Here is a 57,671-nt window from a genome sequence, read left to right as displayed (position 1 = left end):
GCCCATATACCATCGTGAGGCAGATTTATGCAAAACAACAAGACTAGTCTGCTCGACGAGGTTGCAACTTATTACGCTGAAAAACTTGCGGAACATGGTGGTACGCCTCGCGGGGTCGACTGGAATGGTGAAGAAAGCCAGATGGTCAGGTTTGCGCAATTGTGCAAAATCATTGACCCCAAGACGCCTAATTTTTCCCTGAATGACCTGGGTTGCGGCTACGGCGCCTTGCTCGACTATCTGCGAGACAAGCACGCAAACTGCACATATCTTGGGGTGGATGTTTCCCAGGAAATGATCAAGGTGGCAGAGCAACGGCACGATACTGCTGATCAAACTCGTTTCATCACTGCGGCAGAGCCAGACGAAGTGGCTGACTATGGCTTGGCCAGTGGTATCTTTAATGTGCGACTGGGGCGCTCGGATGCAGAGTGGTTTGATTATCTGCAGGCCACCTTGGACGTCCTTGACCGAACCAGCAGTCTTGGATTCGCGTTCAACTGCCTGACCTCGTACTCAGACGAGGACAAAAAGCGCGACTATCTCTATTACGCAGACCCATGTCGCTTGTTTGATTTGTGCAAACGTCGCTATTCCCGTCAGGTCGCATTGCTTCATGACTATGGTCTTTATGAATTCACAATTTTGGTAAGGAAGACTTGAGAAATGTGGACATTGAGTGTATGGTTTTTGGGTTCTCTGGCGGCTTGCCTGTTGCTGGTGAAGCTCCTACCTTGGCTGCGGGACCTGATGTCCACCTTTGCCGGGAGCATGGCGCCTCGCGCATTTCCTAGTAACTCGGCATTCGAGCACAACAAGTTCGCACTGTTGCGCGTGCTCTTCGGTCTGATCCTGTTCGCCAGGGGGCTGGATGTCTATGGGCTGCTGCTGGACTCGGAGCGCTTTTCGGCAGTGGGACTTTGGGCCGGCGCCGAGATGCTTGCCGGTGCTCTGCTAGCGCTGGGGCTGTTGACGCAATGGGTGCTGGTATTTCTGGTCGGGGCTATGTGGCAGTACGGCGACTTTGTAGTGGCCAAGTCGACCCTGGGCAATGACATCGGCGCCATTCTGGCGGTGCTGCTGTTGCTGGTGAATGCCGGCAAGCACCTGTCCCTGGACTCCGCATTGCTCAAGCGCCTGCCCAATCTGCACTGGCCACTGCTCTACTACAGCGGGGTGCCGGGGCGGGAAATCATCTTTTATGCCAAGTTCACTGCGCTGGCCAGCTACTGGGCGGTTTGCGTGTACTCCATCGCGATCCATCTCAACGAGCCAGCCTGGATGGATGGCAGCGCAGGCCCTCTGCTGCTGAGCAACAACTTCATGGCTGTCTGGCATGAGCAGTTCAGTGCGGTGTTCACTTCCAGTGCGGTAGCCGTGGGGCTGGCAAAGGGCTCTCTGTGGATGATGATGCTGTGGTATCCGGCCGTCCTGCCTTTCGTCTTGCTGGGCGGCTGGTTTCGCCTCTATGTGATCGTGTGGGGCTGGTTGTTCTTTGCGCTGTCGATGTTCTTCCTGCAGCTGGGTTATCTGGCCGAGATCGAGGTGTTGCTGTGGCTTGCGCTCTTCTGGTCTGTTTCCGGCCTGGACCGCCGGCAGCCGCTGGAGGTGCTCTATGACGACCGCTGCAACCTCTGTGACCGGACCGTGCAGGCGGTCACCCTGCTGGACATATTTGGCCGGGTCAACCTGCGCCCGCTCTCGAAGAACAAGCCGCTGCTGGACGAGATCGGGCTCGGCATGGAGCAGGCGCTGACTGATCTGTATGGCGTGGATGGACAGAGCCGCAAGTTGTTCCGTGGTTACGACTTCTACGTTCAGCTGAGCCGTACCCTGGTGCTGCTCTGGCCCCTCTTGCCCCTGCTGCTGCTCGGGCGGTTACTGTGGGTCGGCCCGCGAATCTATCGCTTCGTTGCCGAGCGCCGCACCCGTCTGTTCGGGGTCTGCGCGCTGCCGCGGAGCAAGTTCTTCCGCTCGGCGAGCGTCGAGGAAAGCCGTTCGAGCCTCCCACAGGCCGTTACCCTGCATGTGTGCCTGCTTATCCTGTTCTATTTCGCAGCGGTGCCTGCGCCCTATATCGGCTGGAACGGCCTGCCCAATCTCGGTGCGCGCCTGGCGCACATCTATGGCATCACGCCGATCGATGTCTTTAACAAGACCGATCTGCGCATGGCGGAGAATTGGTTTGTGCTGGACTCTGTCGACTTTCACGAGCGTGTCCCGCTGTTCGCTGAGGATGGCTCGCGGCTCTCTATGCACGCGTCTGATCGTCTCTATTTTGGGCATACGCTGCGTTTCCGACGTGCGGTGATAGGTAAGGCCGGCTGCTATTTCGAGTCCTGGCGACCACTCTTCGAGTACATGAGCCGCATCTACTTGCAGCAGCGGGGGGCGGAAGCGGGCGATTACGACTTCAGGTATCGCCAGTTCAACCAGCCGCTGGTTAGTGCCGAGGATATCGCCCGCAATCAGTTCAAGTCTGTGGCGCCCGAAGTGATCTGCGCGCTCGATTACAAGATTGTCTACCGCAAGTGAGGGGCCAGTGAAGAAACTCGTGATATTTGGCTCGGGCGACATTGCCCAGCTTGCCATTTCTACTTCACTAGCGACTCGTCCTACGAGGTGGCTGCCTTTACTGTCGATGCCGCATACCTGGATGCGTCTTCCTTCTGCGATCTCCCGGTGGTGCCCTTCGAGAAAGTCGCTGCGCTTTATCCTCCAGAGAACTATGATCTGTTCATTGCGCTCAGCTATTCCAAGATCAATGCTGTCCGCAAAGAAAAGTTTCTCGCTGCCAAGGAGATGGGCTACAAACTGGTGAGCTACATCAGCTCGCGTGCTACCGTGCTCAATGAAGGAAGAATCGGCGAAAACTGTTTTATTTTTGAAGACAACACCATTCAGCCGTTCGTAAAGATAGGCAACAACGTGACTTTGTGGAGCGGTAACCATATCGGCCACCATTCAGTAATTCATGATCACACCTTCATTGCATCGCATGTGGTCATCTCGGGTGGGGTGGAAATTGGTGAGCAGTGTTTCGTTGGCGTAAACGCCACATTACGTGATCACATCAAAATCGGGGATAGATGTGTCGTCGGCGCTGGAGCTCTACTACTCGCAGATGCAGCGCCTGAAGGCGTCTATATTGGTACTGCTACCGAGCGATCAAAAGTGCCCAGTATAAGGTTGAGGGGCATATGACAAGGCGTTGGAAGAAATTTGGTCAGCTTTATGTTCCCAGAGAAAGTGTCCAGCATCCAAAGTTGATCTCGCATGCCGCTAATCCTTTACCTGTCCATATGGCAGGAGATGTTTATCGCATCTTTTTTAGTGGTCGCGACGATCAGAATCGGTCCTCTGTGGGGGCAGTAGACGTTGATATCGTTCAGCGCAAAGTTATCACTGAACATCACTCTCCAATTTTCGAGCACGGGCCCGTTGGAAGCTTTTATTCAGATGGTGTAAGTATTGGCAATTGCTACGAGGCGAATGGCATTCGATATATCTTATTCATGGGCTGGCAGAATCCTCCCGGTGGGCATTGGAGAGGAGATATCGGCCGACTGATCGTCACCCCGGAACTCTCCCTTCAACTGGAAGACGAGAAGCCCTTTATGGGTATCGATTCAATCGACCCGATCAGCTTGTCTTATCCTTGGGTGCAAGCAAGACCATCGGGTGGGTTCGATATGTGGTATGGATCAACACTCAAGTGGGATGCGGGCAATGGCGAAATGTTGCACGTAATTCAACATGCTACGTCAGATGACGGCAGTAATTGGTTTCGTACCGGCCTAGCCGTGCCATACGAGCTTGGACTTGCCCAAGCCTTTTCAAGGCCAACCACAGTGCTAAATGATGGTGGCGATTTTGAGATGTGGTTTTCTTTTCGCAGTGGTGCTGGCGAGAAATACCGTATCGGTTACGCCAGATCAGCTAATGGAAAAAATTGGATGTTGGATTTGAAGATGGCTGGAATTGACGTTTCACCGTGCGGGTGGAATTCTGAAATGATCGAGTACCCGTTTGTATTTAATCACAACGGCGCCCGGTATATGCTCTATAACGGCAATGGGTATGGAAAAACAGGGTTTGGTTTGGCGGTGCTTGATGATCGATGAACCTAATATTTTGACTTCCAAGAAAACATTTCGCCAGTTTTTTACCTACGCATTGATTGGCGTGCTAACAAATGTTTTAGGTTATGCCATTTACCTCATCCTGACCTATTTATGGGGCGCCCCAAAGTTAACGATGACAGCACTTTACTTCGTGGGGGCGGAGCATGTCAAGGGGGTTGTCGCCTGAATCATGCAACAAATCGCTTTTTATCTTTGATCTGAATCTCGGCTTTCACCGCCTCCTCTCGTTCCGGGTTCAGGGTGACTGCACCGACCGGCGACCAGTTCCTGGTTTGTCCTGACCAACGGGCCGGATTCTTCCGTTTCTGTTGTTGGTACAGCGCATGGCGGGCATCCAGAATCTTGATGTCTTCACCACGATGCCGTTGATCCGGCGTGACGTGCTGGATGCCACTGTGGCGGTGCTCATGGTTGTACCAATGCACGAACGTCGCCCCCCACTGACGTGCAGCTTCCAGCGACTTGAATCCATGGGCCGGAAACTCGGGTCGGTACTTGGCTGTTTTAAACAGCGATTCGGCGAACGCGTTGTCATCGGACACCCTTGGGCGCGAGTACGACGGCTCGATACCAAGCCAGTGCAGCATGGCCAGCACCGAAGTGGCTTTCAGTGTGCTGCCATTGTCACCATGCATGACGGGCTTGTCGGCCATGGCATGCACCCCTTCAGCCAGCGCCGTGCGCTTGAGCAAGGCGACAGCATGAGTTGAATCATCCTTTTCATGCACCTCCCACCCGATGATCTTTCGACTGTACAGATCCAGAATGAGATACATGTAGAACCAGTGTCCTTGCACGTGCGTAGGCAGATAAGTCATGTCCCAGCAGTAGACCTGACCCGGTCCCGTGGCCACGTGCGTGGTGGGTCTTCTGGAGGGCTGTGGCGGGCGTGTACGGCCTCTGTGAGTGGTCTGCCCGTGCTGCCTGAGTACGCGAGAGATCGTAGCCTCAGAGCCGATATAAACGCCTTCGTCAGCCAGCATCGGCACGATGCGCGCAGGCGGACAGTCAGCAAACCGGCTTTCATTGGCCACGTCCAGAATCCGCTGACGTTCCTGCGGTGTCAGTGCATGGGCCGGGGTTGGTCGGGCAGCAAGCGGGCGACGATCACCCACCGTGAGTTTGTCTTGATCACGTTTCCATCGCTGAAGCGTCCGGATGGTCAGACCCGCCAGTGAACAGGCACGGTCAAGCCTGGCCCCTTGCTGATGGGCTGTATCAATGTGCTGGACAAGTGTCTGGCGATCTTTCAGGGCAATCATTCGTCCTCGCCCCTGTCCTTTGGAAAGATCGCCGAGAGCTTTTTTGAAAGCACCAGCAAGGCGGCGGTTTCTGCCAGTGCTTTGTCCTTGCGATTGAGATCGCGCTCGAGCTCCCGGATCCGCTTGCGATCGACCTTGGATCGCTGGCCATTGGCACTCGCCTGATCCTGCGGATCGGCCAGCGACTGGGTCGCTGTCTGTCGCCATTGATCAAGCTCCTGGGGGTAGATGCCTTTCTCCCGGCACCACGCATTCTTGCCTGCCTCGTCCATGGCTGCGGTGACGAGCACCGCCTCGAATCGAGCCGCCGCTGACCATGCCCGCTCGCGAGCGGGCATGGTCAAAGCTTGCGCACGCCAGCGCTCAAGGGTTTGAACAGAAATACTCAACTCACGAGAAACCTTTTCCAGCGAAGCGCTCTCGGGAGGCAACAACCGTGCCACTGCTTTGTCTTTAAATGCTTGTCCGTATCTGGCCAATTTGATCTTCCAAAACCACCCTCGGGTTCAAAACTTATCGAGGCGACAACCATTCTGACACAGAGGGGGGGCATCAATAGGTTTTCTTGCTAATCGACGTTTTACCTTTCGACATGATGGAGGTATTGGCGTTACCGGGGTTCGATACCTGCTGACGCAGGTTGCAGGCTATCTGCTGAATCTGGTTCTGCTGCTGCTGTTTGTGGACTGGTTTAATTTTCCGCATCAAATCGTACAGGCGATAGCAATCGTTGTCGTGGCCACCTTCTTGTTTGTTGTGTTGCGGGTTTTCGTATTTGCGCCGAGCTTGGCAGTAACCGGAGTGGTGCGGTAATGAAACTATGCCTTCACTGCAAATATATCTTTTCTTCTGATGAATGGACTTGTCCTTCATGCGGTCATCAGCCAGAACGCTTGAACGGAATAGAGGCTCATGCCCCAGAGTTTGCAAATGGTGGCGGGGGTTTCAAGCCTGAGTACTTCTCTGAATTGTCTCGATTAGAAGCGGAAAATTTCTGGTTTCGTGCGCGTAACGCGTTCATTCTCTGGGCGCTGAGAACCTACAAACCAGACGCCAATACATTTTTGGAAGTGGGTTGTGGTACTGGCTTTGTTCTATCAGGTATCGCTCGTGCCTGCCCAAAGCTAGCTTTAAGTGGCAGTGAGATTTTCTTGGCTGGCTTATCTCATGCGGCCGAACGCGTTCCCTCTGCACACTTCATGCAGATGGATGCCCGTCGGGTGCCTTTTGTAGACGAGTTTGATGCCATCGGCGCCTTCGATGTGCTGGAACACATTCAAGAGGATGAAACAGTCCTGGCTCAACTTCATGGCGCCATCAAGCCTGGTGGTGTTTTGCTGCTAACCGTTCCTCAGCATCCCTGGTTGTGGAGCGCTTCTGATGAGTATGCCTGCCACGTGCGCCGGTACAAGCGTGCTGAGATCGAGCAGAAGGTTTTGAGCGCCGGGTTTGAGCTTTTAAGGAGCAGTTCTTTTGTGACCAGTCTTTTGCCAGCGATGATGCTTTCACGAGTCTTGCAGAAGCAAGAAATAAAGGATTTCGATCCTGTCGGCGAACTTAAGATAAACGCAGTTTTGAATAAGTCTTTTTACGCTTTAATGATGTTAGAGCTTGCGGGAATTAGGTTTGGGATGAATTGTCCAGTTGGTGGGTCTAGATTAATCGTGGCGGAAAGAAAGTAATGAAAGAAGTAAGCCATCGCATTCCTTTCAACTGGCCTCACATGACAGGCAAGGAGTTGTACTACATCGCTGAAGCGCACTTCAATGGTAGCTTGGCAGGCGATGGGCCTTTCACCAAGCGCTGTCATGCATGGCTGGAGGAGCGGACTGGGTGTAATAAGGGTCTGCTTACTCACTCTTGTACGGCGGCACTCGAGATGGCTGCTTTATTGCTGGATATTCAGCCCGGCGATGAGGTCATCATGCCGTCGTACACCTTTGTATCTACCGCCAATGCCTTTGTGCTTCGTGGTGGGGTCCCCGTGTTTGTCGATATCAGAGAAGACACTCTTAATTTGGACGAACGGCTGATTGAGTCCGCCATTACGCCGCGTACCCGTGTCATTGCTCCCGTGCATTACGCGGGAGTGGCGTGCGAGATGGATACGATTATGGACATCGCCCAGAAGCATGGATTGAAGGTCGTTGAGGATGCAGCGCAGGGGGTGATGTCAACCTATAAAGGGCGGGCCCTCGGCAGCATTGGTGATCTCGGAGCCTACAGTTTCCACGAAACAAAAAACGTGATCTCGGGAGAAGGCGGTGCGCTGCTCGTCAATAGTCCCGACATGAGCCTTCGCGCAGAGATCATTCGCGAGAAAGGGACCGACCGCAGTCGATTTTTCAGGGGAGAAGTCGATAAGTACACTTGGCAAGAGGTGGGCTCGTCGTTCCTGCCAGGGGAGTTGATTGCCGCTTTCCTGTGGGCGCAACTTGAAGAAGCAGATCGAATAACCAAAGAGCGGCTGGCTAGCTGGCAGCGTTATCATGAGCTTCTTGAACCGCTAGAAGCCAAGGGAATACTGAGGCGCCCGATCGCTCCAGAGGACTGTGAGCACAATGCCCACATGTACTACGTTCTGCTGGCGCCGGAAATCGACCGTCAGAGAGTTATATGGACGCCTCCCGTTTGCCAAGATCTTTGTTGGTGTGCTGGGGTAGGTAGGCTGCAGTTTTATATCCGGCCTGTAGTGCAGGTCGATACCTGCTGGCCCTGATGGAATCCGCTGACCCACGCCTCATTTCCTTAAAGGACTCTCAGTCCAACCTCTGAACCAGGCTTAGCGGGTCACGGTCTAACCTGTTTGCCATCACACTTTCATCGATCCTGCGCAACCTTTGCGGCAACAACTCCTTCGACTATCAATGATTCATCATCCGAGTTCGGTGCTCACCCTTGAACCGGCTGACTCACAAACCCCTTCTGGTACTTCCGATCATGCGCGAGCAACGCCCATACCGTCCGTGCCATCTTGTTCGCCAGCGCCACGACCGCGACGTTGAAGGGGCGACGCTTGCAAAGTTCAGTTGCCCATGGTCCCGGGTCCGTTGAGCGTGACAGTACAGCTCGGGCTCCATTAATGAACAGCGTTCGCAGATAGACATCCCCGCGTTTGCTGATGCCCAATAGTTTGGTCTTTCCTCCTGTGCCCACCTGCCTTGGCACCAGACCTACAAAAGCAGCAAACTCTCTGCCTGATTTGAAGGCTTTGGGATCACCGATCACGGCAACCGCTGCGGTCGCAGTCAGCAGACCAATTCCGGGTATTTCTGCGATCCTGAGGCATGCGTCTTCTTGCTTGCGCCACAGATTGATACGCTGCTCAATCATGTCAATCTCTTCGTCCATCCTGGTAATGCGTGCCCACTGATCTCGCAGGGTATCGATAACCATGGCTGGTAAACGTTCAGACAATCTGGCCAGACCCTCTACGATACCTTTGAGCAGGTTGGCTTTACCTTGTGGCATCACCTCTCCATATTCAGTGAGCAATCCCCTCAGACAATTGATCTGTGCCGTTCGAAACTTCACGAGTTGGCTTCTCATGCGGTGTAAAGCCAGCATGGCTTGTTGCTCTTCAGTCTTGACCGCTGCCGCTTTGACATGCGGCTGCTGTACGGCAGTCCAGATGGCTCGCGCATCGTGACGGTCATTCTTGTTGCCAGTCACAAAGGGTTTGACCGACCTGGCCGGCAAAAGCTTGACCTCATGCCCCATCATCGCCAGTTGCCTGGCCCAGTGCTGTGCTCCACCACAGCACTCCATGCCAATCAGGCACTGCTGGCGGTTGGCAAAGTGCGCCAGAAACACATCACGCTTGAGTTGCAGGCTCACAATCTGGCCTGTGTTCACATCAACCCAGTGCAACTGAAACACGCGCTTGGCGATATCGATTCCGACAACAGTTTTGCTAACATTCATGTTGGACCCTCCGGTTTGCCTGTGGAGATCACCGCGACCATCCACCTTGGGCACTTTGATGCCGTCGGCACGAGAGGGTCCTCTTAACCCTCATGCCGGCTCGGAGTTATCCACGGCGCCGCCGTGGCGCCCCGCTATGGCGCAAGGCGAGCGGCGCGGTGGGTAACTCTTGCATCAATCAGCCCCCTTGGGTGGGAGGCGTCCATTCCATTTCCTTGATTCGTTCAAGCGCAATGAAATCTGGTCGGTTTTCCACTACGTACCGCTTCACTCATCTCCTGCCGGTAAGCGTTATGGCCGGCCACATGGCGACTTGAACGTCACAAATCAGCAGTCTGAACGTCTGGTCCGCTTACCGCTGTGGGTCGGCTTGTCGGATGAGCAGCAAGACCGGGTCGTTGAGGTGCTGCGCAGTGCCACAGGGTAACTTCCCCTCGTGTGTGAGCCCCCTTTATCTTGCCAGAGTGAGTTTATGGCTAAACGATTACCAGCTGTTCACCACCGGTTCGGCATTAAACCTGAGCCACTGACTGCAAAGGCAATTTGTGACGGTGTGGTCGCGGGAATGCTCGGCGATCATTTTCTGGGGCGCAGCGAGGCAGCCTTCGAGTCGGCGATCAGACCCTATGTGTTGGCCGTAGCGCACAAGCGTGGGTTTGGGGCTTTCCTCGAGTTCCCTCTGGAAAAGCAAACCTCTGGACGCGGCGCCCACAAAAAGATTGATGCGGTGCTCGTCTATGGCAAGCAAGCCTCGGCCTTTGAGCTAAAGACCATCCGGAAAAATGCCGTCGGCTTTAACTTGCAGGAGGACCTCGCCAAACTCCGACGGTTTCCTGACGAAGTTGCTCAGGAGGGCAATCAGCGAAGGGCGACATCATGGCAGCTTGTTGCCTGGACCAGCCAAACATTCTCTCGGACAAAGTCGGCTCAACAAGAGCGCGACAAAGGGCTTGCTCTGTTGAAGAAGGAGATCGAAAAGGGAGATGCCTACGCGCAATTGACCGTTTCGGATGCTTACATCGATAACGTGCCAAGATCAGCAACACTCGGCCAGTTACTGCTGTCTCAAGGCAACGTTGGTAATTTCCATGTCTGGTGCGCTGCCATATGTATTGATGCCCCGAGTTGTTAAGCCATGTGATCAGCATTAGGATCAAACACCTTGCTGAGGTAATATTTTTGACTTGCGTAACTCGGCAGTCGATGACACGAGGCACTCGTTTTCGTAGGCCTCGATGTCGCACAAACGGTAGATGACCTTGCCTGGCAGCCGGATGTACTTCGGACCCCCGAGTTCGACACGAACCTTCATAAGCAACTGATTTCATTGAAATCAGTTTTTAAATTGCCACTACAGAAGTGTCAGCTGCTCGGGCATTGAAGGTTTTTTTAGCTTCAGTGCATGAAGAACTCCTGATTGTTCCTTCGAGACAGTCGATATCCCTTCGACCGTCTGGTTGTTGACCTTCACCTGATGGCGCTGGATGCGACGCAGCTGTGCCAGGGCTCTTTCTGGCGATAGTCCTGTATTGGCGAGTCTGAGACGGTGGCGCATGATCCGGTACAGGATCAGTGCCATGAAGCAGATCATGGCGTGAGCCTTGATTCGATGTGGCAACCGGTGAAACACCGGTGCGATTTCAATTTCTGACTTCAGTACCTTGAAACCACGCTCGATGTCAGCCAGGGACTTGTAACGCTCGACGACCTCTTTCGGGGTGAACTCATTGGAGTTGGTCACGAGCAGCAGCTTGCCATCGACCAGTTCTGCCTGTTTGAGTGCCTTCTCGTCAATCTGATAGGTAAACAGATCGGAGGTCAGATCCACCCTGATGATCTTGGCCAGGTGCGCCTGCTTGACCTCATGATAGAAACGCGCCTTGGCACCACTGTCCGAGAGTTTGCGACCCCGGCTGACTTTGCCGGAATCCTGTCCATCGAGTTTGCTGGCCCACTGGTCTGCCTTGTTCTCCAGCTCTTCTATTTTGGAACGTCGCCACTCGGTTTGATGCTGGGCAGTCTGGGGATTGTGAGCGACCACCAGGCGAAGGTCCTGCCAGCGGGTCTCGCTGATGGTTTCGTTCTCCTGGTCGGCGATTGTGTCATTGAACCGTTGCAGGATGTCGTGGAACTCGCCGTAACGCCTGGCGGGTACCGCCAGGATGAATTCGAGTGCCTGGCCCTCATCGAGTTTGAGCGCGAGTAGTTCCTCCAGGTTATCCAGTGACAGCAGTCCTCGATCGGCCACGATGATCAGTTTGCGGATGTGGGGATAGCGTGCCAGGACCTTCCTGATGGTGGGCAACAGGGTGGCGGTCTCGGACTGATTGCCATCGAACACTTCGTGATAGATCGGCAAGCCTTCGGCGGTCTGCACCACGCCGAGCATGAACTGACGGGCCACCATGCCTTCTTTGGACATGCCGTAATGGCGTACATCCTCCGACAGTTCTGTCTGGCCTTCCACTCGGATGGTGGTCAGGTCGTAGAAGACCAGTGAAAGGTCCTGGTCCACCATGGGTTTGAGTTGTCGGGCCACGACAGCCTCGACAGCATCCTGGTGATCCATCAGAGCATCCATGCTGCGCAGTAGTTGTTGATGCGTGAGCGCCTTGGTATCGACTTCCGGCAGACTGACGGTCTCCAGCCAGCGAAGCACTCCGAGCTTGGAGTCCGGATCACACAGTCGATTAAAGACCATCACCCGAATGGCATGTTCAACCGCCGTGGTGTAGCGTGCCTTGCGAAACACGCCAGCCAGTGCGTCAAACCCGACTTCCTGCCACAGACCGTGTAATGCCCAGACATCACCCAGCGTCAAGGCAGACTCGAAGGCAACCTGCGGGCTGGCAGCGTCAGCACCACGGCCTTTGGCGCGCAAGAGAGATGCCAGCAAGGCATCGACCTGACCGCCGGCATCGTCCAGACGACCCAGGGTGGCAATGGTTCGCTGGCGAGCCTTGCCTTCTTCGTTACGGTAGGACTCGACCAGCTGGACGTACTGGTGGCCGCGGGCGGTGGTGAGTTTGATGAACATGACGGGAGTGTAGCAAACCACAGAATAGTTGCCAACACCCATCATACAAATTGTTGCCAGTACAAAAATCTGAAACCAACCGGGCTAACATGTTGATTCAAAACAGCTCGGCCGGCGAAAATCGGGGAAAAATGGCATTTGGTGTCGAACTTCTGCGGACCGGTGCCGTTCGTGCGCCAGCGTTCAAGGGTCGCTGTTGACAGCCCCCAGCGCTTGGCGAGTTGCAGTTGATCAAAGTTGGTGGTAGTGGTCATGGTGAACTCCTTGTGATGAATGGGAGCCCATGAACGCTCTGTTTCGGGAAGGTAGCAAGTCCTGCGGGTGGTCTAGGAGTTCTTGGCTGTAAATGAATGCTTTGGCCCCCTTTGGACAAGGGTAAAGATTGGTATCCAGTCTCGAACGTCGAAAAATGATCGAACCAAGAGGGGGTTGAGGTAGGATGCGGCCCGGTCAAATCTTTCGCATTGGCTCGCAATAGTATGCGCAGCCTGTTTTGCGTACATTCATGCTGCTGTGGGTGGCGGGCGAGCGTCCCACCACCAGTATTCAAAACCCCAATCGTTCTCGGTTGGGGTTTTTTCTTGTGTGCGCCCAGCATGGGCGCACACCGTCGGGTGCAAGTCCCGGGCTCTTCACCGTAAAACGGGGGATGCGGCATTCATCAAACCCTGTTGATGACACCATTCCAACCGCATAGAGCTAACACTCTCAGGCGGTAGCTCTCAAAGTTTCTGAATCCAAAAGCTCTGCGCGACAGCATCTCCATCTTGGTGTGGAATCCTTCGGTGATGCCGTTGGATTTGGAGAAGCGCCACATTGCCACGATCGGTTCAAGCCACGATGTTAGCGTATCAGCCAGTGCGCGTGCTGGTCAGCCAGTCATAGGCTCTGCGGGGGCGGTATTGTCTGGGCAGGCATCTCCAGGTCCAGGGTCATCTGTCTAGACTCAACTGGAGGTACCCATTGTTGAGTTTGCCTTGTACGAGGCTGGCGATTGATACTTCAGAGGCCACGGCAATCCGGCAAAGCGCATCCAGAGTGACCGGACTCTGATTGTTACGCCAGTAATGGACCGCGAACTTTCTCACACCCACGCGCCAAGCAAACTGCGTGGACACACTGCCGTCCAGGCGGCACACCAATTGTTCGAGTGAAGCGCCAACCTGCAAATCATGAACGCGCTCCTCGAAGAAGGTGTGGGCGTGACGGTAATGGCGCAGCAGGCCATGCCAAGAAAAGGCTACGACCTGGTGTTCATTCCGCGACACAACTCCGTGATCGACAGCACACTGGGAATTCTCAAGCTGTCAAATACCCCACATAACCCGACCGCCAGACAGATGGAAGTCATTGTTGAGGTCTGTCTGACCGAATGGTTCTGAATGGCTCTAAGCACCAAGGTCTGATTACTGACCCCAGGGATGCTAGTGCGCCGCATCGCTCTGACACAGAGCCGTCGAACGATTGTCGCCAAACCCAGCATAGTTGGCGCTGGATCGCTCATCCATTGCAGTCGTCAATACAAACCTCACTCCAATAAAGGACTCGCACGGGCGGGCGTACCTGTCTCAAACGAGTCTGCCCGATGGCTCACGGCAGAAGTCACAGTGATCAGATAACATGCGCTAAATCCCGTTCAGTGGGAATCGCAAAAGAAGCACCCTATGTCCTCAGAGAGCCTTCCACTCCATACGTCCCCCCAGCATTTGCCAGAGCATCAGAGCCGGGAGCACCGACACCGCTGGCTGATTCTCACCATCGTTTCATCGGCCCTCTTTTTGATTGTGGTTGACGTGACAGTGCTCTACCTCGCACTGCCCCACCTGACCCACGACCTGCATGCCAGTGCCTCGCAAAAGCTCTGGATTGTCAACGCCTACGCGCTCACGGTTGCGGGCCTGCTGCCGGGCGCTGGCGCACTGGCAGACAGGTATGGTTACAAACGCATGTTCGTCGGCGGGATGGTCGTATTTGGCATCGCATCCCTGATTGCAGCTTTTTCTCCCGATCCACAGACACTGATTGCGGCCAGGGTGCTTCTCGCCGTCGGGGCGGCCATGATGATGCCAGCCACACTGGCGATCATCCGGCATGTGTTTGAAGACCCTCACGAGCGCAGTGTGGCCATCGGCATCTGGGCCGCCATTGCATCCGGTGGCGCAGCGCTCGGCCCAGTCGTCGGTGGTTTGTTGCTGGAGTACTTCTGGTGGGGATCGGTGTTTCTGCTCAATGTGCCCGTCATCGCGGTTGCCCTGATTCCGGCACTGATCTGGATTCCACGAAGTCAGAGCAATCCAGACCGCCCGTTTGATCTGGTGGCGTCGCTTCTGATCATGCTGGCACTGGTCGGCCTGACATTTGCGATCAAAGAGGCCAGTGCGACCGAACCGTCCATCCTTCGGGCACTGCTAGCCCTTGCCCTGAGCGCGCTAGGTGCCGCAGCATTTGTCTTGCGACAAAAGAGAACACGCGTCGTTCTCATTGACTTCAAGCTGTTTGACAACAAAGTGTTCAGCGCCGGAGCGGTTACTGCGCTGGTGGCGTCGGCAACCTTGATGGGTATGGAACTGGCTGTCAGCCAGCGGTTTCAGCTGATTGCAGGCATGTCACCACTCCAGGCAGGACTAGCGCTTCTGCCCATCCCTCTGGCAGCATTCTTTGCCTGACCCATCAGCGGACACTACCTGCAGCGAGTAGGCGTTCACAGAATGCTGTGGAGCTCGTTGACGATTTCCGGCATTGGATTTGCTGGCTACCTGTTTACCATGAGTTCGGGACTTGCCCTGCAGATCGGCACCTTCATTGTGATGGGAATTGGCCTGGGTGCTGCCATCACAGCTGCATCGAGCGCAATGCTGCTCAACGCACCGACCAGCCAGGCAGCAATGGCAGCATCCATTGAAGAGGTGTCCTATGAATTTGGCGCAGCACTGGGCATTGCCACGCTGGGCAGCCTGCTCTCGGCGATTTATACCGTGTCCATTCGCCTACCCGATCATCCATCACTGAGTGCAGCCGCCGCAGACAGTATTCGCAACAGCATCGACATCGCTGTCAATCTTGCCAGCACCCTGCCCCAGCCGCTCTCAGCGTTGATCACAGATGAGGCACATCGCGCATTTGATCAAGGGTTTTGGGTGATCATGATGATCTGCACGGTCGTATTGCTAACCACCGCATTTCTGGTTGCTCGCCAGCGTCCAGACAACAGGCACTCGCAATAAAGAAACAGGGCTAGCTCACGACAAAGCCCGTGACCGGCTATGCACGAAAGGCGTAGCGAGACAACAATGACATCCTGGTCCTGGCTGGCCTCAATCAGAGGCAACAGTGGTAGTAAACCGACACTTTTAAGTCAAAGTGGAAGGGCTGTGACGGTATTGGCAAAAGACGCCAATCTTCATGGGTGATACCCGTAGACCAGAAGCAAGTTCATTGCTATTCTCGCATTGCGTGAGAACTGGAGATATTGACGTTGAGGCTGCGTTTGATCGGTACAAACAGCATCGGTACAAACAGCAACAACAAGACGGCCGTTCACAGCGTCATCTTTTGGCGTTGGAGTCCTAAAAAGATCGAATGACTCATAACGTTGCTAGATGACTGACACCACAGATATGACAGTCTGTAACCCATTATCCATAACGACTGCGGCTCGAATAAAAGATGTTTGAAAACAGTTATCAACTGGCGAACCCTGACATTGTTTTTGAGCAATTTGGTGATGATCTTGTGGTGCTCAACCTTCGATCAGGTCAGTACTTCGGCTTTAACAATGTGGGCGCGTTGGTTTGGAGCGCACTTTCTTCTGGTGTCAAGGCGAGCTCCCTCATAGAGGCTGGCGTTCAACCCCAAGATCTTGAAAAGTTTCTGTCGAGTCTGGTTTCTAATGAACTGCTTGTCGCTCAAGCGCCATTGGATATTCAACTCGCACAAGAGGTCAGGATCCAGCTTGCTGGTGCGTCGGAGGTGCCAACCATAGAAGTCTATGATGATCTTGCAGATCTGATTATGGCCGATCCAATCCATGACGTTGATGCCGAGACCGGCTGGCCAAATCGCCCGGATGCCTGATGCACGTGAACCAAGTCGTCGAGGACCATCGGTTTAGCACGAACCGTTTGAGTTCGACCAAGCAGCTTGTCAGCTTTGCTGACGGTCTGTTTTCAGTATTCGACCATGCTTTTGATCAGGCATCAGGCCGACTGTCCAGACTCATCGGTGAGCAGATGTTTGACATCCGAACATCCCTTGATGAACAACACAACATCATTGCCAATGGACTCTCGGGAATCCAGAGACAGTCTCCCGCAGATTGTCGAATTCTCATTGCTTGCGGAGATAGTCTTGATCTTCCGATGACGCCTCAGTGGTCCTTGCCCGTATTCAATCATTTGATCATTGAAGCAGAGCTGGCATCGACGCAATACCGTGTGCATCACTATCAGGAACGAGACTTCTGGCAGTTCTTTTGTCTGAAGTCTCGGCGCGGCGTGCAGTTGATGAGAACCCCACAAAGCTTGCCGGATTGGGACAGTGGCTCACCTCTACGTAATTTTCTGCAATGGCATCTTTCTGACAAATCTGTTGGCCTTGTGCATGCTGGTGTTTTGGGGACTGACGGACGTGGAGCACTTTTTTTCGGGCCAGGTAAATCTGGAAAATCCGGCACGATCCTTGCCGGCATCTTGCATGGCTTGCAGTCCTTGGGCGATGACTACGTGCTCGTAAAAATCACCGACTCTGTGAACGCGATGCCACTGTTTTCGACACTCAAATGTGACCCAGTGAGTCTTGAACGACTTGGGATAAACCAAGGCGAGCCTTGGGCACAAGAGACAAACTGGCAAGGCAAGAAACAATTTGTATTTAAGGACATCACAACAGCTGAGCAACCCAGTCGAATGAAAATCGATGCCCTATGCCTGCCAGAAGTTGTTTTTGCAAAGCGCACCACGATCAAGCCGATGGACAGCAAAGAAGCCTTTCTATCCCTTGCACCCACCGGTGTTGCACAGATACCAGGAGGTCGGGCACAGAATTTTTCATTTTGTGCTGAACTGACTCGTAGTCTTCCTGCATATCGCATCAGCCTGGGCGTTGACCCCGTTGAAATTACCGAAACGCTGGCAACCTTCATCGCTAAACTGAGATCCTGATGTTAGTGACCGTCATCATTCCTACCTTCAATCGTGCGGCGCTTGTTACTCGGGCCATCAAATCAGTTTTGATACGAACGGGCGATGCTGCGCTTGATGTGCTGGTAGTCGATGACGGCTCAGTGGACGAAACAGCATCAGTTGTCGCTGACGTGATGACACATCATCCTGAAGTTCGCTATCTGTACCAAGAGAACGCCGGGGTCTCGGCGGCCCGTAGCGCGGGGCTACAACATCTGTTGCCACAAACATCCTTTGTGACGTTCCTCGATTCCGATGATGTGCTATCGGAAGGACGTCTTGATGCTGACCTACCTTGCTTTACCAGCAATCCAGCGCTTGATCTAACCTACGCCCGGATGTCGATTGTCAGCCAGATCGATAACGAAACACTGTTACCCACGCCAGATGCGCAAGTGACAAATGTCGTTGGCATACATTTGTCTTGTGGAATTTTTCGTCGTGAACTGGTAGAAAGGATTGGGCTCTTCAATCCCGAGTTACGCCAGTCTGAAGACACAGACTATCTTCTACGTATTTTTGAGAGTGGCTCGAAGTTCCAACAAACTGACACACTTGCTTTTTACTATGTGCGCCATCACCAAAACATGACTCTCGATAGAAAAGAGGCCGGTCGCTATTTTGCAAGAGCACTTCTTCTATCCGTTATGCGACGACGCAAGGATCCAAGCTTGGTTCTAGACAAGCCCTCTTTTGAGTTGAAGCAACTCCAGGAAATCGAGGCTGACTGATGCAAGAATATTCCGTCGTGATACCTGCCCATAACGCATCCAGAACAATCGCTGAAACTTTAGCGTCTGTAGTCTCTCAGTCGGTGATACCTACTCAAATCATCGTCGTCGATGATGGCTCAACGGATGACACGTTTACGATCGCCAAGCATTTTTCGCCTCTGGTCAGCGTATTTCAACAACCCAATAAAGGACCAGCTGCAGCGACAAATCTGGGTTTGGCAAATGTACGCACACCGATCATCGCCACAGTCGATGCCGATGATCTCTGGCACCCTCAAAAAATGGAACGCCAGTTGGCAGTTCTCGCGAACGACGCATCATTGCACGTCGTTTGTTGTTATCAAAGGCAGTTCAATCATGGCAAACCCGATGATGGCTCCGGCGAAGTGCGTTCCGGCTTGAATCGGTCAGGCATCGCGTTTCGCAAGGAAGTCTACGAGCGAGTCGGAGACATGGTTGATCAGCCTGGACAACGTGGTGATGTGGTCGATTGGCTTGCTCGAATGCGATTGGCCGGATTCGGATTCCATGAGATCGCAGAGGTTTTGTCATATCGAAGAATTATCCCGGGGAGCCTGTCTTGGCGGCGTGAACTGGGCAAAGACATAGGCTACTTATCTGTAGCGCATGCCGCGATGCAGCGTAATCGAGCGCAAGCAAAAATCGACTCAACGACCAAGGAGTCATTGTGAAGCCTTCTTCAATTGATCAATCGGCTTCAGATGGATACCTACGACCAACCGATATTGCCTTGCTTCAAGCATCACTTTGCGATGGTGACGAGGCCAGAGTAGCCTTTAGGCGTTGGCGCAGCATGACTGATTTTGAAGGAAATCACGATCTGGGTCAGTTTCGAATGTTGCCGCTGCTACACCACAATCTGGTCCGTCTCAAGATAGATGATCCGGTCATGCCACGCCTACGTGGTGTGCACCGTTATTCCTGGTGCGAAGCACGGCGTCGGGAACTGATGACAGTCAGAGCGGTTTCGGCTTTGCAAGCAAGTGGCATCGCCTGTATGGCACTAAAAGGTCTGGCGCTTAGCCAGGACTACTATGAAGATGCCGCTCTGCGTCCAATGCAAGATATCGATCTGCTGGTTCGGATCGAGACCGTCACAGATACACTGAAATGCCTCTCGGCACAGGGGTGGAAATACCCGTCCACGGCGATGGAAGGATCCATCTGGCAACGCAAACTGTTTTTTGCGACAGAGAAAAGTATCAATTTGACCCACCCGGATGGTGGAGAAATCGATCTTCACTGGTACCCGTTCCATGAAGGTAAGGTGGACCCTGTTGTCAAGACAGAATCTGTTGCGGTTTAAGCTAAGTCCATTTCTTCAACCGCAGCGGTACAGCGCTGCCCTGTTTGCTCCCGGGGTGTATCCCCCGTGGAGCGTAGCGAAACGGGGGATTCACCCCTCGTGTCTCTGAAGTGATCCGGGATGCTCGCGCCACCGCCTTCGCAGGTGGCATAGACCTCATCGGGCTTTTTGTAGCCCAGCCCTTGATGGGGTCGTTCAGTGTTGTAAAACGCAAAGTACTCGGCCAGACCTACGGTCAGCTCGGCCATGCTGCTGTAGCCCCTGAGGTACACGTCTTCGTACTTCACGTTGCGCCAGAGCCGTTCCACGAAGATGTTATCCAGTGCACGGCCACGACCATCCATACTGATCCGTATCTCTTCACGCTTCAGAATGTCGGTGAATGTCGTGCTCGTGAACTGGGAGCCCTGGTCACTGTTGAAGATCTCAGGCTTGCCGTGAGTTGCCAGGGCATCTTCCAGGCAGTCAACGCAGAATGCAGAGTCCATGCTGTTACTGATGCGCCAGGAGAGCACTTTGCGTGAGTACCAGTCGATGATGGCCACCAGATAGGCGAACCCTCGTGCCAGACGAACGTACGTGATGTCCGTGCTCCACACCTGGTTCGGCCTGACGACCTGCAAACCACGCAAGAGGTATGGGTAGATCCTGTTCTGCGGGTGCTTCCTGCTAGTGTTTGGCCCGGGAGCCATCCCAGCCAGCCCCATGCTCGCCATCAGGCGCTGTACCCGCTTGCGGTTGACCGTCAGACCACGATCTTTCAGACAGCGCACCATGCGGCGGCTGCCATAAAAGGGACGCTGCGTGTACGCCTGATCAATCAGGTGGCACACTTGCAAATCATCGCCACTCGCGGGTTTGAGGCTCTGGTGGCTGTACCAGGTCGCACGGGAAACACCCGCCAGCGCACATTGCCTGACCAGCGAGAGACTATTCGACGGATCAATCCAGCCCATTCTCGTCTCCAGGCTCATAGTCCGGACTTTTTTTTAAGCCAATCCAGCTCCATCTTGAGCCGACCAATCTCGCCATACAAGGCGTCCTCCTTGGCGTGCTCGACTGGCTTGGGGCCACGCTTGTTGGCAAAGACGCTGCCTGCATTGTCCAGGAACTCCTTTTTCCACTGCCGAACCATCATCGGATGCACCTCAAACTTCTGTGCGATCTCGTTGATCGTCATCTCGTTGCGTACGGCTTCCAATGCCACTTTGGCTTTGAAGTCGGCACTGTGAACCTTGCGTTTCTTACCTTCCGTCATGCTATTGCCCTCCAGGGACATTAGCTTAAACCGGTGTCTGAAAACTGGGGTCCACTTTAAGGCATGAGTCAACGTGTTAATGATAGATTCTGGCGTAACGCGGTCAAGATGCAGGTCGGAAATATCGAGCTGCTGAGGCCTCGCGCGGCTGACCTGTTATTGCATGTCATTGTGCATGGGTTAAGAACCAACGTCGTTGCACCACTTCGCTGGGCTGCCGACGCAGCGATGGTCCTACAACATGACGGTGATGCAATTGATTGGGCTGACCTAGACCAGTTTGCTGCGAGTATCAAATTACGTGCAAGGCTTTATTTTGGACTGACTCTACTCAACGAAGCTTTCATGACCGACACCCCCATCAAAACTGACCAAGCCGTCGGCACTTGGATTGAGCAATTCGAGCTTTACGCCCATAGGGTACTTTCACGTACTGATATGTATTGACCTGTCAACTGGTTTCTTCACATAGCTTTTAAATTTTGGCGTTACATAGCACCCACACAGCGTGCAGGTAGCGAAACGAGCGGCATTCCGACGGTTGATCAATCTGATATGCGCGGGTTGGGTACCGCATGACAAGCGATTCGTCGCGGAGCTGCCTCTCTCTAATTTCGAGGGTCATTCCATCGCTGGATGCCTCATAGTACGTTCGAGGGTTCTCCCACCGTTGCTCATTTCGCTACCTGCACGTTGTGTGATCGTCATTTGCTGGCTCCTTACCGGGTTGAGTTATCCACGGCGCCGCCGCGCGCGCCTTTCACGCGCAAGGCGAGCGGCGCGGTGGTTAACTCACGATGCCGACATTCCGTCTGGATGTTGTACTTACGCATGAGTCACCTCATGCAACGGACCGGTTTCCTGCCCAATAGCCCACAAAAAACCAGCCAGTTCACGGGCAATGGCCGTGCAGGTCTGCACCTTGAGTTTGCCCCGGGCATTCAAGGTTCGATAGCGGGCACAGAGCCGCTTTTGTGCACGCCATGCAATGTCCTGAATCACCTCTGGTGTTTGTTCCGCGCGCCTTTGCAACGTATTGGTCTTGCGTGCCATATGACGATAGGTCCACGAGGCTTCAATCAGTATTCTTCGTACGTGTCCATTGCCTGTCTTGGTGATTCCTCCTCGCACCTTGCTTGAACCTGATGAGTGCTCACTTGGCACCAGCCCCAGATACGACATCAGCTGCGGGGCCGTTGCGAATCGGGTCAGATCGCCGAGTTCGGCCGCCAGGATCGTTGAGGTGATCAAACTGATACCCCGCATAGCCATGTAGTTCTGGATCAATGGCCAAAGTGCAGACTCGCGAGCCGCCTTGTCAATTTGAGCCTCCACTGCCTTGATGCGCCTTTGCAACGAGAGAACTGCATCGACATACTCCTGCAACGCGATCTGCTGCGCTGCGCTGCCAAACTTGATCGTCTCAATCCAGCGAAAGTGCGCTTGCGTCCAGTTGCACTTGCCATTGAACCGCTTGCCATGACGCAACAAGAAGGCAGACAGCCGCTGGCGCGTCTGAGTCTGCAACGCGACAAAATCGGAGCGCGCACGAGTCAGGTCTCGCAGGGCCTCCTGTTCGGGACCTGGCACCCAGACAGAAGTCAGCTCACCGGCCCGATGAAGCCTGGCCAACATCTGGCTGTCTCGCCGATCGGTCTTGACCCGGTCACCGGATTTGCGCGGAATCAACGATGGCGCTACCACCATGCAACTGACGCCTTGCTGGGTCAACTGACGGTACACCTCATAGCCGCAAGGCCCTGCCTCGTAGCAAACAGACAAGGCTGCACCGGATGCGCTGATTTGACGCAGCACCTTGTCTATCGCCTCGGGCGAATTCTTGATTTCTCCAAAGTAGCGTACTTCACTGGTACCTGCCTCGGCGATTGCCACAGCAATGGTGGACTTGTGGACATCGAGTCCGACGTACTTGATAAACTCTTTCATGACCTGCCTCCTCAATTACGGCTCTGCGCCTTCGGTTGTCGAACCTTCAGCGTAACCCGCGTCGCTTGAGGTTCGGCAGGTCAATACATAATGTCTATTTCTTCAGCAACTCCAGGTAATGTATGGCTACATCGAGGCTTAACCTATGGTCGCATGTGGACAGGAGATAAACGACTATGGGTCTTCCCGCTTTTGTTAAATCGCCTATCCCGGCGTGGTCAAAATCTATTTAAGCGGTTGTCAACGCCTAATCTATCTTAAAACTGGCTGAACGATTCGGTATACCGGTTCCTGCATCACTCCCCTGTATAAGTACAACCAAAAAGGGAATACGGCGACATAAATATATGCACATCGTTGCGTGCACACGGAGTCGCCGCCGGGTGCAACCAAATTTCGGTGACTCAATCCCTCTACAAGCCTATTAGGAGCAGTCAACGAACCCTGCCATCTCGGCAAATCATCAACGGATCACGTGTCAAGATGAACTCGCCAACCTGCAGTACCTTACAGCCGCCTAAAAATCAAAGTAATAGAAATTTGCTGGCTGCATCGAGGCAATGGTCGCACATCCAAGACACAACAAAAGACACATCGGGGCTAAAATAGCCGTCGGCACACGTGCCGCCGCTGCACGAATCTTGTCTACTTGATCGAATGGATGCAGCAGTAACAACCCAACGCCAAGCAGCACGGGTACGGTCGCCGCAGCAGGCCAATCGCCCAAACCGACGCGCACGAAGCTGCCAATTGCAACGTCATAGGCCACAGACATTGAAGGCGACCTAAAGATCACCGTTAGTACACTCCAAACCAGGAAGGTTAAGAGAATACAGAATCCCCGCTGCCATCCTGAAGAAGTTGCGGAGAAACGGCGATAGCCGCTGATGGACTCGACAACCATGATTAGCCCTTGGGCCAGCCCCCAAACGATAAAGGTCCAAGCTGCACCATGCCACAAGCCAGAAACGATCATAGTGAGAACAATGGAGAGGTGGCGGGCATACTTGTGCAGACGACCGTGTAGGGGCTTGAACACGTAATCACGGAGCCAGAAACTCAGGGTAATGTGCCAGCGCCGCCAGACCTCACCCAACGAGGTCGAAATATAAGGCGAGCGAAAGTTCTCCGGAAACGATATCCCCAACATGCCCGCCAGTGCAATCGCCATGTCAGAGTAGGCGCTGAAGTCGCAATATATTTGAATCGAAAAGCCGAATATCGCCGCCACAGACTCCCAACCCGATAGGGTTGCATGCGACGAGTAGGCTTGGTCGACATAGGCACCAACTGGATCTGCCACCAGCACCTTCTTCAGCATGCCGACTGTGAACAGAGCAAGGTTAGGCATAAAGTCAGCCCACGCAATTGCCAGTCGAGGCAACTGAGGCAGGATATGATTCGCGCGGAGGATTGGCCCGGCGATGAGGTGAGGGAAGAAAGTCAGGTATACAGCTGTCGGCCAGAAGCCCGGTCGCTTCTGGCTCGGCTGGCGTGCCGTATCGACCAGATAGCTAATGATGGTAAAGGTGACGAAAGACAATCCAAGGGGCAACGCCCAGCCAAGGCGCGGGGACTCGATACCTAAAATGCCATCGATGGTCTCAAGCAAGAAGTCCGTGTATTTGAAAAGCACAAGCGGCATCAAAGACAAGACCACGCAAAGCGCCAACCAACGTCGGTCTCGCCAAACGAGCTGCAACATTAACCAGCAACCAACAATCAACGCGATCAGCAATAAAACTGCAGGCGGGTACCACCACGCGTAGAAGACCAGGCTGGCGATAGTGACATAATTAAGCAGAAACTTACGGGGACAGAAAGCGAAAAGAGCACAAAAAATCAGGAAAAAAAGCAGAAACGATGGCAACTGAAACAACATCGATTACTGCTCCCGGATAGAGTCCAAATGTGGCTTCAGCACATTCGCCATAACTTGAAAGGCCTTTGCATTAGGATGAACATCGTTGTTGGCCACCCAATAGCTCTCGGCAGGCTGTTGCTGCAGGTCTGGCAGTGGGTCTAGAAAGGTCCAGCCGCGCTTCTCGCTTTCCGCTTGCATGATGTCGGTGGTAAATTGGAACCGATAGGGTTGAAAGCTGTGCGGCTCCGGAACTTGCATTAGCAACACACGATAGCCATACTTCGCCTGATCCTTCTTTAGACGGTCCAGCGCCTCATCCATAGCAACGCGTCCAGGCCCACCGCTCCACATAGTCTCGTAGCCCGTTACCAGGCCGTCTTGGCCAGGGGTATTGTGCATCGCGATCTCGACAAAGGACACAAGCAAGGCATAAGCTTGACTATGGCGTACCAGCCATCCAGCCTCCTCAGTACTCTGCACAGCAGGCGCACGTGCTGTGGCCAGTACAATGACCGTATCCGGGCGTATCACGTCTGAGTAGCGCAACCAGTTGGCCACAATCTGCGTCATGTTCATGTTGCCGACGCCAGTCGTCATTACCTCAACGTCAGGGCCTAAGTAGCCGGCGATTTGTGCCCGTAATGTCTCGCTTTCCGGAATACCCCAGCCCATGGCTGTAGAGTCGCCGATAATTACGACCTTATGCTTGCCAGGCGTTGTCAAGTCTGGTTCTGGTCCGCGCATGCCAAGCGAGTTAATGGAAACATCAACCCCTTGCAGCGAAGCGGATGCGCCGGGAATGTGTTCATGGCCCACGACAGGATCGGCACTGCTTCGCTTGAGCAGTGTCGCATAGCGCCACATCTCGATCAGATAGTTCTGCTGTGAGGAGGTTGCCACCCTCACCAGAGCTTCAACTGCAACAAAAGCCAGTAGCAAACCCACAAGCACGAGGCATGTTCCTGAAAGCAATCTCATCATGGGAGATTTTCGGCTGCTCATGTTCAGAATACCGCATACACAAAAGGCGCCCAGGAGGAATTGGCCAACACAACAAAAATGGCCGCAAACAAAAGGATCACCGCCAAGAATGGGATTAACACCAGCCTCGATTTTTTGCTGAACAGAAACCCGAAAAGGTCTACTAGAAACTTCATGGAATACTCCACTGAAAAATACATGTCCTCAAATGCAGACTAGAGCTGACCGGGCATAAGCCCAACCTTCAGGCAACGCGACCCCAGTCTGCGGGGGCTGCTCAGAGTGTTGGCGCGATGGCACCTTACCGCTTGATTCATTCGTACAGGCTATCCTGGTTCATCTAAAGCCGGAAACGTCGTCCATCAGGTGTTCAAGCGATGCTCTGAAGTGAGCGGCAGTAGCGGGTGCGAATTGCAGCCGCGGGGCCAATCATAAATCATTAAAGGGCCTGGATCAGAGTTTTTACAGTCAATTCGCGGCGCCCACTCAAACTTGTGAATGCGTTGAGCTCAGTCTGCGAAACTGTTCCAAAACTTTCGACACGAACGTCTTCACGCGACGTACACACCTACCTCAACCTGCGCGCCCAGTAAAGTGTTGAACTGCCTGGCTCCTTGCGATCCAGTTACGAGTGTGCCATCCTTCTCAGCCGCCGCTGTTGGACACCGAACTCACACTGCATACTGAAGTTTGTGCATCCACCGAATCCGAACCTGCGCAGATCTCCAGCGTGCTGTACAAGTTCAGATCAATTGCTGTGTACCAAAGCGACACGCAAAGCAAATAGCTCTGGCGCGACTGCATTCAACAATTTGTCTGACTCCCTCATACTTGAATTGCTTCGGCCATGGTTTATCATGCGCAGTACACATAACTATCAAGCCACCATCTGTTGGTGATGAGCTCAGTAAGTGCAGAAAAAGTTAGATACCACCTTTCGCACTTTTCAATGCTGAAGATGTATGGCTACAGAGTTGTTGGAGCCACGTGCGGGATAAGCTTGGTGCCTGCGACGTAAACCGCACAGCATGCCGTACCAGACTCATCTGGTTGCAATACTAGCGCTGAAAAATAGAGAGACAAAAGTGAGCAACAGGGTTTTTGGTTTTGTGTGGTGCTTCATCATTGGGTTCTTCGCCACGCTGCCATTGTGGCGCGCAGAGCCTGTCCATATGCCTACTGCGGTCGTCGCTGTGTCGCTGGCCCTCGTTGCTATCGTCGCGCCAGGCCTGCTGACGGTGCCGAATCGATTGTGGACACGCTTTGGAAAAAAAGTAAATGGCGTGATGAGCAACGTTGTACTTTTCATGATCTATTTTTTATTCATTACTCCTGGTGCAGCGCTTTTGCGTCTGTGCGGTCGCAACCAGCTCGAGCTTCGGTTTGATCCAAAGACAGACACTTACTGGACTGAACGCCCTTCAGACACCACGAATTTCACCCAGCCCTACTGACATACGCTCCATGCAAATTCTCGGAATCTCTGCCTACTATCACGATAGTGCCGCCGCTTTGATTCGTGATGGCATCGTTGTCGCAGCAGCACAGGAAGAGCGGTTCACCCGTAAAAAGCAGGATTCCGATTTTCCGCGCAATGCAACCCGCTTCTGCCTTGAAGCCGCGCAAGGCTCTGCAATTGACCATGTTGTGTTTTATGACAAGCCGTTCCTCAAGTTCGAACGTATTCTAGAGACTTATATAAGCTTCGCCCCGAAGGGCTTCGCTAGCTTTCGCGCAGGTCTTCCGATTTGGGCGAAAGAGAAACTGTTTCAACGCTCGTTGCTAACGAAAGAACTCAACGATCTCGCTCCAGGCCAGTTCGCGTCTGATGACCTGTTGTTTTCCGAGCATCACCTAAGTCATGCGGCTTCGGCTTTTTATCCCTCACCATTTGAAGAAGCTCTGGTGCTGACTATGGACGGAGTCGGGGAATGGGCGACTACATCTGTGGCAATCGGCCGCGACTCGGAACTGAAGATTATTCGCGAGTTGGTTTTCCCTCACTCACTTGGCCTTCTATATTCTGCCTTCACTACTTATGCAGGTTTTCGAGTAAATTCTGGCGAGTACAAGCTCATGGGTCTCGCACCCTACGGCAAGCCGCGCTTTGCCGAGAGTATCCGCAAGCATCTCGTTGATGTTAAGGAAGATGGCAGTTTTCGGTTAAATCAGCGTTACTTCAACTACTGTACCGGGCTAAGTATGACAAATGCCCGCTTTCACAACCTGTTCGGCCGTCAACCGCGACTACCAGAAAGCCCTCTCGAGGATTTTCATGCTGATATTGCGGCCTCAATCCAGCAAGTCACCGAAGATATCGTTCTACGCATGACACGGGCATTGGCTCGAGAAACGGGCCAAAAGAACCTCTGTTTGGCTGGCGGGGTGGCGCTTAACTGTGTGGCCAACGGCAAGATTGCCGCCGATGGTGCCTTCGATAATATATGGATACAACCCGCTGCAGGCGATGCGGGCGGAGCGCTTGGAGCGGCACTTGCTGCCTACCACTTACATGTCAAAGCTCCGCGCCGTGTGTGCTCCCCGGATGCAATGAGCGGTAGCGCACTGGGTCCTGAATTTTCACTTAGTGAAGTCGAAGCTGCGCTGTCTGCCAGCGGGGCACGTTTCACTGTTGTACCGGATGAGTCACTATTTGACGAGACGGCTGCCGCACTAGCGGCAGGCGAGGTGGTAGGCTGGTTCCAGGGTCGTATGGAATTTGGCCCCAGAGCGCTGGGTAATCGCTCAATCCTCGGAGATCCTCGTCGATCAGATATGCAGAAGAAGTTTAATCTCAAGATCAAGTTTCGCGAGAGCTTCCGGCCCTTTGCCCCATCAGTTTTGGCGGAAGCAGCCGCAGACTGGTTCGATATGAGCGTACCGACCTCGCCCTATATGCTAACCGTTTCAACAGTAGCGGAACAGCACCGAACAATATCCGCGCAACACGCAGCAGCCCATCATAGGTTGAAGGACCAGTATCTCGTGCGCTCCGATATTCCGGCAGTGACGCATACCGACTTTTCCGCCAGGTTGCAGACCGTTCACGCCGAACAAAGCCCTCGCTATCATGCTCTTCTAAAAGCATTCGAAACCCTCACCGGCTGCCCGATGTTGATCAATACCAGTTTCAATGTCCGGAACGAACCGATTGTTTGCACACCAGCCGAAGCATTCACCTGCTTCATGGCCACCGGTATGGATCGATTAGTTGTCGGCAACGTCATGATGCGTAAAGTGGACCAAGATATTACGCTAGTGACTGATTATATTTCACGTCTTGAGATGGACTGATATGAGCGAGGAGTCAGAAAAGTCGAAAATCGGAACGAGGATCCGTAAGAGTCTGACTGGGCTCTTTCAGCTTTTTATCGTGCTCTGCCTCCTTGGTGGATTTCTTGATATTGTCTATCCATTAGCCATTTCCACTAAAAACTATTTGACACATAAAGTTTCTGAGACGTGGCCTTTCCGATCAGCCGAACCTAGCTTAGCTCAGAACATTGTCCTACCAGAGTCGGGTTTCTTTTCGGTTAGGCAAGAACCGGGAATTCGCAATATTGCCGCTGAATATCACTCAAAAAATATTAATGTAGCAGCTGACGGCTTGCGCTATAACGGTCAAGATCCCCCGGAGAAGGTAAGTCGCACCGGGCTATTGCTCGGTTCGTCAACGGCATTCGGCTATGGAGTCACTGATGATCAGACAATTGCTGCGCATCTGGAAAACGAACTAAAGGATGTCCGACTTTACAACTATGCTGGCATAGGTCAACCGACGACGGACAACATACTGCGTTGGTACGATTTGCAGAAAAAATACGGTAAACCGGATTTTGTCATCCTCGCCGGTGTTGGCTACCAAATATACGTTGACTGCCAGGCGAAGCAGACACCAGCAGTGAATTCACGGTCGAATATTTTTGTCTATCTGGCCAACAGAATCGCGGATAAATCTACCCATGAAAAGATACAGCCCTGCGCATCCAGCGAAAGTTTAGATCTGGCTATTCGCAGCTCAATACTATCTATAGAGAAAGCGGTTGAGTTCGGCCGCAAGCAAGGTGTTCCTTTTCATATTGTCTATCTTCCAACGCCCTATGATGAAAATATCAATATTGACAACCTTCTAAAAACAGCTCAAGCGAAAGAGCACATTTTAGCGATGCAGCGGGTATACCGTCGCTACCGGCAAGAATTGGCAAGACTCGACTTTCCAGAACTCATCGATTTGTCGAACGCACTACCATCCGACAAAATGTATTTCCTGGATGCAGGGGGGCACCTTTCTGACGAGGGAAACAAGTTTCTTGCTGACACGCTTTTCCAACGCATTTGGGGTAATGAGGATCCGGAGAGGATACGTGCAGGTCAGGACATGAAAAAAAACTATTCCTTGGGTCTTCACTAGGACTCACATGAATGTAGTGGTCTAATTTTCATGGACACCTCATTTGCCAGAAACAAACTACTTGCCACTACAACCTCGAGTCGCTTACTACACAATGCTTGGCGATTGGCATTGCAGGCAAGAGCTACAGAAAGCCGCGAGATGTCAAAAGAACAGACGCGTCAAGGCAAAAAACTGTCCAGCCTCAACAGTTCACCCTTCTCTAGCGCAGGTGCCAGATTTGATTTTTACTCCATCGGTCAGTTTAACAGGCTCGCGTTTTGCCTGACCCCGGGGTCAGAATGAAGCTATACACCCGCGTATTCAGGATCTTGTCATCTACTGGTGTTGCTCGACGCAGGCTTTGGTGCTCAGCGGCGAGACTTCGATGGCTGTTAGGTGCTTTCGCCAAAATTGTTTGGTCTCTGACACCAGTCGCAAGACGAGAGAATCCCATGATCGTCACATGCTGACCGCCCTGTAGTTGCCAGCGCAACTTACAACGTAAGTATCAGACCAGACACAAGCAAAGGATGGATCGTGACCAATGGGGATATCGGTGAGTCGATGGCAATTACAGCGGTTTGAGAGATTTTATGGATCCAAGTACGTCAGGGCTGTGGGACACTTGCGGAAGGAAGATAGCCCTCCCGCAGAATGCGGGCAAAGTCTACGCAGTACCAATCCGATCGCGCCCACGTTTGCAGAAGTGGCTCGGCAAAACTGAACAGGCGAGATAAGTGCATCATTGGGGTTTTACGCCACGGCAAATGGGCCGTGGCAGGAGACTGACATGAGCAAATCATCAGGGCGGCGTACACGCCGCGTGTTCAGTGCAGAGTTCAAGGCGAAGGTTGCTTTGGCAGCACTACGCGAGGATAAGACCTTAGCTGAGCTGTGCCAGCAATTCGAATTGCATCCCACACAGATCGTCGAGTGGAAGAAGCAACTGTTAAAGCAATGCATCTGGCGTGTTTGGCTCGGCTGCCAAGGTGAAGGATCCGGTTGATCTCGGTCCTTTGCACGCAAAAATTGGTCAACAGGCGCTGGAAATTGATTTTTTAAGCGGCGCGCTCACCAAAGCGGGATTGCTGAGCGCAGACAAATGATCGACCGTCGTCACAAACTGAGCGTGAGCCGCCAAGCCAAATTGCTCAACATCAGCCGAGGATCGGTGTATTACCGAGCCAGGCCGATCAGCGATTCGGATCTGGCGCTCATGAATGCCATCGACAAACTGCATCTGGACTTTCCTTTTATGGGGTCACGCCAGTTGCAGCGAGCCTTGCTCAGGCAGGGTCATCAGGTTGGCCGGTTGCACGTGCGAACACTGATGCGCAAAATGGGCATCTCAGCCTTGGCGCCGCAACCCGGGACCAGCCAGAGAAACCCTCAGCACAAGGTCTTTCCCTATCTGCTGCGCAATTTGAGAATCAACCGAAGCAATCAGGTGTGGGCTCTCGATACGACCTACGTCCGCATGGCTAAGGGCTTTGTCTACCTGACAGCCGTGGTGGATGTATATAGCCGGCGTATTCTGGTGCATCGAACAGCGATCACTTTGGAAGCTGTGCATGCGGTTGATGCGCTCCAGGAGGCTTATGCCCGCTTTGGCAAGCCAGAGATCGTCAATACCGATCAAGGCAGCCAATTTACCGCACAAGACTTTGTGGATGCCGTCCTGGACCATGGCGTGAAGCTTTCCATGGATGGTCGAGGTGCCTGGCGAGACAACGTCTTTGTTGAAAGGGTGTGGCGCTCAGTCAAGTACGAGCGTGTCTATTTGCGAGCTTATGCAAGTGTCAGGGTTGCACGCCAGGACATCGCACAATACATCGACTGGTACAACACTGACCGTGGTCATTCCAGTCTCGACGGCAAAACACCCGAGCAAGTTTGGCTCTCAGGATTGCCGCCTGTCACAGAGGCTGCGTAAAATGAAGTCACAGGTGTGCCCCGAGTTGACCACAGCGTCGGTCGTTCGTGGTCTTTATACGGACCACGACCGCCGCTGCTGGACAACTCTGCACCATCCTTAACCCACCCCATGGCACTTATTAATCGGGGTCAACCTGCTCAGTTAAACCGAGCCACTTCTGTCATGGATCCCTTCAACACCTGTGCGGATGTCTACGCAGACCGAGGCTATCCCTCCAAGGCCAGAGATGAGTTCCTTGAGCAACAGAAATACCGCAACCAGATCCAGCGCAAAGGCCAGGCCAACAAACCATTGTCTGAAGCCCAGCAGCGTCGCAACCACCGGATCGCCAAGACCCGGGCCCGGATTGAGCACGTGTTTGGCGCCATTGAGCAGATGGGTGGCAAGATGATCCGCACGATCGGACAAGCGCGAGCCAGTTTCGCGATGACGATGATGGCGGCTTGCTACAACCTCAAGCGGCTGGTTTATTTCCAGAAGTCAGGAATCAAGGCCTTCTGACGCCCGTCGTGGGCAGGATCGCCGAAATCCGGGGCGATCCGAAGCAAAAACCGGTCAAAAAGTGAGCAAAGACGCTCACAGAACGTAAGCAACCAGTGAACCCCATATTGACAACGGTCGCATCAGCGACCGTTGTCATGTCAAACCCATGTTGATCAGGATTGCGCTTGCGGTTTCCAGTTCTGAGGCAATAGATCCTGGATGCACTGGTTCGGATGCGTGGGTAATCGCTCCAGCACATCAACCAGGTAGGCGTACGGATCCAGACCATTGAGTTTGGCCGATTGCACCAGGCTCATGATCGCGGCGGCGCGCTTGCCCGCCCGGGTTGACCCCATGAATTGCCAGTTGTTCCTTCCCGTGGCTACCGGACGAATGCGGGTCTCGAGATGGTTGTTATCGATCGGCAGGCGACCATCCTCCACATAGCGTGTGAGAGCCCCCCAGCGCTTGATGCTGTAGTCCAGTGCGCGTGCGAGCGCCGTGCCGTCAGTGGCTTTGGTGCGTTGCAAGACCAGCCAGGCTCGCATCTTTCGAAGAATCGGTTTGACTTTCTGCTGCCGTAGTCGCCCTCGATCCTCAGGGGTCATGTCCCGGGCCTCGTGCTCGACGTCATACAGAAACCCGATCATGGTGAGCGCCTGCTGGGCGATCTCGCTCTTGTTGGCCTCGTACAGATCGTGGAACTTGCGACGTGCGTGGGCCAGACAACCAATCTCGATGATCGCCTTGCCTTCTCCGAACAGGCCCTGATATCCGCTGTAGTAATCACACACCAGGCGACCCTTCCAGCCGTTCAGAAAGGTCTTCGCATTCTCGCCAGAGCGATTCTCAGAGAATTCGTAAATGACCGCCTGCATGGGCTCGAAGCGGCCGCTGGCGTAGGCCCACAGGTACGCTTTGTGTGTCTTGCCCTGACCGGGCTTGAGCAACTTCACCGGTGTCTCATCGGCGTGCAGCACGTCCTGCGTCAGAACCGCCTGCCTGAGGGCATCAACCAGTGGTTGCAGGCGCACACCGCAAATCCCCACCCACTGCGAGAGTGTCGAGCGAGGGATCGCCAGGCCGGCCCTGCCATAGATCTGCTCCAGGCGATACAGCGGCAGATGATCTGCAAACTTGGAGATCAGCAGATGGGCCAGCAGCGAGGGCGTGGCATAACTCTTGTCGATAACCTGCGCGGGAACGGGTTGCTGAATGATCGATTCGCACTGGACACAGGCCCATCGGCCCCGGATGTGGCGCTCCACGGTGAACACGCCCGGGGTGTAGTGCAGCTTCTCGCTGACGTCCTGGCCAATGCGCTTCAGTGCACAGCCACAGCCACACATCGCGTGCGCAGGCTCATGAAAGATATCGGTGCGGGGCAACTCCGCGGGCAAGGGATTGCGTTTGGGTTGCGTACGCGGTTTGTCCTGCTTCGGGTCCTCAGGCTTGACCAGATCCTCGAGCTCGGTCTGCATGGCAGCCAGGTCGGCATCGATGGTTTCTTCAAACAGGGAGCCTTGCAGACCCTTGAATTGCTCGCTGCGCTTGTCAAAGCGCCAGCGACGATGCAAAGCCATCTCGTGCGTGAGCTGTGCGATCTTGAGCTCTTTGTCTTTGATCTCGATGGCCCGCTCGTCCAAGGCCTTGCTTTGCGTACCGACGGTCTCGAGCAATTGACGCGCCAGGCTTCGCAGAGCCTGGGCATCCATCTTCTCGAGAGCGGTCGTGTCGGTGATCATGAAAGGCAGTATGACATGCCCTCGCGCGGACCGAAATTAGAGCATATGCCAATTGATTTATATAGGGAAACTGGATCAGAATGGGGCCCAGAATCCAGTCATGCTGCCGCCACCATCACGCCTCGCGACACCCGCTGCCACGGCAACCCCAGCACCAGGGCTTCGAACTGACTTTGAGTCATTTCCAGCCGTGCCTCCGACGCGTTTGCCTGCCAGTGAAAGGCGCCTTCGTACAACTGACGACTCATCAGCCACAGCCCGAACTCGTCACTGACCAGCACCTTGATGCGAGTGGCTCGCCGGTTGGTAAAGAGGTACGCGTGGTGAGCCTTGGCAGAACCGAACACGGACACCACCTTGCCCAGCATGGTCTGCATGCCGGCGCGCATGTCAATCGGCTCGGTCGCGAGCCAGTACTGCTCGATCGAGATCATTGCAGCCACTCCCGCAGAAATCGTGCACACTGATCGGCGGCAACCACCGGCCACTCCACACAGACATCACGGTCACCCCGTGAGCAGGTGATGCGCACATGCTCGGGTGCAACGGGCCTGCGAGAGGAATCCGCAGGACGCTGCTCTGGCGTGGGTGCCCAGGCGACAAAGGTCGGCCCAGAGGCTTGCGTCTGACGATGGTGTCTCAGCAACCACCGACCGACCAGATCACGTCGTAATCCGTAGCGCTGCGCAACCCCGAGGGTGGTCGCACCCGGGGCCAGGCAAGCCTGGACCACTTCGGATTTGAACTGGGCACTGTAGTGACGTCGACGGCGCGTGGCCGGTGCCTCGGATGGAGCGGATTCAGGGGTGTCATTCATCTGCATGTCCTCAAGGGAAACGATGCAGATATGATCGTCAATCCGAATCACGCACTCAAGATGGGGTTCCCTGGTTGCTTACCACAGAACTGAAAAAACACCGTCGCATTCGATCAGGGAGCATGCTGACTTCGTCAGCCCAGCCAAAATCGCCCGTTATTCGAGGTGCCCGATTGTGGCCACGGTCGATGCAGATGACCTCTGGCACCCTAAAAAAATGGAACGCCAGTTGGCCGTTCTCGCGAACGACTCATCATTGCACGTCGTTTGCTGCTATCAAAGACAGTTCAATCATGGCAAGCCCGATGATGGCTCAGGCGAAGTCCGTTCCGGCTTAAATCGATCCGGCATCGCATTTCGCAAGGAAGTCTACGAACAAGTCGGAGACATGGTTGATCAGCCTGGACAGCGTGGCGACGTAGTCGATTGGCTTGCTCGGATGCGTTTGGCTGGCTTCGGATTCCATGAGATTGCCGAAGTTTTGTCATATCGAAGAATTATCCCGGGGAGCCTGTCTTGGCGGCGTGAAGTGGGCAAAGACATCGGCTACTTATCCGTGGCACATGCCGCGATGCAGCGCAATCGCGCCCTGACAAAGTCTCGCACTAAGGTGGACCCTGTTGTCAAGACAGAATCTGTTGCGGTTTAAGCTAAGTCCATTTCTTCAACCGCAGCGGTACAGCGCTGCCCTGTTTGCTCCCGGGGTGTATCCCCCGTGGAGCGTAGCGAAACGGGGGATTCACCCCTCGTGTCTCTGAAGTGATCCGGGATGCTCGCGCCACCGCCTTCGCAGGTGGCATAGACCTCATCGGGCTTTTTGTAGCCCAGCCCTTGATGGGGTCGTTCAGTGTTGTAAAACGCAAAGTACTCGGCCAGACCTACGGTCAGCTCGGCCATGCTGCTGTAGCCCCTGAGGTACAGGTCTTCGTACTTCACGTTGCGCCAGAGCCGTTCCACGAAGATGTTATCCAGTGCACGGCCACGACCATCCATACTGATCCGTATCTCTTCACGCTTCAGAATGTCGGTGAATGTCGTGCTCGTGAACTGGGAGCCCTGGTCACTGTTGAAGATCTCAGGCTTGCCGTGAGTTGCCAGGGCATCTTCCAGGCAGTCAACGCAGAATGCAGAGTCCATGCTGTTACTGATGCGCCAGGAGAGCACTTTGCGTGAGTACCAGTCGATGATGGCCACCAGATAGGCGAACCCTCGTGCCAGACGAACGTACGTGATGTCCGTGCTCCACACCTGGTTCGGCCTGACGACCTGCAAACCACGCAAGAGGTATGGGTAGATCCTGTTCTGCGGGTGCTTCCTGCTAGTGTTTGGCCCGGGAGCCATCCCAGCCAGCCCCATGCTCGCCATCAGGCGCTGTACCCGCTTGCGGTTGACCGTCAGACCACGATCTTTCAGACAGCGCACCATGCGGCGGCTGCCATAAAAGGGACGCTGCGTGTACGCCTGATCAATCAGGTGGCACACTTGCAAATCATCGCCACTCGCGGGTTTGAGGCTCTGGTGGCTGTACCAGGTCGCACGGGAAACACCCGCCAGCGCACATTGCCTGACCAGCGAGAGACTATTCGACGGATCAATCCAGCCCATTCTCGTCTCCAGGCTCATAGTCCGGACTTTTTTTTAAGCCAATCCAGCTCCATCTTGAGCCGACCAATCTCGCCATACAAGGCGTCCTCCTTGGCGTGCTCGACTGGCTTGGGGCCACGCTTGTTGGCAAAGACGCTGCCTGCATTGTCCAGGAACTCCTTTTTCCACTGCCGAACCATCATCGGATGCACCTCAAACTTCTGTGCGATCTCGTTGATCGTCATCTCGTTGCGTACGGCTTCCAATGCCACTTTGGCTTTGAAGTCGGCACTGTGAACCTTGCGTTTCTTACCTTCCGTCATGCTATTGCCCTCCAGGGACATTAGCTTAAACCGGTGTCTGAAAACTGGGGTCCACTTTAGAGAGCAAGAAATATAGGCAAAGGGTGACAGCAGATTCTCACCTCTGGAATATGACAAAATCTCACAGTCCATGGGCTAGCGGTACGACGTGGGTGGCTCCCATCCAGACTCCCCAAATGTCCGCGCCCGCAACCAGGAACGGTCGTTACACTCAGTCAGGCGGGTCGAGAAGGCATCTTGAGGGTGTATCGCACGTTGGCGCAATGCCCTGTATTAGTGCGATGCAAAAAGTTTAAAACAATCCTAAAAGTATCAACCGCAATGCTATACACTCACGTGGAAACCGTCTATCGTTCGAATTCATACATAACTATTTCTTCGAACGGTCGCAACGAGTGGTAGTAGTGGTTGAAGGTACACGCGCAGCCTTCGGATTATTAGTAGTCTGCAGTAGTGTGATTCAAAGACGTGCCCTCCTCACCTGGCTGACAGCGATGCTGTCTCAGCTTGGCGGTAGCGTGGGAAACGCTTCTTCACGGAAAACGATTCTTTCGATTCAGAACGCCTGATCGGCCTGAAGTTGTAGCGTTCAGCGCTCCTGCCAACCTCCACATTTCAGTGAGTCTGGGCTCGGGGCTCGTTGTCTGAATGGATGGATCAATAGACATACCTGTAAGCAGTCTTTGTACGTCGGGCGGCCATATAAAAGAGCACGGGGATATGCCTGGATCGGCCTATCCATCGCAAGACGTCGTAGAGTTGGATTTGGCTTCAGGCTTGCAGTCAGGTTTGCATTCTTTTTACTTCTTCTGGTCTTTTATTTCAGTTTCGTTGTCTTGTTTCACTTTCAGTCTCTTGTTCTGTATCCCCAGGTCGTGCGCTCTCTTCCGCACCTCCTCTGCCGTGCTCCCCTCTTCGATATCCCCTATTCTCTAGAACTCCGTCTTTCTTCCGTCTTCGGCAATCTTTATCGGTTGCTTCACTGACTTCATTTCTCAGCTTTCATATTCTGTAGAACCCGGACACATGGCAAGTCGACAGATACACATCAAGGAAGATACTGACTTCAGGATTCTGCGGATTCTTCAGCAGAATCCTGAAGTCAGTCAGCGTGATCTTGCCAGGGAACTCGGAATGAGTCTTGGTGGATTGAACTATTGCCTGAAGGCTTTGATCGACAAGGGTTTTGTGAAGCTGTCCAACTATCAGAACAGCAAGCACAAGCTGAAGTATGTCTACGTCCTGACCCCATCTGGTCTGGCTCAGAAGGTGGCCATGACTGGACGTTTTCTAAAGCGAAAGATGCAGGAGCATGCGGCTTTGCAACAGGAGATACAGGAGCTTCGCCAGGAGTTGAGTACCACTGAGTCTTGTATCGCTGGTTCGAATCCAGGTGTTTCAGTCAATCAGAGCGATCTGGACTCTAATGTCGACAATGATGGGGTATTCAGTCCGGATGCTGGGGTATCACGTTGAAGATCACGATTGCAGGCAATGGATATGTCGGGCTTTCGAATGCTGTGCTACTGGCACAGCACAACGAAGTGGTTGCCCTGGACATTGATCCAGAAAAGGTCGATCTGATCAATCAGAGAGTCTCTCCGATCGAGGATCAGGATATCACGCAGTTCCTTCAACGACAGGACTTGCAGCTTCGTGCGACACTCGACAAACATGATGCCTACACGGGTGCAGACTTCGTCATCATTGCCACACCAACCGATTACGACCCAGGAACGAACCGCTTTAACACCGCATCGATCGAGTCTGTCATCAAGGATGTGATGGCAGTCAACCCGGATGCCGTCATGATCATCAAGTCCACTGTTCCCGTTGGTTACACCGCGAGAACAAGCCGCGAACTTGGCACTGACAACCTGATCTTCTCGCCCGAGTTTCTGCGCGAAGGCAAGGCGCTGCACGACAATCTCCACCCGTCCCGAATCATCGTCGGAGAAGAGTCTGACCGTGCGAAGGTGTTTGCTGACCTGCTCGTGCAAGGGTCTCGCACACCCGATGTGCCCGTGTTGCTCACGCGCAGCACCGAAGCCGAAGCAATCAAACTCTTTGCGAACACTTATCTGGCCATGCGGGTCGCCTACTTCAATGAGCTCGACACCTACGCCAGCACACATGGACTCGATACCCGCCAGATCATTGATGGTGTATGCCTGGACCCAAGGATTGGTGACCATTACAACAACCCTTCCTTCGGATATGGCGGCTACTGTCTGCCCAAGGACACCAAACAACTGCTTGCAAACTACCAGCAGGTTCCACAGAATCTGATACATGCCATTGTCGAAGCCAACAGCACCCGCAAGGACTTCATCGCAGACGAAGTCCTCAGACGCCGGCCCAAAGTCGTTGGTATCTACCGTCTGATTATGAAGGCGGGATCGGACAACTATCGATCCTCCAGCATTCAGGGGATCATGAAGCGGATCAAGGCCAAAGGCATCGAGGTGATCGTCTACGAACCTGTTCTGACCGAAGACACGTTTTACAATTCTCGCGTCATCCGGGATATTGATGCCTTCAAGCATCAGGCCGACCTGATTGTGGCCAATCGTATCACCGACGAAATACGGGACGTGACAGACAAGGTTTACAGTCGGGATTTGTATAGTAGCGACTGATTCATGGCCTTCTGACGCCCAGAGTCGGTCGAATCGCCGAAATCCGAGGCGATTCGAAGGGAAATCCGGTCAAAAAGTGAGCAAATCGCTCGCGGAATCAGGAAAATTGCTGCCGATGACAGCCAGGTGTCGCGCTGACTTCGCCAGGTTCGCCAAAATCAACCGTTAATCGAGGTGCCCTAGGGAACACCGTCGGACGCGCGCAGGTAGGAAGCTAATCAAGATGTATAACGTTTAAATAATCGAAGCCGTAATATGCCTAGCCAAAAACCAATCTACGTCACGCAACCATATCTTCCGCCGATCGAAGAATTCACTCCCTACCTGCGGCAAATCTGGGAACACAAAATTCTTACTAATGGTGGCCCCTTTCATCAGCAACTAGAAAAGGAGCTATGTGAATATCTGGCTGTCAACCACATCAGCCTTTTTACTAACGGGACACTCGCTTTAGTCACTGCCTTGCAAGCGCTACGAATTACCGGTGAAGTAATCACAACACCCTACTCATTCGTTGCTACGGCGCATTCACTGCTATGGAATGGTATTAAACCGGTATTTGTCGATATTGATCCATATACGCTGAACTTAGACCCCAGTAAGATCGAAGCCGCGATCACTCCTCAAACCACAGCCATTATGCCAGTGCACTGCTATGGACGACCCTGTGATGTCGATGCTATTCAACGCATCGCAGACATCTACAACCTCAAAGTCATCTACGACGCAGCCCATGCATTTGGTGTCAAATGCCATTGCGGCAGTATTCTTAGCCATGGTGACTTATCAGTGCTCAGGCTTGACGGGAGTGAAGGGCATTACCTGTGTCAACGATAAAGAAGGGACTACTGCAAATTATTCTTATTTCCCTATCCTGGTACATCCGGACTATCCGCTAAGTCGCGACGAACTATACGAAAAACTAAAAATAAATAATATCTTTGCGCGTCGTTATTTTTATCCGTTAATTTCCGATTTTCCAATGTATCGTAGTATGCCTTCTGCGCATCGAGATAACTCAAGTTCGACGTAGACAGAACGTAAGTGCTTGATACGTTTGAAATCATGGGGTCAAACGCTCCACTACAACAGCGTTGATTGCACGTGCCTGGCAGTCGGTCTCCCGGTTTTGAGGGCGGTGTACACGCTCGATTGCTCAGCGCTGATGTTGGACAGCCCCGAAGTGGTGGTGTTGGCACCCAGGTGCACGGTGTGCTTCTGAATGGCTGACAGCATTTGTAGTGCGCGCCGTGGCGATAACGGGCTGCCAGCAGCCTTGAGACGCTGGCGAATGATTCGGTGCAGGATCAGGGCAATGAAGCAAATGGTGGCATGTGCGCGGATGCGTTTGGGCAATCGGTGATAGATGGGTCCAATCTCGATTTCGTCTTTGAGCACCCGAAAGCCCCGTTCAATATCGGCCAGGGCTTTGTATCGGGCTACCACTTCTGGCGGTGTGAGGTCGGTGACGTTGGTCACGAGCAACAACTTGCCATCATTCAATTCCGCCAGCTTGAGTGCCTTCTCATCGATCTGGTAGCTGAACAGATCCGATTGCAGGTCCACCTTGATGATCTTGCCAAGCCTGGCCTCTTTGACCTCGTTGTACATCCAGGCTTTGGCGCCAGAGTCTGAGAGCTTGCGTCCCCGGTGCTTTTTCCCGGTGTCCTGACCGTCCAGTTTGTCCACCCGCCTGGCGGCACCGTCTTCGATGGCTTTTATTTTCTCCTGGCGTGCCCGGTTGGCCTGCTCGGCCACCCTGGGGCTATGCGCCCAGATCAGGCGATCGTCTTGCCAGCAAGTCTCACCGGTCACTTCATCTTTGGCGTTGGCCAGATCCAGTTCTGCATCCTCGTGCAGGGCAGAGAGGATGGGCTCAAACTCACCGTACCGGCGACCCGGCACCGCCATGATGAACTCAAGCGGTCGATCCTTGACCTTGAGCGCCTTTAACTGCTCCAGCGTTTCCATGGACAGCAAACCGCGGTCAGCCACCACGATGAGGCGCTGGACGGGAAAGCGCTTCAGAATGTCTGCCACGGCACTTTGCAAGGTCTGGACTTCTGCTGTGTTACCCGGCCAGACATGATGAGCCAATGGAATACCATCGGCGGTCTGCACCACACCGAGCATGACCTGCCGGTTGATCGTCGACTCTTTGGACATGCCATAGGCTCTGAGATCATCGAGCCCTTCGGTCAGCCCATAGGTACGGATGGTCGTCATGTCGTAGAACACGACGGACAAATCCTGGTCAATCAGTCGCATCAACAGCTCGGACATCATGTCGTTCACGCCCTCACTGCGTTCATCGAGTACGTCCATGCTGCGTAGCAGTCGCTGATGGGTGACTTGCACCTCATCCACCCCGGGTATGGTGACCGTCTCAAGCCAGCGCAACAAGCCCAGCTTCGACTCCGGGTCACACAGCCGGTTAAACACCATGGCTTTAATCAGCGGCAAATGCTCAACGGTTCGTGAGTCGCGATCCACCAGTTTGCCAAGGCGGTCAAATCCAAGTTCGGACCACAGGCAGTTCAACGCCCAGACATCACCAAAGGCGCGAGAGGATTCAAATTCGATGACATCAGAGACTTTCTCTGGCGCCTGGCGCCCCGTGGCGCGCAGGAGCCCCTGAAGCATGGTTTCCAGTGACCGATCCATCTGGTCGAGACGCCCCAGGGTCGCCACTGTACGTTGCTTGGGCGAGCCGTCTTCAGCCCGGTAGGACTCGACGAGTTGCACGTACTTGCGCGTGCCAGATTTTGTGACCTTGATGAACATGCGTTGATGATAGACAAATAAACGACAAATCACAACTCGATTATCAAAAAACGTGCCACTACAGAGATCTGAGAAAATCGTCCGAAACTGCCCGCATTTCAGTCACTTGAAGCGGATTCCGGGTCAATGTACGTCGAACTCGAGAGCAAAGGAATCCTGACAGAACCCCTTCATGGTCTGACACTCTTCAGGCCAGCATCAGAACTTCTCACGCGAAGTTCCACGTCGGATCATAAGACAGTAAGTCACCGTCCTATTGGCCGCAACAGCGCACCTTGATCGCGCTGTTGCGCACTACTGTGACGCGTGCAATCCCCACCGTCGAGCACCATGAACGGGTCATCGACAACGTGTGTGAGATATTTTGAAAAAAGTTCAAATACCCTTAAAAATTTCACTCGCAATGCTATACACTCTCGTTGAAAATCACACAGCGTTCGAATTCATACGCACTGCTTGGTGCTTTGTCTGACTTGATTACTTTCTGGTACCAGATGAGCAATCCGGCAGAGTGTCTCTCGGTTGAGCGTAGTTGATTTTTCGGGGCGTTTGACTAAAGCGTTCCGAACCACTGGCTGACAGCAATGCTGGCTCGGCCCGGCGGTAGCGTGGGAAAAGCACTCTCAAGGCGACAGGCGTCTAGAGACAAGATCGCGCCCTACTGGCTCGCACAACTCGCGAACATACCAAGAGGAAGCTGTGGCAGACGGCCATGCTGGTTATCCCAGTCCCGTCAACGAGCGTACCGTTGATTGGTGGAACCTCCCACAGATTGAATCGTTCTTGTTCATTCCTGTACTGCCACTCGGCGGACAGGAATGCTTGCAACCGGATTGATGAGTAAGTACTCACAAGACATCCAGGGCGGTTTTTGACCGCCCTGTTTCTGGTTGTACTGATTTTGACTACCCGGTTTCCGACCGCAGCGTTTCTCTGGCCACCTCTCACGCAACGTCTGAGTGATCTCACGATGACTGGCCTGTAACTCGCAACATCAATCTATCTGTAATCTCAATTTGACACACTTCTCCACACTCCTCTCCACCCGCACAACAGGGCACGATGCCAAGTAGACAGATACGAATTAAGGAAGACACTGACTTCCGGATTCTCAGGATTCTGCAACAGAATCCTGAGATCAGTCAGCGTGACCTGGCCAAGGAACTCGGTATGAGCCTTGGGGGGTTGAACTATTGCCTGAAGGCACTGATCGACAAAGGATTCGTGAAGCTGTCCAACTATCAGAACAGTCAGCACAAGCTCAAGTATGTCTACATACTCACACCATCAGGATTGGCACAGAAAATTTCCATGACAGGACGTTTTCTGAGGAGAAAGATGCAGGAGTATGAAGTGTTACAAGCGGAAATCAACGATCTCAGTCTTGAGATCGGTGAAACCGCTCCTCTTTCTGGCAGCCTTGATATTGAGCGCGGATTGAGGTCAAACGAAACACAGTGTTGTGCCGTTGACTCACAACAGCCAGAAAACGCAGGAACATCACGATGAAAGTAACCATAGCAGGAACCGGATATGTCGGTCTCTCGAATGCAGTGCTGCTCGCTCAGCACAACGAGGTTGTCGCGCTTGATATTGATCCAGCCAAAGTCGCTGCAATCAATGACAGGAAGTCTCCGATAGAGGATGCCGACATTGAGCATTACCTGGCTGAGCATCCCCTGAACCTTCATGCAACGCTGGACAAGCAGATAGCGTATGAAGGTGCAGATTTCGTCATCATCGCAACCCCGACTGACTACGACCCCAGGACCAACCGGTTCAACACATCGTCAATCGAATCAGTCATCCGCGACGTCATGGCTGTCAATCCCGATGCCGTCATGGTGATCAAGTCGACCGTTCCTGTGGGCTACACCGAACGCACTCGCCAGGCGCTTGGGACCGGGAACCTGATCTTCTCACCGGAGTTTCTGAGAGAAGGCAAGGCCTTGCACGACAACCTGTATCCATCGAGAATCATCGTAGGTGAAGAGTCTGAACGGGCCAGACGATTTGCCGATCTGCTGGTACAGGGTTCGCGCACCCCCGATGTACCCGTCTTGCTCACGCGCAGCACGGAAGCCGAGGCGATCAAGCTGTTTGCCAACACCTATCTGGCCATGCGGGTCGCGTACTTCAACGAACTCGACACCTACGCCTGCACCCACGGTCTGGATACTCGCCAGATCATCGATGGCGTTTGTCTGGACCCGAGAATTGGCAACCACTACAACAATCCGTCATTCGGCTATGGTGGCTACTGCCTGCCGAAGGACACCAAGCAATTGCTGGCTAACTATCAGGAAGTTCCGCAAAACCTGATTCATGCAATTGTCGACTCCAACCGTACTCGCAAAGACTTCATCGCCGATGAGATTCTTAAACGGCAGCCTAAGGTCGTCGGCATCTATCGCCTGATCATGAAGGCCGGGTCCGATAACTATCGCTCATCCAGCATTCAAGGCATCATGAAGCGCATCAAGGCCAAGGGCATCGAAGTCATCGTTTACGAACCAGCCTTGACCGAGCCCACGTTCTACGGGTCCAGAGTGATTAGCGATATCGAGGCATTCAAGGGAGAAGCTGATCTGATTGTGGCCAATCGCATCACCGTCGATATTCAGGATGTGACAGACAAGGTTTATAGTCGGGACCTGTATGGTGGTGATTGATCTGTCCCAACTGTAAAGTGAGTAAATCTGTCAGATTTTGTGATTAGTCGCGAATCCTGTCGAACACCAGTAAAAATCGATCCCTCAAATGAAACATACGGCGAAACTGGTTGTGAGTTAAAGGGACGATTTCATCAACCTCGATCTGCAAACTGATCAGATATTTTATGGAACTAGCAGAAAATATACTACCTGTTGCAGAAGAATAAGTGATGAAACTCGCACTAGAACTCACGATCGAATTCACGAATAACCAATCCAGAAAAATCTATCCGCGCCAAGTCCAGTTTGAATCACTTTCGGACAGGTAGTCTTTCAGCTGACTTCAAACCGACGCGATTACCCTGGGTCAGAAAAGTGCACGTCGATGGCTACAGAGTTAGATGATGCAATTGAAGCCAGTATGTATAGAGGCTTCACCTATTTATCCACTCAAAGAACAGAAAGAGGACTAAAACCAGAATGCCGATTGTCAGACTGAGTAGCGGTGCTGAATTTGAATCAAGCGCAGACTCACCAATTCTTGATGAAGCCTCTCGGTCAAACATCACCCTCCCATACAGTTGCAAATCTGGGCGTTGCAGCACCTGCAAATGCAAGGTTCTCAGCGGCACAACTTTCGCCCTGCACCCTGAGACGGGATTGACCGATCAAGAAAAGTCTGCGGGTTGGATACTCAGTTGCGTGCGGTCGGCACAAACCGATGTTGCTCTTGAAGTGGAGGAACTTGGTGGCGTAATCTTACCTTCCGTGAAGACCTTTCCTTGCAGAATAAGTCACCTCGAACGGTTGGCTCCAGATGTTCTTCAGGTCAAGTTACGTTTGCCTCCTACAGCAGATTTCGAGTTCATTCCAGGACAGTACGTCGACTTGATTGGACCAAATGGCGTGCGTCGCAGCTATTCATTAGCCAACTCTGGAATGTCAGGGAAAGTGCTGGAGTTGCATGTCCGGGCCGTCAATAACGGTGTGATGAGCGACTACTTGTTCAACACTGCAAAGATCAATGACTTGTTACGCCTAAACGGCCCGCTTGGTACTTTCTTTCTGCGCAACACAGCTGATCTCGATTTGATCTTCCTGGCGACAGGAACCGGCATCGCACCCGTCAAAGCGATCCTTGAATCACTGAAAGACCAGTCGCTTGAGCAGCAACCCCGATCGGTCACAGTCCTTTGGGGAGGTCGTTCACCACAAGATCTTTATCTTGACGTTGCCAACATCACTCAAAACATCACGTTCTGGCCCGTTCTCTCACGAGCTGGTACTGACTGGAAAGGTGCACGGGGTCATGTGCAACAGGTTCTTATGAACCTTGACCCTGACTTGACCAATACGGTTGTCTATGCGTGCGGCTCAAATGTCATGATTGACAGTGCGAGAGGGTTACTAATAAAGAATGGTCTCCCCCTGCGCCGCTTCTATTCAGATGCGTTCGTAAGTTCTTCCTCTTAATAATTCCTAAAGCAGGAAATTTGCAATGAAAGCAGTCATTCTTGCGGGCGGCCTCGGCACACGACTCAGCGAAGAAACCTCGACTCGCCCGAAACCGATGGTTGAGATCGGTGGCAGACCGATTCTATGGCATATTCTCAAGATGTATTCGTACCACGGCGTGAACGACTTCATCATTTGTTGTGGCTACAAGGGATATGTCATTAAAGAGTACTTCGCCAACTATTTCTTGCATATGTCAGATGTGACCTTCGATATGCGCAGCAACCAAATGGAAGTACATCACAAGCGAGCGGAACCGTGGAAAGTCACATTGGTGGACACGGGGGATGAGTCGATGACGGGAGGCCGTCTGCGACGCGTGGCAAACTACGTGCAGAACGAGGAAGCGTTCTGTTTTACGTACGGCGATGGCGTCGGCGATATAGACATCAGCGCGACGATCAACTTTCATAAGATCCATGGTAAAGCAGCCACCCTTACAGCGACCTTTCCTCCTGGGCGCTTTGGTGCGCTGGATATTCAAAATAGACAGGTAATGTCTTTCAAAGAAAAACCAAAAGGTGATGGTGCCATGATCAACGGCGGTTTTTTTGTGTTATCACCGAAGGTATTGAGCTACCTAAAGAACGACAGCACGATTTGGGAGCAAGAGCCGCTGATGACATTAGCTAATGACGGAGAGTTGATGGCCTACGAACATCACGGTTTCTGGCAACCAATGGACACACTGCGTGACAAGAACTTACTGGAAGAACTTTGGGACTCAGGTAAGGCACCGTGGAAGAAATGGGACTGAGACAATTGACATGCATAAAGTAGATCCCATTTTCTGGCACGGAAAACGCGTTCTCATGACCGGGCACACTGGGTTCAAAGGTAGTTGGTTAAGCCTATGGTTGCAATCGATGGGAGCGACCTTGCGCGGCTTGGCATTGGAACCGCCTACTAAGCCTGCTCTTTTTAGCGTTGCGCGTGTTTCAGAGGGCATGGAACATCGAATTTCAGACATTCGTGAGTATTCTGCAGTCAAAACGCAACTGAATGAATTTAAGCCTGACATCGTGATTCATATGGCAGCGCAGCCATTGGTACGTCTGTCTTACAGCCAGCCTATCGAAACTTACGCCACCAACGTAATGGGTACGGTGCATGTGCTTGAAGCCGCACGCCACGCCGGTTCAGTCAAGGCGATCGTCAGCATCACGACCGACAAATGCTATGAGAACCGCGAGTGGGTTTGGGGTTATCGCGAAGACGAACCAATGGGCGGTTTTGACCCCTACTCCAACAGCAAAGGTTGCGCTGAACTAGTCAGCGCTGCCTATCGCAAATCCTTTCTGAAGGATGCTGGAATCGCCTTGGCCACTGCCCGTGCTGGCAATGTGATTGGCGGTGGTGACTGGGCTCTCGATCGATTGGTACCCGACATCCTGCGCGCTTTAGAAAAAGATGAGTCTGTACTCATCCGGAATCCGAATGCAATTCGTCCGTGGCAGCATGTTCTAGAGCCCTTGTCCGGCTACCTGCTTTTAGCTGAGAGACTGTACACAAACGGTCAGACAGACGCTGAAGGCTGGAATTTCGGACCTCGGGACGAAGATGCCAGACCAGTTCAGTGGATTGTTGAACACCTCTGCGACAGTTGGGGTAACGGGGCAAGCTGGAAGATCCAGCCCGGTTTTCATCCGCATGAGGCCACCTATTTAAAACTGGATATTTCAAAAGCACGCCAGCGTTTGCAGTGGTCGCCCCGCTGGTCACTTGAAACTGCGCTTAAACACATCACAGACTGGCACCAGTCCTGGCTCAATGGCCAAGACATGCGAGCAGTTTGCTTAAATCAGATTTCTGAATACGAGTCTAAACCATGACCTCAACGACGATCAACTTTCAACCTCAACTCGACCGGTTGCGTAGCCAGATAGGAGAACTGGTGCAGCAATATGCGGACATCGCATATGCACCCAAGCCATTTATGCCAGGGCAGACTCCCGTACCGGTATCCGGAAAGGTCATTGGAGCCGGCGAGCTCAAGATGATGGTCGACGCCGCATTAGACGGCTGGTTGACCACCGGTCGTTTTAATGCCGAGTTCGAGCGCCGACTGGCTGAGTTTCTTGGCGTCAAGTATTTGATTACAGTGAACTCAGGATCGTCCGCCAACCTGGTGGCTTTCTCCACTCTGACCAGTCCGAAGCTCGGTGATCGTGCCATTAAACAAGGTGATGAGGTCATCGGCGTAGCTGCAGGCTTCCCAACGACTGTCAATCCAATCATCCAGTTCGGCGCGGTTCCAGTGTTCGTTGATGTTGATCTGGCGACACATAATATCGATGCAAGCAAGATCGAGGCGGCGATTACACCCAAGACCAAGGCAATCATGCTGGCGCACAGCTTGGGCAACCCTTTCAACCTCGAAGTAGTAACTGAACTTTGTAAAAAATACAACCTCTGGCTAGTGGAGGATTGTTGCGATGCGCTCGGAGCAACGTATAAAGGGCAGATGGTGGGCACATTTGGAGACATTGCGACGCTAAGTTTTTACCCGGCTCACCACATCACTATGGGTGAAGGGGGCGCTGTGTTTACTAATAACGCTGAGCTCAAGCTTATTGCTGAATCTTTCAGGGATTGGGGACGTGACTGCTATTGCCCTCCTGGTAAAGACAACACCTGCAACAATCGCTTTTGTTGGACAAAGGAGCAACTGGGTGGTGATTTGCCAGATGGCTACGACCATAAATATACCTACAGTCATCTTGGCTATAACCTGAAGATAACAGATATGCAAGCTGCCTGTGCCTTGGCGCAGCTAGAACGATTAGACGAATTCATCGCCAAGCGCCGTAGTAACTTCGCTTATCTACGCAGCCGTCTTCAAACCTGCGCTGACTTCCTTCATTTGCCGGAAGCGACCCCTGAGTCCGAGCCATCTTGGTTCGGCTTTCCGCTGGTGGTAAAACATGAAACCGGGATCAAACGAAATGATCTCATTGCCTACCTTGAACAGAACAAGATTGGTACTCGCCTGCTGTTCGCCGGCAATCTGACCAAACAACCCTATATGGCAGGCCGTAAATATCGTGTTAGCGGAGAACTCACCAACACAGATACTGTAATGAACCATACATTCTGGCTAGGTACCTTTCCAGCTCTGGACAAAGAACACCTTGACTTCATTGCAGACAAGCTAGAAGAGTTCTTTGGATTGAATTTCTGAGATTCGGGCTATGAAATTGACCCCTACTGTTCTGAGCGGTTGCTTCCGAGTACATCCTTTTATTTCTAAGGACGATCGTGGCGCATTTGTGAAGACATTTCACTCCATGCGTTTCGCTGAGTTGGGGCTACCTACGATGTGGCATGAGGAATACTACTCAAGTTCCCGAAAAGGTGTCATCCGCGGCATGCATTTTCAAACCCCACCAAACGATCACGAGAAGCTTGTCTACTGTATACACGGCAAAGTGCTGGATGTAGTATTAGATCTACGCAAGGAATCAGCAACCTACGGCCAATGCACGTCTGTTGAACTTGACTCCACCTATGGTCATGGCCTGATAATTCCTAAAGGCATGGCCCACGGATTCCTTGCGTTGAGTGATGACGCGCTGCTCGCTTACAAAGTCACTTCGGTCTATGCACCATCCAACGATTTAGGTATACGGTGGGATTCTTTCGGATTTGAGTGGGGAATCGATAAACCCGTAATTTCTGAACGGGACCATAATCATCCAATGTTGAAAGATTTTTCCTCGCCATTTTGATCATGAAAATATTCCTTACCGGTGGAACAGGCTTCGTAGGATCCCACTTTCTACGCGAGGTACAGAAATCAGGTCATGAAGTTGTTGCGCAATGCAGACCAGGCAGTCGTCCACGATTACAGCCATCACAGAATCCATTGTGGATAGAACGTCCTTTAGACCATAATTTCGAGGTAGAGTTGGCTGGTTGTGAGACCTTGGTTCATCTGGCTTCGCACACCCCTAATCCACCATATGCTCCTCTAGATGAATGTTTGTATTGGAACGTCTACGCAACGACACGCCTCCTCCAACAAGCCGCCAGACAGGGTGTGCAGAATGTCTTAGTTGCCGGTACATGTTTTGAATATGGAGCCGCTGCTGAAGGAATTGATTTTGTACATCCAGGCACGGAGATGCGACCATCACTGTCATACCCTATTTCTAAAGCTGCAGCAACAACTGTGTGTCTTGGCATTGCACGCAGCTTGGGATTACGTCTAAAGATACTTCGTATTTTTCAAGTGTTTGGCGAAGGTGAAGCTGCTTCTCGTTTTTGGCCTTCGCTACGAAAAGCAGCGCTGGCCGGTGACAATTTTTCTATGAGCGCGGGCACTCAAATTCGGGACTTTATCCCAGTTGAGGAAGTCGCCCGTCAGTTTGTGGATGCTCTATCATTTACACACGTCGAACCTGGAAAGCCGCAAGTGCGTAATATCGGGACAGGCGTACCACAAACGTTAATCGAATTTGCCCAATATTGGTGGCGTGCATGGGGAGCGACTGGCGAACTACAACCTGGCCAATTAGGTTTGCGTCCTGGAGAACTACAACGTCTAGTAGCAGATATTCACTCTGTGCACATAACATAAACTAAATAAATAGTGCACTGACTGATTAATTCAATTATTAAAAATCATTAAATTCCTCACACAATATTGTGGGATAATGTCCATCGTCCCTGATGGGCACCTCGAAAAACTGTGTTTAACGAAAATCAAGCTTATGCATTTGAATAGGTTGTGACTCGTATTTCGTGGAAACGAGAGGTTATGGCTCTATGACGTTTAGTGTGGAATTTGACTCAACGACAAAAATGAGTTTGTCCGACCAGACGTGGTAGCGCCGGTAATAAAGGATTCGATGGTAAATGTTTCAGTCGGGACATCCGCAGATAGGCAATCGAAATGAAGTTGCCAACATTTCGAAAGCCTCGGGCTGCGGTCCTGGCTTGCTGGAGCAATCCGTTCATGGCTTCCACATAGGCGTTGCTGCGCCCATCGAGCATGCCGCGAATCACGCCATCAAAATGCCTCTTCAGTGTGGCCCCAAGGCGCTTGAATGGCTCGAGACGACTGCGCCTGGCCCAACTGATCCACTTGATCAGAAGGGACTTCGCAAGATTTTCGCTATTGGCGTTTACTGCCTGACTGTAGACCTCGCGCAGCGCCTGCTTGAGTCGCCACGCCCGGGCACTTTTGAGTGTTGATCGTTGTAGCCAGTGCATCGCATTGATCTGACCCTTGGTCCAGTCAGACGGATCCTTGCACATGCCCCAGAACAGTTGCCGAACGTTTTTGGTGTCTTGCAGGCCGACCGCCTCGCGAACGCTGTCAGCCGAGGTTCTCATCTCTTCACGGCGAACGTCATCCATGGCCGTATTGGCCAGCGCCACCACATGAAAGCGGTCATAACTGATCTGCGCCTGTGGCAACGACTGCGCAATGCCTTTGGCAAACGCGGCACTCATGTCAATGCAGGCGTGCTTCACGTTTCGCGTATCGCCACCATGCGCATGCAGATCCTGCGCAAACGCCTCCAGAGTATGGTGGTCTCGTCCTGGCGTGGCAAACAGCAGTCGTTTGGCCTGCAAGTCATGCACGACCGTGATGTAGGCGTGGCCTTTCTTCACACTGGTTTCATCGATTCCAATATGACGCACACTCGACATGTCGTCCTGTTCACGCGCAATCGAAACGTAGTGATCAAGCCTGCGCCACAGACGGGCCGATCCGACACGCATATGACGAGCCGCCTGACTGACGGGCAACTCCTGTACCAGCGACAGGGCCAGGGCTTCAAACAACAATGTAAAGCCGCTGCCCTCATTGGCCCAGGGGACTGGCATCTGTGTGGTCTTGCCACAGTCCTTGCACCGGATACGCGGAACATCCGCATGTAGCCAGGCCTCGAACTGAAAGAAGTCCAGGTGGCGCCAGCTGCGAGGCATATGATCATGAATGCCCTGATCAACCAGACCACAATCGGGACAGGCCGATCGTTTGGCGGTGTACTTGACTTCAAAGTCAATGCGACGCCGGGTGGTGTCGAGCTCAACCTTGGCAACCTGCCATGGAGCCTGCAAACCCAGAGCTGTGGTGAAGAGGGCTTCGATCTGCTTGTTTATGCAGGTCCCAGTCATGGGGAGTCAGCCGCTATTGAACCACCAAACTCATCTTTGTCGTTGAGTCAAATTCCACACTAAACGTCATAGAGCCGAGGTTATTCGAGGTGCTCGATAGGATTTCTCAAGGATTCAAATTGACAAATCCATTTATAAACTGAAACCATAGAGTCAAAAGTGCTTCAGAAAAAAGACATTAAAATATATATTTCAGGAAATATAAACGGTAGCTACAGAGCTCAAAATATTATAAAATGCCTTGGCGACGAGGGGATAAAATTTCACTACAGCCCAATCGGTTACTTAGCAAGCAGAATAAAAATCAAATATCTTCGAAAGATTATTTCAATATCAACAGCTTTCCTAATAGCTCCATACAGAATTATAATTATAGCGCTTTCATCCCATGTATTTGTTTTACCAATGAATCAATCTGCCTCGGCTATTGCAGAGATTTTAATTGGAAAACTTTTCAGAAAAAAAATAATTGTCGACTACTACATTAGCTTATATGACACAATAGTCAACGACAGAAAAATTGCCCTCAAAAATTCCATAGCTGGGAAAATCTCATTTCTAAAAGACTGGCTATTATTGAAATCCGCAAGTCAAGTTATTTTTTTAAACAATTCCGAATCAATCTATTACACAAAAATAGCTGGCCAAGCAATCGATTCTTCTAGAATAAAAATTATTCCATTATGCATTGATTATAAAAAAGAAACTTTCTCAAGTCGAAAAATAAGTAAAAATGATTTCAACGTTTGCTGGTGGGGAACTTACATCCCTTTACATGGATTAAACAACGTAATTGAGGCGTTTTCATATATCAAAAACAAAGAAATTAAATTACATCTGTTCGGAGATTCAGACTTAAAGGCACAACCATACATTAAAAAAATAAATGAATTAGGTCTTCAAAATCAAATTTTTGTAGTTAACAACTATAGTTTCGCAAATGGAAAACTAGCACCGCACTTGGTGACAAATTGTGACCTATCAATTGGGAATTTCGGAGATAGCGAGAAAGCAAAAACCGTTCTTGTCAATAAATTAGTAGACTCGTTGTCATTGGGAATACCGTGTTTAACAATGAGCACCAGCGCCACTCGAGAGCTTTTTGATAAAGATGAAGGTTTAATCATTTCAGAATCCGATCCAAGGGAAATTGCAAGATCTATCGAAAAGTGTGCCGAAGATCGCGAAAGAATTTTTAGCATAGGTCAGGCCGGAAAGAAAAAATACTTCGAAATGTTCTCTCCCGATAGTTTTAAGCTCAAGCTAATTGAAGTTTTAATGAACTAACGTTGATGCATTTAAAAAAAATAAATCCAGACGGCCTTTACTCTGCCATCGCGAAAAGCATGGTAAGTCGCTACGCAGTCTACGCAGTCAACTTACTATCGATGATGGTGCTTGCGCGTATCTTCAGCCCGCAAGACTACGGAACGGTAGCAGCTGTAATGGTGTTTTTCATCTTTTTTCAGTTAATGGCTGAAGCAGGATTAGGCCCAGCAATCATCAATATCAACCAGCTAAAAAAGTCAGATCGCGATGGTCTTTTTGGCTTAACAATTCTTGTCGGAACAGTACTTGCACTCCTTTTCGCATCACTTGCTCCAGTCTTTGTGCTCTTTTATGAACTTCCAGGCGTAGGTATCGTTGTTCCGTATGTAGCAATCAGCCTCTTTTTCTTCTCCGTTAACGTCGTTCCAAACGCCCTTCTTCTTCGTGATAAAGCGTTTTACCGTATAGGTGTTGCTGGTTTAATTGCTGAAATCGTGAGCCTCACAATCACGATAGCTCTAGCAAATCTCGTAAACCCTATTCATGCCTTGGCCGCTAAGGGAACCGTGAGTGCGGGAACATTGCTTTTGACGATATGGTACTTTTCAGGAAAAACTGAGTTCGGACGACCTCTTCCTGGACGAAAGTTTTCAGCTATAAAACCGTTGCTAAAATTTTCAACCTATCAATTTTTCTTTAATTTCATAAATTACTTCTCGCGGAATCTGGATAATATTTTGGTAGGAAGGTACATGGGTGTCGCAGCACTCGGGATCTACGACAAAGCATACCAACTAATGAAGTATCCTCTGATTTTGCTCACGTTTGCAATGACCCCAGCCATTCAACCTGTCATCAGAAAATACGCGGACGATCAGACGAAAGCCGAAGAAATACATCAAAGTTTTACGTTTCGATTGTCGTTGCTAGGTGCTGCTGCCGGGTTGTTGATGTTTCTTTTGGCGGACTGGATAATTTTGATAGCGCTCGGAAATCAATGGGTAGATGTAATTCCAATCATTCGAATCCTTGCAATGGCGATTCCTGTACAAGTCATTCTATCAACCAGCGGTAGCTTCTTTCAGGCAATGAGCAGAACTGATCTACTATTCTTAAGCGGCGCACTTTCCGCCGTTGTGATGGTTGCTGCTATTATCACTGGAATTGTTATGCGAGATATTGAGTCGCTGTGCTGGTTTCTAGTTGTCGCATTTCATATAAATTTTATCCAAACATATTACATATTGTATAAAAAAGTTTTTTTTAAACCAGTCAGTAGTTTCTTTATCAAGACAATACCCTCCATTAGCATTACTCTTGGAATTTGTACATATCTATTTTTTTCCGTAAATAAGTAACAATCCCCCGGCAAAGCCCATGTCATTACACACAAGTCATTCGTCCTGAAGTTCCCGGGCAAATTTGAGTCCGGCTGCAAAGTCGACCACCCGTTGGGCACCTCGATTAACAGTCGATTTTCGCCAAACCGCCCGCGTCAGCACGATTCCTGACCGCCATCGACAGCATTTTTACTGATTTCGTGAGCGATTTGCTCACATTTTGACCGGATTTCCCTTCGAATCGCCCCGGATTTCGGCGATTCGGCCCACTTCGGGCGTCAGAAGGCCTTGATGCCGTTCTTCTGGAAGTACACAAACCGTTTCAGGTTGTAGCAGGTGGCCATCATCGTCATGGCAAAGTCGGCTCTGGCCTGACCGATGGTGCGAATCATCTTGCCACCCATCTGCTCCATGATCGCGAACACGTGCTCGACTCGCGCTCGGGTCTTGGCAATGCGATGGTTGCGACGCTGCTGGGCCTCGGACAAAGGCTTGTTGGCCTGACCCTTGCGCTGGATCTGGTTGCGATAGCCGTTCTCTTTGAGCCACTGGTCTCTGGCTTTGGATGGATAGCCACGATCGGCATACACATCCGCACTGGTGTTGAACGGATCGATTACAGCGTTGAAATGGTCACCGTCCCCCACGCTCGCGGTATCCGTCTCAAACTTGCGGATGATCTTGTACTTCTTGTCAACATTGATGGAAAGCTTGTAACCAAAGAAGCTCTTGCCGTGCTTCTTCGTCCAGGTGGCATCCACATCCTTCTGCCTTCTCTTGGCAGGCTTCCAGTCTGCGGGCATGGCACCTTGCTTGATCAGCTCCTTCTCGGCACTGCGATTGTGCTGTTTCGGAACTGGTACGATCGTTGCATCAATGATCTGTCCGGCACGAGCCATAAAGCCTTTCTTCAGTAACTGGCTTTCCACACCATCAAACAGTGCCTTGGCACCATCTGTTCCGATCCGGTTTTCAAAGGTCCAGAGGGTGGTGCGATCCGGAATGGTTCGAGAGTCGATCAGTCCACAGAACCGCTTGTAGCTCATTCGATCCAGCAACTGGTACTCCATCGCTTCGTCTGACAGATTGTGCAGGCGCTTGAGCACCAGAATCCTGATCATGGTTTCGGTCGGATAGGCAGGCCGCCCACCCTTGGGTGAAATCTCCCGGGGCGCCACCGCATCGACTTTGGCTGCCAGCGCTTTGAAATCGATGTGCTTCTCGAGGTCGAGTAGCGGATCACCGAGTGAATCAAGCTTGTTCTTGTGTTCCTGGTCAGCGAAAAGATCGGGTTTGATGGCGCTGCGGTGCATGGCAATTGGATCAAATGTAGTAAAGACTACATTTTACCAAGAGCTAACCCGGATTTTTCACGGAAATGGGCGGTATTTGTTTAACCCATTGATACAATTGGGATTACGCCAATAACGCTTCGTAAGAAGCTTAAACAAAACCGCCCATGAATGATTCTATCCCAACCCAGCTTCGCTTTCCTGCCAGTGCTGGTTTCACCGTGCGTGCACAGTTTGATGGTGGTGCCCTGTCGAGCGATTTCGGCGCCATCCTGCTTCGGGGTACGGATCTGCAAACCGGGCTGATCTCGCGTCTGGCTGGCGCAATCCATGACAAACGCCATCCGTCGCATATCTCTCATTCCATGACCGATCTGCTGCGCCAGCGCGTGTTCCAGAGCGCATGCGGATATGCCGATGGCAATGACGCCAACGCCTTGCGTGCAGACCCGATGTTCAAGCTCGCCGCGGGCCGTGCACCGCTGGACGCAGACACCGACCTCGCCTCAGGCCCGACGCTGTCACGGCTGGAGAACAATCTGACTCGTCGTGATATCTATCGTCTTGCCAAAAGCTTTGTCCACGCCTTTATCGACAGCTATGCCCAGGCCCCGGCCTTGATCGTGCTCGACATGGATCACTCCGAGGATCCCACTCACGGCCAGCAGGAACTCGCCTTTTACAACCACCATTACCGCCACCACTGCTACATGCCGTTGTTTCTGTTCGAGGGACTCTCGGGCAAGCGCCCCACAGGTCGGGAAAATGCCGCCATCATCGCGCGTGTGGTGCGCGCGCTGCGCCAGGCCTGGCCCGACACCCACATCATCTTGCGCGGTGATGGCCATTTCTCCAACCCGGAACTCATGGCGTTATGTGAGCAGGACCCCGCAATGGACTTCATCTTTGGACTGGCGGGCAACAAGGTGCTGCTACCCCTGGCGCAACCGTTGCTTGAGCGAGCAAAGTCCCATTACCAGTCGCGCTGCGAAAGCGCCCGCCATCTCGGCTTGCCTGCCCCGGGTGCAACCCGCCTGTATGACGACCTGTCCTATCAGGCCGGCACCTGGCCCAAGGCCTATCGGGTCGTGCTCAAGGCTGAGGTGATG

At 52.5% G+C, this 57,671-nt stretch carries 53 protein-coding genes and 6 pseudogenes (2 of these 59 running past the window's edge); 41 read left to right on the top strand and 18 right to left on the bottom strand.

Annotation, left to right across the window (positions count from 1 at the left end):
* From DBV39_RS04380 to DBV39_RS04355, 6 genes are all read left to right on the top strand, one after another.
* On the top strand, positions 1 to 47 hold the 3' end of the coding sequence (locus DBV39_RS04380) for a glycosyltransferase family 2 protein (RefSeq protein ID WP_108620507.1). Its footprint begins 883 nt before the window's first position; the window shows 47 of its 930 coding nt (coding positions 884-930); the start codon falls outside the window, past its left edge; its stop codon occupies positions 45 to 47.
* Entirely contained in the window at positions 28 to 663 is a 636-nt protein-coding gene (locus DBV39_RS04375; protein ID WP_108620506.1) for a class I SAM-dependent methyltransferase, read from the top strand. The genes DBV39_RS04380 and DBV39_RS04375 overlap by 20 nt, the downstream gene beginning before the upstream one ends.
* A gap of 3 nt (positions 664 to 666) precedes the next feature.
* Positions 667 to 2,535, top strand: a complete 1,869-nt coding sequence (locus DBV39_RS04370; RefSeq protein WP_108620505.1) for a thiol-disulfide oxidoreductase DCC family protein — start codon at positions 667 to 669, stop codon at positions 2,533 to 2,535.
* An 87-nt stretch (positions 2,536 to 2,622) separates the two neighbouring features.
* Positions 2,623 to 3,204, top strand: coding sequence for an acetyltransferase (locus tag DBV39_RS04365; RefSeq protein WP_265416035.1), 582 nt, complete (start codon positions 2,623 to 2,625; stop codon positions 3,202 to 3,204).
* A complete protein-coding gene (locus DBV39_RS04360; protein ID WP_108620504.1) occupies positions 3,201 to 4,124 on the top strand; it encodes a glycoside hydrolase family protein in 924 nt (307 codons plus the stop codon). Before DBV39_RS04365 ends, DBV39_RS04360 begins: the two co-directional genes overlap by 4 nt.
* Positions 4,114 to 4,311, top strand: coding sequence for a hypothetical protein (locus tag DBV39_RS04355; protein WP_193853046.1), 198 nt, complete (start codon positions 4,114 to 4,116; stop codon positions 4,309 to 4,311). The genes DBV39_RS04360 and DBV39_RS04355 overlap by 11 nt, the downstream gene beginning before the upstream one ends.
* A 1-nt stretch (position 4,312) precedes the next feature.
* Here DBV39_RS04355 and DBV39_RS04350 read toward each other — a convergent pair.
* Positions 4,313 to 5,886, bottom strand: a protein-coding gene (locus tag DBV39_RS04350) for an IS3 family transposase (RefSeq protein ID WP_108619947.1) whose coding sequence is annotated in 2 segments (ribosomal slippage) — positions 4,313 to 5,442 and positions 5,442 to 5,886 — 1,575 coding nt in all. Because the reading frame shifts where the segments join, the coding sequence is not laid out codon by codon here.
* A 76-nt stretch (positions 5,887 to 5,962) separates the two neighbouring features.
* On the opposite strand from DBV39_RS04350, the gene DBV39_RS20575 reads away from it, so the two are divergent.
* From DBV39_RS20575 to rffA, 3 genes are all read left to right on the top strand, one after another.
* The gene (locus tag DBV39_RS20575) at positions 5,963 to 6,220 is read left to right on the top strand and encodes a GtrA family protein (RefSeq protein ID WP_108620503.1); all 258 of its coding nucleotides are present in this window, start codon (positions 5,963 to 5,965) and stop codon (positions 6,218 to 6,220) included.
* Positions 6,221 to 6,300: 80 nt separating this feature from the next.
* Positions 6,301 to 7,089 carry a class I SAM-dependent methyltransferase gene (locus DBV39_RS04340; RefSeq protein ID WP_227870805.1) on the top strand — a complete coding sequence of 263 codons (789 nt, stop codon included), beginning with the start codon at positions 6,301 to 6,303 and terminating at the stop codon, positions 7,087 to 7,089.
* Positions 7,089 to 8,126, top strand: a complete 1,038-nt coding sequence (rffA, locus tag DBV39_RS04335; RefSeq protein WP_227870804.1) for a dTDP-4-amino-4,6-dideoxygalactose transaminase — start codon at positions 7,089 to 7,091, stop codon at positions 8,124 to 8,126. The genes DBV39_RS04340 and rffA overlap by 1 nt, the downstream gene beginning before the upstream one ends.
* Positions 8,127 to 8,299: 173 nt before the next feature.
* Here the strand turns inward: rffA and DBV39_RS04330 are convergent, their stop codons facing one another.
* A complete protein-coding gene (locus DBV39_RS04330) occupies positions 8,300 to 9,331 on the bottom strand; it encodes an IS110 family RNA-guided transposase (protein WP_108620501.1) in 1,032 nt (343 codons plus the stop codon).
* Between the two features lie 169 nt (positions 9,332 to 9,500).
* On the opposite strand from DBV39_RS04330, the gene DBV39_RS04325 reads away from it, so the two are divergent.
* Together DBV39_RS04325 and DBV39_RS04320 are read left to right on the top strand one after the other, a co-directional pair.
* Positions 9,501 to 9,758: a DegT/DnrJ/EryC1/StrS family aminotransferase gene (locus DBV39_RS04325; protein WP_322348741.1), complete on the top strand. Its 258-nt coding sequence runs from the start codon at positions 9,501 to 9,503 to the stop codon at positions 9,756 to 9,758.
* A 45-nt stretch (positions 9,759 to 9,803) separates the two neighbouring features.
* Positions 9,804 to 10,463: a hypothetical protein gene (locus tag DBV39_RS04320; RefSeq protein ID WP_108620500.1), complete on the top strand. Its 660-nt coding sequence runs from the start codon at positions 9,804 to 9,806 to the stop codon at positions 10,461 to 10,463.
* 219 nt (positions 10,464 to 10,682) lie between these two features.
* Here the strand turns inward: DBV39_RS04320 and DBV39_RS04315 are convergent, their stop codons facing one another.
* From DBV39_RS04315 to DBV39_RS04300, 4 genes and pseudogenes are all read right to left on the bottom strand, one after another.
* The gene (locus tag DBV39_RS04315) at positions 10,683 to 12,368 is read right to left on the bottom strand and encodes an IS1634 family transposase (protein WP_108623078.1); all 1,686 of its coding nucleotides are present in this window, start codon (positions 12,366 to 12,368) and stop codon (positions 10,683 to 10,685) included.
* Between the two features lie 41 nt (positions 12,369 to 12,409).
* Positions 12,410 to 12,622 (bottom strand): hypothetical protein, encoded by a 213-nt coding sequence (locus DBV39_RS04310; protein ID WP_108620499.1) that lies wholly within the window; start codon positions 12,620 to 12,622, stop codon positions 12,410 to 12,412.
* Between the two features lie 407 nt (positions 12,623 to 13,029).
* A pseudogene (locus DBV39_RS04305) lies at positions 13,030 to 13,233 on the bottom strand (transposase); the annotation flags it as partial.
* A 67-nt stretch (positions 13,234 to 13,300) separates the two neighbouring features.
* Positions 13,301 to 13,486, bottom strand: a complete 186-nt coding sequence (locus DBV39_RS04300; RefSeq protein ID WP_159078795.1) for a hypothetical protein — start codon at positions 13,484 to 13,486, stop codon at positions 13,301 to 13,303.
* A gap of 54 nt (positions 13,487 to 13,540) precedes the next feature.
* Between DBV39_RS04300 and DBV39_RS04295 the strand changes: the two genes are divergently transcribed.
* The 8 genes from DBV39_RS04295 (at position 13,541) to DBV39_RS04265 (ending at position 19,609) form a co-directional block, all read left to right on the top strand.
* A complete protein-coding gene (locus DBV39_RS04295) occupies positions 13,541 to 13,750 on the top strand; it encodes a type 2 periplasmic-binding domain-containing protein (protein ID WP_108620497.1) in 210 nt (69 codons plus the stop codon).
* A 282-nt stretch (positions 13,751 to 14,032) separates the two neighbouring features.
* Positions 14,033 to 15,034, top strand: coding sequence for an MFS transporter (locus tag DBV39_RS20405; protein WP_322348740.1), 1,002 nt, complete (start codon positions 14,033 to 14,035; stop codon positions 15,032 to 15,034).
* A 42-nt stretch (positions 15,035 to 15,076) separates the two neighbouring features.
* Positions 15,077 to 15,592: an MFS transporter gene (locus DBV39_RS20400; RefSeq protein ID WP_322348739.1), complete on the top strand. Its 516-nt coding sequence runs from the start codon at positions 15,077 to 15,079 to the stop codon at positions 15,590 to 15,592.
* Positions 15,593 to 16,034: 442 nt separating this feature from the next.
* The gene (locus DBV39_RS04285; RefSeq protein WP_108620496.1) at positions 16,035 to 16,442 is read left to right on the top strand and encodes a PqqD family protein; all 408 of its coding nucleotides are present in this window, start codon (positions 16,035 to 16,037) and stop codon (positions 16,440 to 16,442) included.
* 302 nt (positions 16,443 to 16,744) lie between these two features.
* Positions 16,745 to 17,527 carry a phosphoenolpyruvate carboxykinase (ATP) gene (locus DBV39_RS04280; protein ID WP_159078794.1) on the top strand — a complete coding sequence of 261 codons (783 nt, stop codon included), beginning with the start codon at positions 16,745 to 16,747 and terminating at the stop codon, positions 17,525 to 17,527.
* Complete coding sequence (locus DBV39_RS04275; RefSeq protein WP_108620494.1) at positions 17,527 to 18,279, top strand: glycosyltransferase family 2 protein; 753 nt, start codon at positions 17,527 to 17,529, stop codon at positions 18,277 to 18,279. Before DBV39_RS04280 ends, DBV39_RS04275 begins: the two co-directional genes overlap by 1 nt.
* The gene (locus DBV39_RS04270) at positions 18,279 to 18,974 is read left to right on the top strand and encodes a glycosyltransferase family 2 protein (RefSeq protein WP_108620493.1); all 696 of its coding nucleotides are present in this window, start codon (positions 18,279 to 18,281) and stop codon (positions 18,972 to 18,974) included. Before DBV39_RS04275 ends, DBV39_RS04270 begins: the two co-directional genes overlap by 1 nt.
* Positions 18,975 to 19,096: 122 nt before the next feature.
* A complete protein-coding gene (locus tag DBV39_RS04265) occupies positions 19,097 to 19,609 on the top strand; it encodes a nucleotidyltransferase family protein (RefSeq protein ID WP_159078793.1) in 513 nt (170 codons plus the stop codon).
* Between the two features lie 89 nt (positions 19,610 to 19,698).
* On the opposite strand, the pseudogene DBV39_RS04260 reads toward DBV39_RS04265, so the two are convergent.
* Positions 19,699 to 20,867, bottom strand: a pseudogene (locus tag DBV39_RS04260) (IS3 family transposase); the annotation flags it as partial.
* A 63-nt stretch (positions 20,868 to 20,930) separates the two neighbouring features.
* Between DBV39_RS04260 and DBV39_RS04255 the strand changes: the two are divergent.
* On the top strand, positions 20,931 to 21,314 hold the full coding sequence (locus tag DBV39_RS04255) for a nucleotidyltransferase family protein (protein ID WP_108620491.1): 384 nt from the start codon (positions 20,931 to 20,933) through the stop codon (positions 21,312 to 21,314).
* Between the two features lie 378 nt (positions 21,315 to 21,692).
* On the opposite strand, the gene DBV39_RS04250 is transcribed toward DBV39_RS04255, so the two are convergent.
* The 4 genes from DBV39_RS04250 to DBV39_RS20570 all read right to left on the bottom strand — a co-directional run bounded on the left by DBV39_RS04250 (position 21,693) and on the right by DBV39_RS20570 (position 25,835).
* Positions 21,693 to 22,814 carry an IS110 family RNA-guided transposase gene (locus DBV39_RS04250; protein WP_108620490.1) on the bottom strand — a complete coding sequence of 374 codons (1,122 nt, stop codon included), beginning with the start codon at positions 22,812 to 22,814 and terminating at the stop codon, positions 21,693 to 21,695.
* A gap of 517 nt (positions 22,815 to 23,331) precedes the next feature.
* Positions 23,332 to 24,696 (bottom strand): MBOAT family O-acyltransferase, encoded by a 1,365-nt coding sequence (locus DBV39_RS04245; RefSeq protein ID WP_108620489.1) that lies wholly within the window; start codon positions 24,694 to 24,696, stop codon positions 23,332 to 23,334.
* A gap of 3 nt (positions 24,697 to 24,699) precedes the next feature.
* Positions 24,700 to 25,680 carry an SGNH/GDSL hydrolase family protein gene (locus tag DBV39_RS04240; RefSeq protein WP_159078792.1) on the bottom strand — a complete coding sequence of 327 codons (981 nt, stop codon included), beginning with the start codon at positions 25,678 to 25,680 and terminating at the stop codon, positions 24,700 to 24,702.
* Between the two features lie 2 nt (positions 25,681 to 25,682).
* Positions 25,683 to 25,835 carry a DUF5989 family protein gene (locus DBV39_RS20570; RefSeq protein WP_193853045.1) on the bottom strand — a complete coding sequence of 51 codons (153 nt, stop codon included), beginning with the start codon at positions 25,833 to 25,835 and terminating at the stop codon, positions 25,683 to 25,685.
* An 852-nt stretch (positions 25,836 to 26,687) separates the two neighbouring features.
* On the opposite strand from DBV39_RS20570, the gene DBV39_RS04235 reads away from it, so the two are divergent.
* The 5 genes and pseudogenes from DBV39_RS04235 to DBV39_RS04210 all read left to right on the top strand — a co-directional run.
* Complete coding sequence (locus tag DBV39_RS04235; protein ID WP_108620487.1) at positions 26,688 to 27,113, top strand: SxtJ family membrane protein; 426 nt, start codon at positions 26,688 to 26,690, stop codon at positions 27,111 to 27,113.
* Between the two features lie 10 nt (positions 27,114 to 27,123).
* Positions 27,124 to 28,953 (top strand): carbamoyltransferase family protein, encoded by a 1,830-nt coding sequence (locus DBV39_RS04230; protein ID WP_108620486.1) that lies wholly within the window; start codon positions 27,124 to 27,126, stop codon positions 28,951 to 28,953.
* A 1-nt stretch (position 28,954) separates the two neighbouring features.
* Positions 28,955 to 30,070 (top strand): SGNH/GDSL hydrolase family protein, encoded by a 1,116-nt coding sequence (locus DBV39_RS04225; protein WP_108620485.1) that lies wholly within the window; start codon positions 28,955 to 28,957, stop codon positions 30,068 to 30,070.
* A gap of 772 nt (positions 30,071 to 30,842) precedes the next feature.
* Positions 30,843 to 31,985 (top strand): annotated as a pseudogene (locus tag DBV39_RS04215) (IS3 family transposase).
* Positions 31,986 to 32,144: 159 nt separating this feature from the next.
* Positions 32,145 to 32,489, top strand: a pseudogene (locus DBV39_RS04210) (transposase); the annotation flags it as partial.
* Between the two features lie 155 nt (positions 32,490 to 32,644).
* On the opposite strand, the gene tnpC reads toward DBV39_RS04210, so the two are convergent.
* From tnpC to DBV39_RS04195, 3 genes are all read right to left on the bottom strand, one after another.
* Positions 32,645 to 34,213, bottom strand: a complete 1,569-nt coding sequence (tnpC, locus tag DBV39_RS04205; RefSeq protein WP_108623077.1) for an IS66 family transposase — start codon at positions 34,211 to 34,213, stop codon at positions 32,645 to 32,647.
* A gap of 101 nt (positions 34,214 to 34,314) precedes the next feature.
* The gene (tnpB, locus tag DBV39_RS04200) at positions 34,315 to 34,650 is read right to left on the bottom strand and encodes an IS66 family insertion sequence element accessory protein TnpB (protein ID WP_108620483.1); all 336 of its coding nucleotides are present in this window, start codon (positions 34,648 to 34,650) and stop codon (positions 34,315 to 34,317) included.
* Positions 34,647 to 35,033 (bottom strand): transposase, encoded by a 387-nt coding sequence (locus DBV39_RS04195; protein WP_159078791.1) that lies wholly within the window; start codon positions 35,031 to 35,033, stop codon positions 34,647 to 34,649. The genes tnpB and DBV39_RS04195 overlap by 4 nt, the downstream gene beginning before the upstream one ends.
* Before the next feature lie 175 nt (positions 35,034 to 35,208).
* Here DBV39_RS04195 and DBV39_RS04190 point away from each other — a divergent pair, with 175 nt between their 5' ends.
* Entirely contained in the window at positions 35,209 to 35,682 is a 474-nt protein-coding gene (locus tag DBV39_RS04190) for a glycosyltransferase family A protein (RefSeq protein ID WP_159078790.1), read from the top strand.
* On the opposite strand, the gene DBV39_RS04185 is transcribed toward DBV39_RS04190, so the two are convergent.
* A protein-coding gene (locus tag DBV39_RS04185) for an IS3 family transposase (protein WP_456093829.1) occupies positions 35,679 to 36,940 on the bottom strand; the annotation gives its coding sequence in 2 pieces (ribosomal slippage) (positions 35,679 to 36,658 and positions 36,658 to 36,940; 1,263 coding nt in all). The two genes, DBV39_RS04190 and DBV39_RS04185, sit on opposite strands and share 4 nt — an antisense overlap.
* A 1,026-nt stretch (positions 36,941 to 37,966) precedes the next feature.
* On the opposite strand from DBV39_RS04185, the gene DBV39_RS04180 reads away from it, so the two are divergent.
* From DBV39_RS04180 to DBV39_RS04170, 3 genes and pseudogenes are all read left to right on the top strand, one after another.
* A complete protein-coding gene (locus tag DBV39_RS04180) occupies positions 37,967 to 38,416 on the top strand; it encodes a MarR family EPS-associated transcriptional regulator (protein WP_108620480.1) in 450 nt (149 codons plus the stop codon).
* Positions 38,413 to 39,579, top strand: coding sequence for a nucleotide sugar dehydrogenase (locus tag DBV39_RS04175; protein ID WP_108620479.1), 1,167 nt, complete (start codon positions 38,413 to 38,415; stop codon positions 39,577 to 39,579). The genes DBV39_RS04180 and DBV39_RS04175 overlap by 4 nt, the downstream gene beginning before the upstream one ends.
* A gap of 255 nt (positions 39,580 to 39,834) precedes the next feature.
* Positions 39,835 to 40,597, top strand: a pseudogene (locus DBV39_RS04170) (DegT/DnrJ/EryC1/StrS family aminotransferase); the annotation flags it as partial.
* A gap of 65 nt (positions 40,598 to 40,662) precedes the next feature.
* Here the strand turns inward: DBV39_RS04170 and DBV39_RS04165 are convergent.
* On the bottom strand, positions 40,663 to 42,363 hold the full coding sequence (locus tag DBV39_RS04165; protein WP_108620478.1) for an IS1634 family transposase: 1,701 nt from the start codon (positions 42,361 to 42,363) through the stop codon (positions 40,663 to 40,665).
* A gap of 1,062 nt (positions 42,364 to 43,425) precedes the next feature.
* On the opposite strand from DBV39_RS04165, the gene DBV39_RS04160 reads away from it, so the two are divergent.
* The 9 genes and pseudogenes from DBV39_RS04160 (at position 43,426) to DBV39_RS04125 (ending at position 51,111) form a co-directional block, all read left to right on the top strand.
* Positions 43,426 to 43,872 carry a MarR family EPS-associated transcriptional regulator gene (locus DBV39_RS04160; protein ID WP_108620477.1) on the top strand — a complete coding sequence of 149 codons (447 nt, stop codon included), beginning with the start codon at positions 43,426 to 43,428 and terminating at the stop codon, positions 43,870 to 43,872.
* A complete protein-coding gene (locus DBV39_RS04155; protein ID WP_108620476.1) occupies positions 43,869 to 45,035 on the top strand; it encodes a nucleotide sugar dehydrogenase in 1,167 nt (388 codons plus the stop codon). The genes DBV39_RS04160 and DBV39_RS04155 overlap by 4 nt, the downstream gene beginning before the upstream one ends.
* Before the next feature lie 462 nt (positions 45,036 to 45,497).
* Positions 45,498 to 45,662, top strand: a pseudogene (locus tag DBV39_RS20565) (2Fe-2S iron-sulfur cluster-binding protein); the annotation flags it as partial.
* A 15-nt stretch (positions 45,663 to 45,677) separates the two neighbouring features.
* Positions 45,678 to 46,490 (top strand): FAD-binding oxidoreductase, encoded by an 813-nt coding sequence (locus DBV39_RS04150; RefSeq protein ID WP_265416033.1) that lies wholly within the window; start codon positions 45,678 to 45,680, stop codon positions 46,488 to 46,490.
* Positions 46,491 to 46,515: 25 nt separating this feature from the next.
* Positions 46,516 to 47,289 (top strand): glucose-1-phosphate cytidylyltransferase, encoded by a 774-nt coding sequence (gene rfbF / locus DBV39_RS04145; RefSeq protein ID WP_108620474.1) that lies wholly within the window; start codon positions 46,516 to 46,518, stop codon positions 47,287 to 47,289.
* A 10-nt stretch (positions 47,290 to 47,299) separates the two neighbouring features.
* A complete protein-coding gene (rfbG, locus tag DBV39_RS04140; protein ID WP_108620473.1) occupies positions 47,300 to 48,364 on the top strand; it encodes a CDP-glucose 4,6-dehydratase in 1,065 nt (354 codons plus the stop codon).
* Positions 48,361 to 49,713: a lipopolysaccharide biosynthesis protein RfbH gene (gene rfbH, locus DBV39_RS04135; protein WP_108620472.1), complete on the top strand. Its 1,353-nt coding sequence runs from the start codon at positions 48,361 to 48,363 to the stop codon at positions 49,711 to 49,713. The genes rfbG and rfbH overlap by 4 nt, the downstream gene beginning before the upstream one ends.
* A 10-nt stretch (positions 49,714 to 49,723) precedes the next feature.
* On the top strand, positions 49,724 to 50,260 hold the full coding sequence (rfbC, locus tag DBV39_RS04130) for a dTDP-4-dehydrorhamnose 3,5-epimerase (RefSeq protein ID WP_108620471.1): 537 nt from the start codon (positions 49,724 to 49,726) through the stop codon (positions 50,258 to 50,260).
* A 2-nt stretch (positions 50,261 to 50,262) separates the two neighbouring features.
* Complete coding sequence (locus DBV39_RS04125; protein ID WP_108620470.1) at positions 50,263 to 51,111, top strand: NAD-dependent epimerase/dehydratase family protein; 849 nt, start codon at positions 50,263 to 50,265, stop codon at positions 51,109 to 51,111.
* A 212-nt stretch (positions 51,112 to 51,323) separates the two neighbouring features.
* Here the strand turns inward: DBV39_RS04125 and DBV39_RS04120 are convergent, their stop codons facing one another.
* On the bottom strand, positions 51,324 to 52,646 hold the full coding sequence (locus DBV39_RS04120) for an ISL3 family transposase (protein WP_108623076.1): 1,323 nt from the start codon (positions 52,644 to 52,646) through the stop codon (positions 51,324 to 51,326).
* Between the two features lie 174 nt (positions 52,647 to 52,820).
* On the opposite strand from DBV39_RS04120, the gene DBV39_RS04115 reads away from it, so the two are divergent.
* Entirely contained in the window at positions 52,821 to 53,948 is a 1,128-nt protein-coding gene (locus DBV39_RS04115; RefSeq protein ID WP_108620469.1) for a glycosyltransferase, read from the top strand.
* Positions 53,949 to 53,953: 5 nt separating this feature from the next.
* The gene (locus tag DBV39_RS04110; RefSeq protein ID WP_108620468.1) at positions 53,954 to 55,288 is read left to right on the top strand and encodes a lipopolysaccharide biosynthesis protein; all 1,335 of its coding nucleotides are present in this window, start codon (positions 53,954 to 53,956) and stop codon (positions 55,286 to 55,288) included.
* Positions 55,289 to 55,548: 260 nt separating this feature from the next.
* Here the strand turns inward: DBV39_RS04110 and DBV39_RS04105 are convergent, their stop codons facing one another.
* The gene (locus tag DBV39_RS04105) at positions 55,549 to 56,583 is read right to left on the bottom strand and encodes an IS5 family transposase (protein ID WP_108620467.1); all 1,035 of its coding nucleotides are present in this window, start codon (positions 56,581 to 56,583) and stop codon (positions 55,549 to 55,551) included.
* Positions 56,584 to 56,729: 146 nt separating this feature from the next.
* Here DBV39_RS04105 and DBV39_RS04100 point away from each other — a divergent pair, with 146 nt between their 5' ends.
* A protein-coding gene (locus DBV39_RS04100; protein ID WP_108620466.1) for an IS1380 family transposase crosses the window boundary here: on the top strand, positions 56,730 to 57,671 show its 5' portion. The gene runs 423 nt beyond the window's last position; 942 of the gene's 1,365 nt are visible here — the first part of the coding sequence; it begins with the start codon at positions 56,730 to 56,732; the stop codon falls past the right edge of the window.

This window comes from Orrella marina, assembly GCF_003058465.1.
Taxonomy (GTDB): domain Bacteria; phylum Pseudomonadota; class Gammaproteobacteria; order Burkholderiales; family Burkholderiaceae_B; genus Algicoccus; species Algicoccus marinus.
Note: the sequence above shows the minus strand (reverse complement) of the source record. Positions and strands in the feature narration are given on the sequence as shown.

Bases quoted from the DNA above. Each gene is read 5' to 3' on its own strand.
- DBV39_RS04330 (WP_108620501.1), bottom strand. From the start codon at position 9,331: ATGAATGTTAGCAAAACTGTTGTCGGAATCGATATCGCCAAGCGCGTG.
- DBV39_RS04125 (WP_108620470.1), top strand. From the start codon at position 50,263: ATGAAAATATTCCTTACCGGTGGAACAGGCTTCGTAGGATCCCACTTT.
- DBV39_RS04285 (WP_108620496.1), top strand. From the start codon at position 16,035: ATGTTTGAAAACAGTTATCAACTGGCGAACCCTGACATTGTTTTTGAG.
- DBV39_RS20570 (WP_193853045.1), bottom strand. From the start codon at position 25,835: ATGAAGTTTCTAGTAGACCTTTTCGGGTTTCTGTTCAGCAAAAAATCG.
- rfbG (WP_108620473.1), top strand. From the start codon at position 47,300: ATGCATAAAGTAGATCCCATTTTCTGGCACGGAAAACGCGTTCTCATG.
- DBV39_RS04275 (WP_108620494.1), top strand. From the start codon at position 17,527: ATGTTAGTGACCGTCATCATTCCTACCTTCAATCGTGCGGCGCTTGTT.
- DBV39_RS04310 (WP_108620499.1), bottom strand. From the start codon at position 12,622: ATGACCACTACCACCAACTTTGATCAACTGCAACTCGCCAAGCGCTGG.
- DBV39_RS04110 (WP_108620468.1), top strand. From the start codon at position 53,954: ATGCATTTAAAAAAAATAAATCCAGACGGCCTTTACTCTGCCATCGCG.
- DBV39_RS04245 (WP_108620489.1), bottom strand. From the start codon at position 24,696: ATGTTGTTTCAGTTGCCATCGTTTCTGCTTTTTTTCCTGATTTTTTGT.
- DBV39_RS04255 (WP_108620491.1), top strand. From the start codon at position 20,931: ATGAGTCAACGTGTTAATGATAGATTCTGGCGTAACGCGGTCAAGATG.
- DBV39_RS04155 (WP_108620476.1), top strand. From the start codon at position 43,869: ATGAAAGTAACCATAGCAGGAACCGGATATGTCGGTCTCTCGAATGCA.
- DBV39_RS04270 (WP_108620493.1), top strand. From the start codon at position 18,279: ATGCAAGAATATTCCGTCGTGATACCTGCCCATAACGCATCCAGAACA.
- DBV39_RS04165 (WP_108620478.1), bottom strand. From the start codon at position 42,363: ATGTTCATCAAGGTCACAAAATCTGGCACGCGCAAGTACGTGCAACTC.
- tnpB (WP_108620483.1), bottom strand. From the start codon at position 34,650: ATGATCTCGATCGAGCAGTACTGGCTCGCGACCGAGCCGATTGACATG.
- DBV39_RS04180 (WP_108620480.1), top strand. From the start codon at position 37,967: ATGGCAAGTCGACAGATACACATCAAGGAAGATACTGACTTCAGGATT.
- DBV39_RS04235 (WP_108620487.1), top strand. From the start codon at position 26,688: ATGCCGTACCAGACTCATCTGGTTGCAATACTAGCGCTGAAAAATAGA.
- DBV39_RS04295 (WP_108620497.1), top strand. From the start codon at position 13,541: ATGAACGCGCTCCTCGAAGAAGGTGTGGGCGTGACGGTAATGGCGCAG.
- DBV39_RS04265 (WP_159078793.1), top strand. From the start codon at position 19,097: ATGACTGATTTTGAAGGAAATCACGATCTGGGTCAGTTTCGAATGTTG.
- DBV39_RS04195 (WP_159078791.1), bottom strand. From the start codon at position 35,033: ATGAATGACACCCCTGAATCCGCTCCATCCGAGGCACCGGCCACGCGC.
- DBV39_RS04230 (WP_108620486.1), top strand. From the start codon at position 27,124: ATGCAAATTCTCGGAATCTCTGCCTACTATCACGATAGTGCCGCCGCT.
- DBV39_RS04250 (WP_108620490.1), bottom strand. From the start codon at position 22,814: ATGAAAGAGTTTATCAAGTACGTCGGACTCGATGTCCACAAGTCCACC.
- DBV39_RS04375 (WP_108620506.1), top strand. From the start codon at position 28: ATGCAAAACAACAAGACTAGTCTGCTCGACGAGGTTGCAACTTATTAC.
- DBV39_RS04160 (WP_108620477.1), top strand. From the start codon at position 43,426: ATGCCAAGTAGACAGATACGAATTAAGGAAGACACTGACTTCCGGATT.
- DBV39_RS20405 (WP_322348740.1), top strand. From the start codon at position 14,033: ATGTCCTCAGAGAGCCTTCCACTCCATACGTCCCCCCAGCATTTGCCA.
- DBV39_RS04315 (WP_108623078.1), bottom strand. From the start codon at position 12,368: ATGTTCATCAAACTCACCACCGCCCGCGGCCACCAGTACGTCCAGCTG.
- DBV39_RS04320 (WP_108620500.1), top strand. From the start codon at position 9,804: ATGGCTAAACGATTACCAGCTGTTCACCACCGGTTCGGCATTAAACCT.
- DBV39_RS04355 (WP_193853046.1), top strand. From the start codon at position 4,114: ATGATCGATGAACCTAATATTTTGACTTCCAAGAAAACATTTCGCCAG.
- DBV39_RS04360 (WP_108620504.1), top strand. From the start codon at position 3,201: ATGACAAGGCGTTGGAAGAAATTTGGTCAGCTTTATGTTCCCAGAGAA.
- rfbC (WP_108620471.1), top strand. From the start codon at position 49,724: ATGAAATTGACCCCTACTGTTCTGAGCGGTTGCTTCCGAGTACATCCT.
- DBV39_RS04240 (WP_159078792.1), bottom strand. From the start codon at position 25,680: ATGAGCAGCCGAAAATCTCCCATGATGAGATTGCTTTCAGGAACATGC.
- rfbH (WP_108620472.1), top strand. From the start codon at position 48,361: ATGACCTCAACGACGATCAACTTTCAACCTCAACTCGACCGGTTGCGT.
- DBV39_RS04225 (WP_108620485.1), top strand. From the start codon at position 28,955: ATGAGCGAGGAGTCAGAAAAGTCGAAAATCGGAACGAGGATCCGTAAG.
- DBV39_RS20400 (WP_322348739.1), top strand. From the start codon at position 15,077: ATGCTGTGGAGCTCGTTGACGATTTCCGGCATTGGATTTGCTGGCTAC.
- DBV39_RS04105 (WP_108620467.1), bottom strand. From the start codon at position 56,583: ATGCACCGCAGCGCCATCAAACCCGATCTTTTCGCTGACCAGGAACAC.
- rffA (WP_227870804.1), top strand. From the start codon at position 7,089: ATGAAAGAAGTAAGCCATCGCATTCCTTTCAACTGGCCTCACATGACA.
- rfbF (WP_108620474.1), top strand. From the start codon at position 46,516: ATGAAAGCAGTCATTCTTGCGGGCGGCCTCGGCACACGACTCAGCGAA.
- DBV39_RS04370 (WP_108620505.1), top strand. From the start codon at position 667: ATGTGGACATTGAGTGTATGGTTTTTGGGTTCTCTGGCGGCTTGCCTG.